40 protein-coding genes and 1 pseudogene (1 of these 41 only partly in view) are annotated in these 57,671 nt (G+C 72.4%); 24 read left to right on the top strand and 17 right to left on the bottom strand.

All coding sequences use genetic code 11. The features are described from left to right. Positions 1 to 200 precede the first annotated feature (200 nt). The 4 genes from ACNAVT_RS12865 (at position 201) to ACNAVT_RS12850 (ending at position 5,869) form a co-directional block, all read left to right on the top strand. A complete protein-coding gene (locus tag ACNAVT_RS12865; RefSeq protein ID WP_416295895.1) occupies positions 201 to 1,667 on the top strand; it encodes an alpha/beta hydrolase fold domain-containing protein in 1,467 nt (488 codons plus the stop codon). 90 nt (positions 1,668 to 1,757) lie between these two features. Beyond that, positions 1,758 to 2,963 (top strand): sensor histidine kinase, encoded by a 1,206-nt coding sequence (locus ACNAVT_RS12860; RefSeq protein ID WP_416295893.1) that lies wholly within the window; start codon positions 1,758 to 1,760, stop codon positions 2,961 to 2,963. Beyond that, entirely contained in the window at positions 2,960 to 3,655 is a 696-nt protein-coding gene (locus ACNAVT_RS12855) for a response regulator (RefSeq protein ID WP_416295891.1), read from the top strand. The genes ACNAVT_RS12860 and ACNAVT_RS12855 overlap by 4 nt, the downstream gene beginning before the upstream one ends. 69 nt (positions 3,656 to 3,724) lie before the next feature. Then, positions 3,725 to 5,869 carry an MMPL family transporter gene (locus ACNAVT_RS12850; RefSeq protein WP_416295889.1) on the top strand — a complete coding sequence of 715 codons (2,145 nt, stop codon included), beginning with the start codon at positions 3,725 to 3,727 and terminating at the stop codon, positions 5,867 to 5,869. A gap of 43 nt (positions 5,870 to 5,912) precedes the next feature. Here the strand turns inward: ACNAVT_RS12850 and ACNAVT_RS12845 are convergent, their stop codons facing one another. Both ACNAVT_RS12845 and ACNAVT_RS12840 read right to left on the bottom strand, forming a co-directional pair. Next, positions 5,913 to 6,878 carry a LysR family transcriptional regulator gene (locus ACNAVT_RS12845; protein ID WP_416295887.1) on the bottom strand — a complete coding sequence of 322 codons (966 nt, stop codon included), beginning with the start codon at positions 6,876 to 6,878 and terminating at the stop codon, positions 5,913 to 5,915. Between the two features lie 200 nt (positions 6,879 to 7,078). Next, a complete protein-coding gene (locus ACNAVT_RS12840) occupies positions 7,079 to 8,038 on the bottom strand; it encodes a helix-turn-helix transcriptional regulator (protein WP_416295886.1) in 960 nt (319 codons plus the stop codon). A gap of 61 nt (positions 8,039 to 8,099) precedes the next feature. Between ACNAVT_RS12840 and ACNAVT_RS12835 the strand changes: the two genes are divergently transcribed. The 5 genes from ACNAVT_RS12835 (at position 8,100) to ACNAVT_RS12815 (ending at position 13,015) form a co-directional block, all read left to right on the top strand. Continuing rightward, positions 8,100 to 8,684: a DinB family protein gene (locus ACNAVT_RS12835; RefSeq protein ID WP_416295884.1), complete on the top strand. Its 585-nt coding sequence runs from the start codon at positions 8,100 to 8,102 to the stop codon at positions 8,682 to 8,684. A 1-nt stretch (position 8,685) separates the two neighbouring features. After that, positions 8,686 to 9,123 carry a VOC family protein gene (locus tag ACNAVT_RS12830; protein ID WP_416295882.1) on the top strand — a complete coding sequence of 146 codons (438 nt, stop codon included), beginning with the start codon at positions 8,686 to 8,688 and terminating at the stop codon, positions 9,121 to 9,123. A 213-nt stretch (positions 9,124 to 9,336) separates the two neighbouring features. Further along, positions 9,337 to 9,990: a hypothetical protein gene (locus ACNAVT_RS12825; RefSeq protein ID WP_416295880.1), complete on the top strand. Its 654-nt coding sequence runs from the start codon at positions 9,337 to 9,339 to the stop codon at positions 9,988 to 9,990. Between the two features lie 3 nt (positions 9,991 to 9,993). After that, positions 9,994 to 10,521, top strand: a complete 528-nt coding sequence (locus ACNAVT_RS12820) for an RNA polymerase sigma factor (RefSeq protein WP_416295878.1) — start codon at positions 9,994 to 9,996, stop codon at positions 10,519 to 10,521. A gap of 208 nt (positions 10,522 to 10,729) precedes the next feature. Next, a complete protein-coding gene (locus ACNAVT_RS12815; protein WP_416295876.1) occupies positions 10,730 to 13,015 on the top strand; it encodes a YncE family protein in 2,286 nt (761 codons plus the stop codon). A gap of 132 nt (positions 13,016 to 13,147) precedes the next feature. Here the strand turns inward: ACNAVT_RS12815 and ACNAVT_RS12810 are convergent, their stop codons facing one another. From ACNAVT_RS12810 to ACNAVT_RS12800, 3 genes are read right to left on the bottom strand one after another with little or no spacing between them, the layout of a single operon-like run. Beyond that, positions 13,148 to 13,354 carry an MbtH family protein gene (locus ACNAVT_RS12810; protein WP_416295874.1) on the bottom strand — a complete coding sequence of 69 codons (207 nt, stop codon included), beginning with the start codon at positions 13,352 to 13,354 and terminating at the stop codon, positions 13,148 to 13,150. Then, the gene (locus ACNAVT_RS12805) at positions 13,351 to 25,029 is read right to left on the bottom strand and encodes an amino acid adenylation domain-containing protein (RefSeq protein WP_416295872.1); all 11,679 of its coding nucleotides are present in this window, start codon (positions 25,027 to 25,029) and stop codon (positions 13,351 to 13,353) included. The genes ACNAVT_RS12810 and ACNAVT_RS12805 overlap by 4 nt, the downstream gene beginning before the upstream one ends. 59 nt (positions 25,030 to 25,088) lie before the next feature. Continuing rightward, entirely contained in the window at positions 25,089 to 30,188 is a 5,100-nt protein-coding gene (locus ACNAVT_RS12800; protein WP_416295870.1) for an amino acid adenylation domain-containing protein, read from the bottom strand. A 512-nt stretch (positions 30,189 to 30,700) separates the two neighbouring features. Here ACNAVT_RS12800 and ACNAVT_RS12795 point away from each other — a divergent pair. The 6 genes from ACNAVT_RS12795 to ACNAVT_RS12770 all read left to right on the top strand — a co-directional run bounded on the left by ACNAVT_RS12795 (position 30,701) and on the right by ACNAVT_RS12770 (position 36,983). Then, positions 30,701 to 32,920: a histidine kinase gene (locus tag ACNAVT_RS12795; protein WP_416295868.1), complete on the top strand. Its 2,220-nt coding sequence runs from the start codon at positions 30,701 to 30,703 to the stop codon at positions 32,918 to 32,920. Continuing rightward, the gene (locus ACNAVT_RS12790; RefSeq protein ID WP_416295866.1) at positions 32,898 to 33,545 is read left to right on the top strand and encodes a response regulator; all 648 of its coding nucleotides are present in this window, start codon (positions 32,898 to 32,900) and stop codon (positions 33,543 to 33,545) included. Before ACNAVT_RS12795 ends, ACNAVT_RS12790 begins: the two co-directional genes overlap by 23 nt. 77 nt (positions 33,546 to 33,622) lie before the next feature. After that, complete coding sequence (locus tag ACNAVT_RS12785; protein ID WP_416295865.1) at positions 33,623 to 34,300, top strand: hypothetical protein; 678 nt, start codon at positions 33,623 to 33,625, stop codon at positions 34,298 to 34,300. Next, positions 34,297 to 34,767 carry a hypothetical protein gene (locus ACNAVT_RS12780; protein WP_416295863.1) on the top strand — a complete coding sequence of 157 codons (471 nt, stop codon included), beginning with the start codon at positions 34,297 to 34,299 and terminating at the stop codon, positions 34,765 to 34,767. Before ACNAVT_RS12785 ends, ACNAVT_RS12780 begins: the two co-directional genes overlap by 4 nt. A 10-nt stretch (positions 34,768 to 34,777) precedes the next feature. Then, positions 34,778 to 36,262: a multicopper oxidase family protein gene (locus tag ACNAVT_RS12775; RefSeq protein WP_416295861.1), complete on the top strand. Its 1,485-nt coding sequence runs from the start codon at positions 34,778 to 34,780 to the stop codon at positions 36,260 to 36,262. Positions 36,263 to 36,293: 31 nt separating this feature from the next. Continuing rightward, positions 36,294 to 36,983 carry a hypothetical protein gene (locus tag ACNAVT_RS12770; RefSeq protein WP_416295859.1) on the top strand — a complete coding sequence of 230 codons (690 nt, stop codon included), beginning with the start codon at positions 36,294 to 36,296 and terminating at the stop codon, positions 36,981 to 36,983. 94 nt (positions 36,984 to 37,077) lie between these two features. Here ACNAVT_RS12770 and ACNAVT_RS12765 read toward each other — a convergent pair whose 3' ends face one another. Beyond that, a complete protein-coding gene (locus tag ACNAVT_RS12765) occupies positions 37,078 to 39,552 on the bottom strand; it encodes a M14 family metallopeptidase (RefSeq protein WP_416295857.1) in 2,475 nt (824 codons plus the stop codon). 518 nt (positions 39,553 to 40,070) lie between these two features. Here ACNAVT_RS12765 and ACNAVT_RS12760 point away from each other — a divergent pair. Both ACNAVT_RS12760 and ACNAVT_RS12755 read left to right on the top strand, forming a co-directional pair. Beyond that, on the top strand, positions 40,071 to 41,288 hold the full coding sequence (locus ACNAVT_RS12760; protein WP_416295856.1) for a low temperature requirement protein A: 1,218 nt from the start codon (positions 40,071 to 40,073) through the stop codon (positions 41,286 to 41,288). Between the two features lie 138 nt (positions 41,289 to 41,426). Continuing rightward, positions 41,427 to 41,846 carry a hypothetical protein gene (locus tag ACNAVT_RS12755; protein WP_416295854.1) on the top strand — a complete coding sequence of 140 codons (420 nt, stop codon included), beginning with the start codon at positions 41,427 to 41,429 and terminating at the stop codon, positions 41,844 to 41,846. Positions 41,847 to 41,895: 49 nt separating this feature from the next. Here ACNAVT_RS12755 and tnpA read toward each other — a convergent pair whose 3' ends face one another. Then, the gene (gene tnpA, locus ACNAVT_RS12750) at positions 41,896 to 42,312 is read right to left on the bottom strand and encodes an IS200/IS605 family transposase (protein WP_416295853.1); all 417 of its coding nucleotides are present in this window, start codon (positions 42,310 to 42,312) and stop codon (positions 41,896 to 41,898) included. Positions 42,313 to 42,335: 23 nt separating this feature from the next. Here tnpA and ACNAVT_RS12745 point away from each other — a divergent pair, with 23 nt between their 5' ends. Further along, positions 42,336 to 43,571, top strand: coding sequence for an RNA-guided endonuclease InsQ/TnpB family protein (locus tag ACNAVT_RS12745; protein ID WP_416295852.1), 1,236 nt, complete (start codon positions 42,336 to 42,338; stop codon positions 43,569 to 43,571). A gap of 186 nt (positions 43,572 to 43,757) precedes the next feature. Here ACNAVT_RS12745 and ACNAVT_RS12740 read toward each other — a convergent pair whose 3' ends face one another. From ACNAVT_RS12740 to ACNAVT_RS12725, 4 genes are all read right to left on the bottom strand, one after another. After that, positions 43,758 to 44,213 carry a DUF4440 domain-containing protein gene (locus ACNAVT_RS12740; protein WP_416295850.1) on the bottom strand — a complete coding sequence of 152 codons (456 nt, stop codon included), beginning with the start codon at positions 44,211 to 44,213 and terminating at the stop codon, positions 43,758 to 43,760. Between the two features lie 195 nt (positions 44,214 to 44,408). Further along, positions 44,409 to 46,796, bottom strand: coding sequence for an ATP-binding cassette domain-containing protein (locus ACNAVT_RS12735; protein WP_416295848.1), 2,388 nt, complete (start codon positions 46,794 to 46,796; stop codon positions 44,409 to 44,411). A gap of 361 nt (positions 46,797 to 47,157) precedes the next feature. Continuing rightward, the gene (locus ACNAVT_RS12730) at positions 47,158 to 47,568 is read right to left on the bottom strand and encodes a VOC family protein (protein WP_416295846.1); all 411 of its coding nucleotides are present in this window, start codon (positions 47,566 to 47,568) and stop codon (positions 47,158 to 47,160) included. 5 nt (positions 47,569 to 47,573) lie between these two features. Beyond that, positions 47,574 to 48,020 carry a helix-turn-helix transcriptional regulator gene (locus tag ACNAVT_RS12725; protein WP_416295844.1) on the bottom strand — a complete coding sequence of 149 codons (447 nt, stop codon included), beginning with the start codon at positions 48,018 to 48,020 and terminating at the stop codon, positions 47,574 to 47,576. Between the two features lie 297 nt (positions 48,021 to 48,317). Between ACNAVT_RS12725 and ACNAVT_RS12720 the strand changes: the two genes are divergently transcribed. The 3 genes from ACNAVT_RS12720 (at position 48,318) to ACNAVT_RS12710 (ending at position 49,848) form a co-directional block, all read left to right on the top strand. Then, positions 48,318 to 48,725 carry an MmcQ/YjbR family DNA-binding protein gene (locus tag ACNAVT_RS12720; RefSeq protein WP_416295842.1) on the top strand — a complete coding sequence of 136 codons (408 nt, stop codon included), beginning with the start codon at positions 48,318 to 48,320 and terminating at the stop codon, positions 48,723 to 48,725. Between the two features lie 190 nt (positions 48,726 to 48,915). Beyond that, entirely contained in the window at positions 48,916 to 49,362 is a 447-nt protein-coding gene (locus ACNAVT_RS12715) for a hypothetical protein (protein ID WP_416295840.1), read from the top strand. A 129-nt stretch (positions 49,363 to 49,491) separates the two neighbouring features. Next, positions 49,492 to 49,848 (top strand): VOC family protein, encoded by a 357-nt coding sequence (locus ACNAVT_RS12710; protein WP_416295838.1) that lies wholly within the window; start codon positions 49,492 to 49,494, stop codon positions 49,846 to 49,848. Between the two features lie 131 nt (positions 49,849 to 49,979). On the opposite strand, the gene ACNAVT_RS12705 is transcribed toward ACNAVT_RS12710, so the two are convergent. The 5 genes from ACNAVT_RS12705 to ACNAVT_RS12685 all read right to left on the bottom strand — a co-directional run bounded on the left by ACNAVT_RS12705 (position 49,980) and on the right by ACNAVT_RS12685 (position 55,012). Next, a complete protein-coding gene (locus tag ACNAVT_RS12705; RefSeq protein WP_416295836.1) occupies positions 49,980 to 50,486 on the bottom strand; it encodes a carboxymuconolactone decarboxylase family protein in 507 nt (168 codons plus the stop codon). A gap of 79 nt (positions 50,487 to 50,565) precedes the next feature. Next, positions 50,566 to 51,909 carry a multicopper oxidase domain-containing protein gene (locus tag ACNAVT_RS12700; RefSeq protein ID WP_416295834.1) on the bottom strand — a complete coding sequence of 448 codons (1,344 nt, stop codon included), beginning with the start codon at positions 51,907 to 51,909 and terminating at the stop codon, positions 50,566 to 50,568. Between the two features lie 3 nt (positions 51,910 to 51,912). Further along, positions 51,913 to 53,184 (bottom strand): hypothetical protein, encoded by a 1,272-nt coding sequence (locus ACNAVT_RS12695; RefSeq protein ID WP_416295832.1) that lies wholly within the window; start codon positions 53,182 to 53,184, stop codon positions 51,913 to 51,915. Next, complete coding sequence (locus tag ACNAVT_RS12690) at positions 53,184 to 54,311, bottom strand: hypothetical protein (RefSeq protein WP_416295830.1); 1,128 nt, start codon at positions 54,309 to 54,311, stop codon at positions 53,184 to 53,186. Before ACNAVT_RS12690 ends, ACNAVT_RS12695 begins: the two co-directional genes overlap by 1 nt. Further along, on the bottom strand, positions 54,308 to 55,012 hold the full coding sequence (locus ACNAVT_RS12685; RefSeq protein WP_416295828.1) for a helix-turn-helix transcriptional regulator: 705 nt from the start codon (positions 55,010 to 55,012) through the stop codon (positions 54,308 to 54,310). Before ACNAVT_RS12685 ends, ACNAVT_RS12690 begins: the two co-directional genes overlap by 4 nt. A gap of 82 nt (positions 55,013 to 55,094) precedes the next feature. Between ACNAVT_RS12685 and ACNAVT_RS12680 the strand changes: the two genes are divergently transcribed. After that, entirely contained in the window at positions 55,095 to 55,895 is an 801-nt protein-coding gene (locus tag ACNAVT_RS12680) for a DUF2249 domain-containing protein (protein WP_416295826.1), read from the top strand. A 134-nt stretch (positions 55,896 to 56,029) separates the two neighbouring features. Further along, the gene (locus tag ACNAVT_RS12675) at positions 56,030 to 56,470 is read left to right on the top strand and encodes a hemerythrin domain-containing protein (RefSeq protein WP_416296033.1); all 441 of its coding nucleotides are present in this window, start codon (positions 56,030 to 56,032) and stop codon (positions 56,468 to 56,470) included. 316 nt (positions 56,471 to 56,786) lie between these two features. On the opposite strand, the pseudogene ACNAVT_RS12670 reads toward ACNAVT_RS12675, so the two are convergent. Continuing rightward, positions 56,787 to 57,098: pseudogene (locus tag ACNAVT_RS12670) on the bottom strand (radical SAM/SPASM domain-containing protein); the annotation flags it as partial. Positions 57,099 to 57,326: 228 nt separating this feature from the next. Between ACNAVT_RS12670 and ACNAVT_RS12665 the strand changes: the two are divergent. After that, positions 57,327 to 57,671, top strand: partial view of an RNA-guided endonuclease InsQ/TnpB family protein gene (locus tag ACNAVT_RS12665; RefSeq protein WP_416295824.1) — the 5' end (the start) only. The gene runs 519 nt beyond the window's last position; 345 of the gene's 864 nt are visible here — the first part of the coding sequence; the start codon lies at positions 57,327 to 57,329; its stop codon lies beyond the right edge, outside the window.

The raw sequence follows: 57,671 nt of genomic DNA, 5'->3' as shown, positions 1-57,671 counted from the left end.
GCTCCGGCGCGAGGATCACGCACGTGTCAGGCGCCATAAATCCACATCGGATGATCAACAGTACACACCGCGCCGCAATCTCGGCCCGGGAGGACGCCCGCCGGCTACTCCCAGTGGAGTAGGCGGAAGAAGTACCGCGGGCGGCGGTTGCCTACCCAGGGCGGACGAAGGCGCGCGCCTGGGCGGAGACGATCGGTGGCATGCCAGAAAAGTCGCTGTCCCCACACGTCGCAGATGGTGTCCTGGCCCCGGTGGCGGAGCACTGGCGGCTGCGCCGGGGCCCCCTGCTGATCACGTCATCGCTGGCCGTCACGGGCGGCACCCTGATCTATATCGCTCCGCTGGCCGCAGTGTGGCGTACCGCGTGGCCGTACGCTCTGCTGTTTGCCGCGCTGGGCATCGCACAGCTGGGAACCGTTGCCGGCGTGCTGGCCCGCCCCGCGTCGCGGCGGGTGCTGCTGGCTGCCGGTGCAGCGCTGGCCGTACTCGTCCTGTGGCTCCTGACCCGCGGCACACCGGCCCTGCCGGGTCCGTCGCCGTGGGCGCCGGCCGACTCGGTGATCGGGTTCACCGACTACATCTGCGCGGGCCTGCAGGTGATCGGCGTAGCGGGATTCGGCATCGTGTGGGTCCTCGGCGCGGTGGCCGCCTCCAGGGGGGCCGACGCGCGGGGCGCGCGCCGGCCGCGGCTGCGCCGGGTGGCCGGGGTGGTCGCTGTCGCGCCGGTGACGCTGGTCGTGCTCCTGGCCACGTTCGTGGGGTTCAGCGGGGCCAGCGACGGGCTCGCGGGAGCCGGGTTCCCCGGCGACACGGTGGCTCCGCGCCACCTGCCTGCCGGGCAGCGCAGCACGGTTGCGTACTGCCGGATGGACGGAGTGCCGCTGGCTATGGACATCTATACCCCACCGGCCGGGCGGGCGACGCCGGGCCGGGGTGCGCCGGTGGCGATGTATATCCACGGAGGTGGTCTGGTCATCGGCGATCGGAAACTTTCCGGGCTGGGGGCATCCCTGGCCGACCACGAGGCTGCGCTGTTCACCCCGCTGCGGGAGCGGCTGAATGCCCGTGGCTACCTTGTCGCCTCGATCGACTACCGGCTGACCCCTGCCGCCCCGTGGCCCGCCCCGTTCGAGGATGCCAAGTGCGCGGTGCGGTTCCTTCGAGCGCACGCGATCGACCTCGGAATCGACCCGGCGCGTATCGGTGTGTGGGGCGCCAGTGGTGGCGGTTGGCTCTCCTCGATGCTGGGTGTGGCCGGTCGGCAGGGCGGGTCCGGCCCGTACGCCGAACACTCCAGCGCGGTTCAGGCGGTGGTGGACATGTTCGGTGCGACCGACCTCAACGACTTCGCCGACGCGCCGCCGTTCATCCGGTTCCTGCTCTGGGCCGGTATCGGTACGTCCACGGCTACCCGCCACTCGGCCAGCCCGATCAACTACGTCACCGGTGATTCGCCGCCGTTCCTGATCCTGCACGGTGACCTGGACGAGGACATGGCACCGCGCCAATCCGTCCGGTTCGCCGAACGGCTGCGCGCCGCCGGCGTGCCGACAGAGTTCGTCGAGGTCGCCGGCACCGGGCACACCCTGGCCACCCCTCGTCAGCAACCGTCGCCGCAGGAGGTGGCCGACATGGTGGTGGATTTCTTCGCCGCAACACTGCGATGACGCCCGTTCAGGGCTGCCGTACGGCGGGACGGCCCGTGGCGGATCGGGCGTCCGGGCGCATACGGTGAGCGGGTGTTGAGGAGCGGGCCGGTGCTGCGACGGTGGATGGTGGACGCCGGAATCGCGCTCGCGGTGCTGGTTGCCGCCGAGATCGCGATAGCGACCGGCCGCGAGGACGGCTCGGTCGACCGGGACTGGTTCGCGTACCTGCTCGGAGTGGCGATCGCGGCACCGCTGCTGCTGCGCCGGCGATATCCGACCGTCATGTTGTACGCCGTCTCGGCGGTGCTGCTGCTGTTCTACGCCCTCGACTATCCAGGCTTCCCGCCGGCAGTGGTGCTCGCGGTGCCGCTGTACGACGCGACGCGCGCGGGGCGGCTGCGGTGGGCGGTGCCGGTGCCGGTGTTCTTCCTGACCGTCGGTACCGTCGTGCTGATCGCGCACCGGGAGATGCCGCCGCTGGAACTGCTCGCCGCGTTCCTACCACAGGCCACGACGCTGGCGGCGGCGATGCTGCTCGCCGCGTTGATGAGCAGCCGGGCCGCGTACGCCGCGGAGGTGCGGCACCGACTGGCCCAGGCGGAACGAGAACGTGAGCAGGAGGCGCAGCGCCGGGTGACCGAGGAACGGCTGCGGATCGCCCGCGACCTCCACGACACGGTGGGGCACGCGATCGCCACCATTACCGTCCAGTCCGCCGCCGGGCTGCGGCTGCTCGACGGTGAGCCGGAGCGGGCTCGAGAGGCGTTGGTGAGTATCCGGGGCACTGGCAAGGCGGCGCTCGCCGAGATGCGGGCCACCCTCGGTCAGCTGCGCTCTGATGGCGAGCCGAACCGGCACGGGCGTGGGCCGGCGGAGCAGGACACGGGACTGCACCGGCTGCCCGAGTTGCTGGCCGCAGTGCGGGCGGCGGGACTGCCGGTCGAGGTGGACGGAGAGTTGGCCACCGAGCAGCTGCCCGGGGCGCTCGACGAGGTGACGTATCGGATCGTGCAGGAGTCGCTGACGAACGTGCTGCGGCACGCCGGGTCCGCCGCTCGCGCCGAGGTGGTGCTGCGGGCGCTGCCGAACTCGCTGTGTGTGGAGGTACGCGACGACGGGGTGGGCGGCCTCGCCCGCGGGATACCGCCCGGCGGGCGAGGGCTGATTGGAATGAGGGAACGCATCGAGGCGCTGGGCGGTCGATTGACGGCCGGCCCCCGGCCGGACGGCGGTTTCCACGTCCGGGCGATACTGCCCCGGCCCGCGCCGGAGGGATCACCGGCCCGGGAGACGCTGGAAGGTAGGGCGCCGTGATCCGGGTGTTGCTCGTCGATGACCAGGCCCTGGTGCGGGCCGGATTCCGGGCCCTGCTGGAGGGCGTACCCGGCATTGAGGTGGTGGGCGAGGCCGGCAATGGCGGCACGGCGGTGGCCCTGGCCCGGGAGCTGCGCCCGGACGTGGTGCTGATGGACATCCGCATGCCCGATGTGGACGGTGTGACCGCGACCCGTCGGATCACCGCCGATGCACAGCTCTCGGCGGTGCGGGTGCTGGTGTTGACCACGTTCGCCGAGGAGGATGACGTGTTCGCCGCCCTCCGCTCCGGGGCCAGCGGCTTCCTGGTCAAGGACACCGACCCGGACGAGCTGGTGCAGGCCGTACGCGTGGTCGCCCGGGGCGATGCGCTGCTGTCTCCCAGCGTCACCCGGGCGGTGATCAGACGCTCGGTCGGGGCGGGCCAGCCCGCCGCCAGGCCGAGGCCCGAGCCACCGGAGCTGGCCCTGCTCACCGCCCGGGAACGAGAGGTGGTGCAACTCGTCGCGGCCGGCCTGAGCAACGACGACATCGCCGCCCGCCTGGTGGTCAGCCCGCTCACCGCGAAAACCCACGTGTCCCGGGGGATGGCCAAGATCGGCGCGCGGGACCGGGCCCAACTGGTGGTCTTCGCCTACCAGAACGGCCTGGTCACCCCGGACGGATACGACGCTCGGAGTACGCCCCGGTAGCAGGTCAGCCCGGAAGGTGTCTTCGCTGGGGGGACGTTTCCGCCTCGGGCACGCCGGACGATCGGCGTCATGACCGACTCATGGCTCTCCCGCCTCGCCGCCTTCTGCCATCGGCGCCGATTGACGGTGCTGTCCGGCTGGATCGTGCTCGCCGCGACCGTGGTGCTGCTCGCCGTCGGGTACGGCGCCGGCTCCGACAATGAGTTCAGCACCGACGCCACGCAGTCCGGCCAGGCGCAGCAGTTGATCGCCAAACACTTCCCCGGGTTCACCGGGGACAGCCTGACGCTGGCCGTGAAGTCAGACGCCACCCTGGACGATCCCACCGTGCGGGCCCGGGTGCAGCGCGTCGTCGACCTGCTCGCCGCCACCGGGCACGTCGCCCGGGTCAGCTCCCCCTACGACGCGCCGGACCAGATCGCCGCCGACCGGCGCACCGGGTACGCCGTGGGGATGCTCGACGTCCCCAGCGACGAGATGCCGGTCGCGACGACCCAGGAACTGCTCGACCAGGTACGCGGCGCCAGCGGGTCGGGGGTGACCTTCGCCTTGGCCGGGCCGGCCGTGAACAACGTCGAGACTCCCGGGGGTGGCCCGGCTGACGCGGTGGGGCTGGCCGCGGCGGCCGTCGTCCTACTCATCTCGTTCGGCTCGGTGCTGGCGATGGGGCTGCCCATCGTCACCGCGGTCCTCGGAATCGCGGTAGGCCTGTCCGGGATGTCCCTGCTGGGGCACGTGTTCCCGGCTCCCGGCTTCGCGCCGGTCCTGGCCAGCATGATCGGCCTCGGGGTGGGCATCGACTACGCCCTGTTCATCGTGACCAGGTACCGGGAGGCGCTGCACTCCGGACGTACCCCACGCCAGGCGGTGGTGACCGCGACCGCGACCGCCGGGCGGGCGGTGCTGTTCGCCGGCGCCACCGTCGTGGTGGGCCTGGCCGGGCTGCTGCTCACCGGACTCGGCTTCATGCGCGGCCTGGCGGTCGGCGCGGCCGTGACGGTCCTCGCGACCATGCTGGCCGCGGTCACCCTGCTACCCGCGCTGCTCGGCCTGGTCGGGCACCGGATCGACCGGCTGTCGGTGCATCGTCGGCGCGCCTCGGCCCGGCCCTGGTCGTCCCGCTGGGCCGACACCGTCATCCGCCGGCCGCTGGTCGCCGCCCTAGCCGGGGTGCTGGTACTGGCCGCGCTGGCCGCGCCGGCGCTGGGCCTGCGGCTGGGCATGCCCGACGCGAGCACCCAGCCTCGGGACACCAGCGCCTACGCCGCGCACCGGATCCTCGCCGACGGGTTCGGCGCCGGCTTCGACGCCACCCTGTCGGTCGTGGTCAGCCTGCCCGAAGGCGATCCGGATCGGGTCGCCACGGCCATCGCGGCCGAGCCCGGTGTGGCATCGGTGAGCCCACCGCGGCGCAGCGACGACGGAGCCGTCGCCCTGCTCGCCGTCCGCCCGACCACCGGTAGCCAGGACGAGGCCACCGTCGAACTGGTGCACCGGCTGCGGGCGATCACCGCGGACCAACCGGTACTGGTCGGTGGCGTGGTCGCCGCGGCCATCGACTTCGCCGAACTGACCGCCGACCGGCTCCCCCTGGTGGTCGTGGTGGTGGTCGGCCTGTCCCTGCTGTTGCTGGTGATGATCTTCCGGTCCCTGCTGCTCGCGATGAAGGCCGGCCTGCTCAACCTGATCTCGATCGGCGCGTCGTTCGGGGTACTCGTCGCGGTGGTGCAGTGGGGCTGGCTGGGCGAGGTACTGAACTTCCCCACCACGATGCCGGTCACCGCCTGGGTGCCGCTGATCATGTTCCCGGTACTGTTCGGACTCTCCATGGACTACGAGGTCTTCCTGGTGTCCCGAATCCGGGAGGCGTACGACACGATCGGCGACACGCGGCTGGCGGTACGCGAGGGGCTCACCCGCACCGCCCGGGTGATCACCGCCGCCGCGGCCATCATGATCGCCGTGTTCCTGTCCGTGATGCTCGGCGCCGATGTCGGTGTCAAGCAACTCGGCCTCGGCCTGGCCGTCGCGGTGTTCGTGGACGCCACCATCGTGCGGCTGATCCTGCTGCCGGCCACGATGGAACTCGTCGGCCGGTTCAACTGGTGGCTGCCGGGCTGGCTCGACCGGGCACTGCCCAGGGTCCGCCTCGACGGTGCCGAACCCGCGACCGGCGCTGAATCCGTACGCCTGACGGAGGCGGCGACGGTGTGAGAACGGAGGCCTGACGGGCGGCGCCCACCTGAACCGTCACGAGCTACGTGGTTGCCCAGCCGTAGCCGCTGCCGTTGCGCCGTAGCACGGTGTGTGCTGCCTGGAGAAGGGCGGTGAGAGCGGGATGGTCACGGTTGGGGAGCCAGGCCAGGGCCGCCGTGGACAGCGGTAGATCCGAGACATCGACGTAGGCGACGCCCCGGCGGTGGTAGTCGCGGCGGGCCTCGGCGGGCAGGAAGGCGATGGCCTGGCCGCGGGCGACGGCCGACAGCAGCGCATCCATGTCCCCGACCACGGGGCCGTAGCGTACGGCGCTGCCGTCGGGGCGGGGGTTGACCGTCCAGTAGTCCCACCACTCCCGCAGCTCGGGGATCGGGACGTCGGCCACCACGCGGTCGGACAACTGGGCCAGGGTGAGCGGTGCCTGACCCACCAGCGGGTCATCGGCGGGCAGACACGCTACGCGGGGCTCGGTCGCCAGGTGCAGGCTCCGCAGGCCGGGCGGCAGCGGGGGCCGGAGGAACGCGGCGTCGACCTCGCCGCGGGGCAGGACGTAGACCTGCTCGACGAAGTTGACGGAGCGGATCTCCATGGTGATCCCGGGATGCCGGGCAGACAGTTCGGCGAGGATGGCGGTCACATATGGCATGAAGGCCTCGCCACCGATGGCGCCGATCTTCAGGTGGCCCCGCACCTGCCGGGCGTAGGTGGCGGCGACCCCCTGCAGGCGTTCCATGGCAGTGACCAGCTCACGCGCTTCAGGCACCAGAGACCGACCGGCCTCGGTGAGATCCACCCGGCGGGAGGAGCGTCGCACCAGGTCAACGCCCAGCCGGTTCTCCAGCGCCCGGATCTGCTGGCTGAGCGCCGGCTGCGTCAGGAACAGGCGCTGGGCCGCACGGCCGAAGTGCAGCTCTTCGGCCAGCACCAGAAACAGCCGTAGCTGGTGAACGCTGGGCTCATGGGTGGCGGGCCGTGACGGTCGGCCACCGGCGCCGCTGGTGGTCATAAAGAGCAGTTTATCAATCAAGCCCGAGAGCAAATCGCCGATCGCTGTACGGCAAACGCTTGTCAGGCCACGATTGGCGGACAGGCAGGCCACTCGCACCATCCACGACGGCGCAGGCAACGGGGGCGTCGTGGAGCGGTCTGGTAGCACTGGAAAGCGGGCTGGCGCCGTCGGCGCCCGCCCACTTCCTCGTCAGGCCGTCAGCCGGTCCCGGCCATCGCCGCGAGGCGACGGGCGAGCAGGGCGGCGGCCTCCCGCAGCTCCGGAGGCTCCAGCACCTCCGCCTCGAAGCCCAGCCGGGCCACGTGCGCGGCGAGCCAGTCCAGATTTTCCCCGCCGACGAGGAGCACGCACCACCCATCGCGATCCTCCTCGACGCGCCCCACCTGGGACGGCACCAGCTCCCGCACCTGGTCGGGCCGGGCGTGCACCCGCACCCGGGCGAGATACCGGTACGGCGCCGCGGTTACGGACCGCTGCACGTAGGCGACCGGGTCCGGGTGCTCCCTCGCCCGGAAGCGCCAGGTCGTCGCCATCACCTCGCGCATCCGGTCCAACCGGAAGGTGCGCCAGTCCTCGCGGTCGACGTCCCAGGCCATCAGGTACCAGCGGCGGCCGGTGGTGACCATCCGCACCGGCTCGACCGTGCGCTCGCGCTCCCCGCCGTCTCGGCCGGCGTACCGGAACCGCACCCGCACGGCGTCGCGGCAGGCCCGCGCGAGCGTCACCAGCAGCTCCGCGTCGATCTCGACCCCGGGGCCGACCAGGGTCTCGGTGGCGCCGTGCACCGCCCGCACCTCGGCGCGCAGCCGGGGCGGCATCACCTGGTCGAGCTTCGCGAGCGCCCGCAGTGCCGCCTCGGCCGCCCCGGCGACCGTGCCGCCCGACGCCAGCCGCAGGGACACCGCCGTCGCGATCGCCTCCTCGTCGTCGAGGAGCAGCGGCGGCAGCCGGGTGCCCGCGCCGAGCTGGTAGCCGCCGCCGACGCCCGCCGTCGCGTGCACGGGGTAGCCGAGCGCGCGCAGCCGCTCCACATCGCGGCGCACCGAGCGGTCGGTGACTCCCAGCTCGGCGGCCAGCTCGGCCGCGGTCCAGGACGGCCGCCGCTGCAGCAGCGCCAGTAACCGCAGCACTCGCTCGGTCGTCGTTTCGACGGTCACGCGGTCATCGTTTCACAGATCGCGGAACGATCCTGTCCGCTATATGAGCGAGGCTGGAACCATGACCGACCAGACCTGGAACCCCCTGCTCCGAGAGCAGCTAGCCTGGCCCTGGACCAACCAGCTGCGCGATCGCCTCGACGGACTCACCGATGACGAGTACTTCTGGGAGCCTGCACCCGGCTGCTGGAGCGTGCGCCCGCGCGGCACCGGCACCGCACCGGTGCAGGCCGGGTCCGGTGCGATGACCATCGACTTCGCGATGCCGGAGCCCGTCCCGCCACCCTTCACGACGATCGGCTGGCGACTCGGGCACGTGATCGTCGGGGTGCTCGCGGTGCGCAACGCCGCGCACTTCGGTCGCGCGCCCACCGACTACCGGTCGTTCGCGTACGCCGCGACCGCGGCCACGGCCCTGGCCCAGCTCGACGCGGAGTACGCCACGTGGCTGGCCGGGGTCGAGTCCCTCGGCGAAGCCGGCCTCGCCCGGCCGTGCGGGGAGGCGGAGGGACCGTACGCCGAGCTTCCTCTGGCAGCGCTTGTGCTGCACATCAACCGCGAGCTGATCCACCATCTGGCCGAGGTGTGCCTGCTCCGCGACCTTTACCTGAATGTTCACCAGCAGACCCGACGGGAGGCGAGCTGAGATGGCCCGCGACGTCCAGATCACGTTCGACTGCGCCGACCCCGCCGGGTTGGCCGCGTTCTGGGCCGAGGCCCTCGGCTACCGACTGCAGGACCCACCTGCGGGCTTCGAGTCGTGGGAGCAGGCCCTGGACGCGCTGGGCGTGCCGCCCGAGGGCCGCAACGACGCCTCGGCGGTTGTCGACCCGGAGGGCTCCGGGCCGCGGCTGTTCTTTCAGCGGGTGCCGGAGCGCAAGCAGGCCAAGAACCGCGTGCACCTCGATGTGCGGGCCGCCCCCGGGCTCAAGGGCGACGCGCGGATGGCGGCCCTCGAGGCGGAGGCCGAGCGGCTCGTCTCCCACGGCGCCACCCGGCTCAGGCGCTACGAGCCCGCTCCCCCGCTCGGCGCCGGTCACATCGTGATGGCCGACCCGGAGGGCAACGAGTTCTGCCTCGACTGATCAGCGGCGCGGCGGGGCCGGCGACATCAGCGCGTCCCGGCCTCGTCGTGAGGTGGCGGGCTGCGCTCGGATTCTCAGGCGGTTGGCAACGGAGATCACGCCGAGGCGGATCGCTGCTCGCCACCGCTCACTCCCCTACGGCGCTGTCACACGATCGGTCGTGCCGGACATCTCTTTTCTGTGGGCAGGAGAAAGGAGATCACGATGAGGGCCGTGGACGACGACAGAATCGACCAACTGGTCGCGAGCGCGGCACCCGCTGCAACGATCGCTACTGATGAGGAGATCGGGAGCCTCTTACACCACATGGCCGGTGACGTCATCCAGGAGCAGCCGGCAAGGTCACGATCCGGCTTTGCCGGTGACTCTTCGCGGTGGCGACGGCTGCTGGTGGCGCCCCTGGCCGCCGGTGCCGTGATGCTGACGGCGGCCGCCGGCTTCGTCGTCTGGCACGACTCCGCCTCCCCGGATTTCGAGCAGGCGCTGACGCAGTACACGGCCGAACTCCCACTACCGCCCGGAACCGACCGCGCGGCGTACGTGGCACAGGTGCGCGAGCAGGGCCTGGAGCAGCCGGTCACGGTCTCTGACCTGACCGTGAACGGCATTGTCAGCTACTACGGGGTTTGCGCCTGGCTGACAGCCTGGGACCGCCGGCACGCCGCAGGTGACGAGGCGGGCGAGGCGGAAGCCGTCACCGCCTTGCGACGGGCGATCACCGCTCCGGCGCTGGGGGCAACCGACGGCGGTGGCGTGGTGGAGAACCTGCAGCAGGTCGTGGCTGCCGCCGCCGCCGGCGACCGTTCCCCCGTCGACACGGAACTCAACGCCAACTGCGCCGGGCTGCCCCTCGAGGGAATTCGGTGACCGATGTCCCCCGCAGCCGAAACCCGCTTCACCGAACTGATGAACGACCACGGTCGCGCCGTGCTCGGCTACCTCACGCGGCGCACCGATCCGGTGCCGGACGCTGCGGACCTCATGGCCGAGGTGTTCGTCGTCGTCTGGCGGCGCCTCGCCGATGTGCCTGACGAACCGCACCAGGCACGCGCCTGGCTGCTCGGCACCGCCCGCGGCATCCTGGCGAACCACCGTCGCAGCGCCCTGCGTCGCAGCCAACTCGCCGATCGCCTGCGCCAACACCTGCAGACGCAGCCGGACACGGTCCTCGACGACACCAGCTCGCTGGTGCGCTCGGCCCTGGACCGGCTGAGCGACGATGACCGGGAACTGCTCACCCTCATCGCCTGGGAAGACGTGAGCCCGTCCCAGGCCGCGATCATTCTGGGCCTCTCTGCCGCCGCAACCCGTAAGCGCCTCGAACGGGCACGAATACGCCTGCGGGCCATCCTCGATGCCGAAGAGCCGGCGCTACTGCGATCCGCCGCGCGAGAGTAGTTGCGAATCTGCGCGCCGGCGGCGGCAGGAGTGCTACTGCACCGTCCAACCTAGCGCCAGGCCGCCTCGGATCGTCACATGCCAATGTCCTCTTTGTCGGCATGTGGGGATGCGCGACCGATCGGCGGAGCAAAGTGGAATTTCGTCGGAGGGGGCGGCAATGCTCCCTCCCGGCGCGACGAGGGGTCGCGCCAGACGGGGAGTACCCATGATTCGCAGATCACCATCGGCTCACACCCGGGGCGCATTGCCGCGCCGGATCGCCGGCGCTACCGCCGCCGCCCTGGCCGCCGCCGCGGTCGGCATCGCGGCACCGGCCGCCGCCGCCGACACCAGCACTCTGCTGGAGGGCGTCACCAGCGCCCGCGACCTGGTCGCCGGCGACGGCCGGGTCTTCGTCGCGGCGGCGGACCGGGTCGTCGTCGCCGACGCCACCGGCGCGGTGACCGACACGCTGGACGGGATGGCCGGCGCGGTCGGCCTCGCCATCGACACCGACCGCGACCGCCTCTACGTCGCCCTGAGCGACAGCGGTGAGCTCGCCGAAATCGACACCGGCAGCCTGCAGGTCGTCCGCAGGATCGGCCTGGAGGGGCACCGGTGCCCGACGAACCTGGCGCTGTCCGGGAGCCGCATCTGGGTCGGCTACGGCTGCGGGACCGAGTCGACGGGCGGCGTGCTGACACTCGACGTCACGGCGGCTGAACCCACGATTGTCGGCATCACCAGCTACCAGTACCAGGCGCCGCGGGTCGCGGTCGCCGGCAACGTGCTGGCCACCGGCTCTCCCGGCCTCAGCCCCGCATTGGTCGACGTCTACTCCGTGGACGGCGCGCAGGCGACGCGGCGCGGCACGATCATGAACAGCACTGTGGCCAACCTGCACGAGTTGGTCGTCACCCCGGACGGCAGCGAGGTGATCGGGGCTTACGGCAGCGCGTCCACCCACATCGGCTACGACACCACCACCCTGGCCGAGGTACGCCGCTACGGCACCGGCCCCGGCAGGCCGAACGCGGTCACGATCAGCCCCGACGGCCGCTACTTGGCCGGGGGGCGCTCCACCAGCCCCGACCTGACCGTCCACACCCTCGCCGACGGCGCGCCGGTCAACCGGGCCGACAAACCGGAGGGTGAGCTGGTGGCGGGCAGCCTCGCGTTCCTCGGCACCGACGTCTTCGGCCTGGTCCACGACCGGCAGGGCGAGCGCTACCACCTCTGGCGGTCGATCGACGTGACCCTGCCCAAGTCGGCCCTCTCGCTGGCCGCGCCGGCCGCCGCCACCGCCCTCGACCCGATGACCGTCACCGGCCGGCTCACCCTGGCCGACGGCGCGGCTCCGGGCGTGCAGCCGCTCGGCGTCACCCGGATCCTGCCCGACGACACCCGTACCGAGCTCTCCGCCACCACCGCGGCGGACGGCACCTTCACTGTCACCGACACTCCACCGGTCAGTGGAGAGATCCGCTACGAGGTTTCCTGGGCCCGCACCCCGAACTACCAGGGCAGCCAGGCCTCGCTGACGGTCCCTGTAGCCGGGCGCACCCCGACCCTCGCCCTCACCGGGCCGGGGACCGGCGACGACGGCAGGCGACTCCAGCTCTCCGGCAAGCTGACCTTCGACGGCAAGGTGCCCACCGCACCCCAGCACATCGGGGTGACCAAGACCATCTGGAACAACCGCCTGAACGGTGTCACCGAGGACCTGCCCGCGGTCACCACCGACAGCCTCGGCGCCTTCACGATTGTCGACACGCCGACCCAGGGCGGCCGGTACGTCTACACGGTCAGCTGGGACGCCGGCTCTCAGGTGTACGCGCCGGCCTCGGCGACCCGGGAGATCACGGTCTCCTCCAAGGACTCCCAGATCGGCGGCCAGGTCGCGGACCCGGCGTACGCCGGCGAGAAGTTCCGGGTGACCGGTGCCATCTCCCAGGACGTCGGCGCCTGCCAGGGCCCGGCCACGGTCCACGTGAGCCGGATCGTCAACGGCGGTAAGGAGAAGAAGCTGCCGGACGTCACGACCGACGCCTCGTGCGCCTTCGGTTTCGACGACACCGTCGCCGTGACGGGGCAGGTCACCTACACCGTGTCCTGGGACGGCAACCCCACCCACCGCGGGTCGTCCGGCACCATCAAGGCCACCGTGCAGAAGCAACCGTCGTCCATCGAGGTCACCTCTCCGGACCGAACCCTGCTCAACGGTCAGCAGGCGGTGATCGACGGCAAGGTCACCGGCACCCGCACCGGGTCGATCGGCGCGAGTCAGACGCTGACCGTCAACCGGGTGGGGCCGGACGGCTCCTCTGTCACGCTTCCGAACGTGACCACCGCCGCGGACGGCACCTTCTCGCTCCGCGACTCCCTGCCCACCATGGACGCCAGCACCTACCCGCAGTTCACGTACGAGATCGCCTGGGCCGGCAACGCCACGTACCAGGGCAGCAGCGCCAGCCTCGCCTTCTACATCGTTCCGCCCGACTGCACCTGCTGACCCCGGTTGTGATCGTCGCCCGCCCGGGTCACCGGGCGGGCGGCGTCGCGTTCCGGGTCCGCCGGACCCGGCATTCCTACCCGCCGGGTCCTCGCGGTTCCCGCGTACCTGCGGGCCGCCTCCGGGCGGCGGTCAGCTCGCGGCGTCCAACTGCCGGCGCAGGCTCAGCGGACGCATGTCGGTCCACACCTCCCCCACGTACGCGAGGCACTCGTCCTTGTGGCCGGTCCGGCCGGCCTCCCGCCAGCCGGCCGGGACCGGCTGGTCGGCGGGCCAGATCGAGTACTGCTCCTCGTCGTTGACCACGACGGTGTAGCGGATGTCGTCGTCGGTGCTCATCGGGCTCCTTCGGGTTCGGCGGCCAGCCGGGCGTCGGCCAGCTCCTGAAGACGGTTCTTGTCGGTGACGATCAGCCGGTCCGGGATGGCGTCGGGCAGGACGTCCTCGAGCGTCCGGACCGGGCGGTACCTGTATGCGACGAGTCCGAGCAGGATCGTCAAGAGTCCGGCGAGGACGACCAGCAGCGCGATGCCGCGGCCGGGTCCGGCGCCGAGGAGGCCGGCCGCCCCGGCCAGCGGGCCGCCGGGGGCGGTGGCCGCCTGCATCCGTCCGGCCAGCGGCCCGGCGGAGAGGAACCCGGCGGGCACCATCAGCCAGCTCAGCATCAGCGTGGTGGCGATGACCCGGCCCTGCAGTTCCAGGCCGACCTTGGTCTGCACGAGCGCGAGCCAGTGGGTGTTGAGCACGGCGGTGGCCAGGCCCATGCCGAACAGGCCGAGCGCCGGGAACAGCGGGTGCGGGTGCAGCCCGATGACCACCATGGACGCGCCGATCAGGGCGAAGGACGCGAGGATGCCGGTGACCCGTCGTCGCGTACCGCCCCAGACGCTCATCCCGACGGCGCCGACGACCAGGCCGGCGCCGCTGGCGGCCAGGACCATGCCGAGCACGGTCGGGGCGGCCATGGACAGCGTCAGCGGGGTGGCCAGCACCTCGATCATGCCGAAGAGGAAGTTCAGCGCGGCGGTGAAGGCAATGATCGCCACCAGGCCGTGCCGCCGGCTGATGTAGCGCCAGCCGCCCAGGATCTCCTGGAGGAACGGCTCCTCCCGCTTCTTGAACCCGCTGTTCGGGAACCGGACGCTGAGGGTGACGGTGACGGCGAACAGGAACGTCGCCAGGTCGATCAGCACCACGCCGCGCAGCCCGATCGCGGCGGCGAGCGCCCCGCCGAGCAGCGGGCCGAGGATGGTCCCGGAGCCGCTGCCGAGCTGGGCAAGGCCGTTGGCCCGGCCGTAGTACCGCTTGGGCACGAGCTGGGTGATCGCCGCGAGGTACGCCGGTTGCTGGAACGCGGTGGCGATCGCGCTGAGGGTGACCACGGTGAACAGGTGCCAGAGCTGGAGCCGGTCGGTCCACAGCAGCGCCGCGAGGGTGACCGTGCCGGTGGCGGCGAGGGTGTCCGCGGCGGCGATCATCAGGCGTTTGTTCCACCGGTCGGCGAGCGCTCCGGCGACCGGGGCGAGGAACACCGCGGGCAGCAGCGCCAGCACCGCCGTGGTGGCGAACAGGGTGATCGAGCCGGTGCGCTGGTAGACCCACAGGCCCATCGCGAACGTGGTCAGGCCGGTGCCGACCAGGGAGACGAACTGGCCGAGGGCGACCAGCAGGAACAGCCGCAGGCTCGGTGCCGGTCCGGGCCGCGCCGCCGGTCGCGGTGGCGTCGGCGGTGGCCCACCCCGGTCGGGTACGCGCGCCGGCCCGTCCACCGCCGGGACGGCGGCTACCGGTGGCGCCGGCGCCGGCTCGGACCGCGGTGCCGGCTCCGTCTCGACCGGCGTGGCCGGGCCGGTACGGATGATCTCGACCAGCTCGGCGGCCTGATGGTTGTGGAAGTAGTGGCCCGCGTACGGGATGACCGCGAGGTCCACGGTGTCGGAGAAGTACCCCCACTCGTGGTAGCGCTCCTCGTACAGCTCGGTCACCCGGTCGCTCTCGCCGACGACACACAGGATCGGTGCGGCGATCTTCCGGTGCTCCGGGTCGGCGTACGCGCGGGCGTAGAAGTCCTCCCCCTCCCGGGCGTCGTGCAGGAAGACGCCCATGATGAAGTCCTTCTCCCGTTCGGTCAGCTCCTCGGTGAAGAAGCCGACCGCGCGCAGGAACTCCAGCGCCTGCCGCTTGGAGGTCCACCGCTCGGTGGGGAAGGTCCGCCGCAGCCAGGCGAGGAAGCGGCCGGGCAGCGGCGGGGCCGGGAAGTGGCCGCCGATGACGACCCGGACCAGGTCGACGCCGCGTTCCTCCAGTCGCCGGGCCAGGTCGACGGCGGTGGCGCCGCCCATGCAGTGCCCGTAGATGGTGACCGGTCCGGTGATCGTCGCGGTGATCTCCTCGACGCAGCCGGCGACCAGCTCCGGCAGGGACGGCGCCGGCTCGTCGGGCCGGTTCACGTCGTGGCCGGGCGGGTCGAGGGCGTACACGTCGAGGTCGGCCGGGGCGGCCTCGGCGAGCGACCGGAAGGTGATCGCTCCGGCGCCGGCGAACGGCACGCAGACCAGCGTGCCGGTGGTCGTACCGACCGGGCGGGGCGGGGTGAGCCGGTGCAGCAGGGTCCGCTCCCCGGTGTCGGTGTCGCCCATGTGCGCGGCGAGCGCCCGCACGGTCGGGTGCTTGAAGATGTCCAGCACGCCGACCGAGCCGCCGAGGCCGCTGACCGCGCGGACCGCCTTGAACGAGTCGCCGCCGAGGTCGAAGAAGTTGTCGTCGATGCCGATGGCGTCGACGCGCAGCACCTCCGCCCAGCGGGCGGCGATCGTCGCTTCCAGCTCGGTACGCGGCGGCGCGGCCTCGGCGCCATCGCCGACGGTGACCGGGCCGGGTGCGGGCAGCGCCCGCCGGTCCAGCTTGCCGTTGGGGGTCAGTGGGAACTCCGGCAGCACCACGAACGCCGACGGCACCATGTACTCCGGCAGGTGCGTACGCAGGTGTGCCCGCCAGTCCCCCGGGTCGTCGCCGGCCACCACGAGGTACGCGACGAGCTGCGGTTCACCGTCGTCGTCGCGGACCACGACGGCCGCCTGCCGGACCGCCGGGTGGGCCTGCAACAGGGACTCGATCTCGCCCAGCTCGATGCGGTAACCGCGCACCTTGACCTGGAAGTCGTTGCGGCCCAGGAACTCGATGCTCCCGTCCGGGCGGTGTCGGGCGAGGTCTCCGGTGCGGTACAGCCGCCCGCCGGGTGGCCCGAACGGATCGGGCACGAACCGGTCGGCGGTGACGTCCGGCTGGCCGAGGTAGTCCCGGGCCAGTCCGGCGCCGCCGAGGTACAGCTCGCCCGCCACACCGACCGGCACCGGCTGCCGCCGGGTGTCCAGCACGTACGCCCGCGTGTTGGCCAGCGGGTGGCCGATGGTGATCGGGGCGGTGTCGGCGGTGATCTCGGTGCCGGTGGAGTAGATGGTCGTCTCGGTCGGGCCGTAGAGGTTCCACAGTCGACCGACCCGCGCGGTCAGCTCCCGGGCCAGGGCCGGCGGCAGCGCCTCCCCGCCGGTCAGCGCGGTGAGTTGCGGCGAGCCGGTCCAGCCGGCGCCGAGCAGCAGCCGCCAGGTCGCCGGGGTGGCCTGGAGCACGGTGGCCCCTTCGGCGTCCAGCAGCGCGGCCAGCCGCCGGCCGTCGTACGCGTCGTCGCGGCCGGCGACCACCACCCGGGCGCCGGCGGTCAGCGGGCCGAACAGCTCCAGCACCGAGATGTCGAAGGCGATGGTGGTGATGGCGACCAGCCGGTCGTCGGCGGCGATCCCGACCCGGCGGGTGACGGCGTGCAGCAGGTTGACCATCGACCGGTGTGCCACGCGGACGCCCTTGGGCCGACCGGTGGAGCCGGAGGTGTAGAGGACGTACGCGGCGTTGTCGGGGCCGGCGGCGGGCCCGGAAACGTCGCCCCACCCGGCCCGGTCGCCGTCCACGACGACCCGCCGCGCGGCGACGTCGTCGTAGCGGCCGGCGAGGCTGCGCTGCGTCACCAGCACCCGGGCCCCGGCGTGGTCGAGGATGTAGCGCTGCCGCTCGGCCGGGTACATCGGATCCAGCGGCAGGTACGCTCCGCCGGCCTTCAGCACGGCCAGCAGGGCCACCAGCATCTCCGGTGAGCGGTCCAGCGCGACCGCCACCAGCACCTCCGGTCCGACGCCGAGGGAGCGCAGGTGACCGGCGAGCCGGTCGGCGCCGACGTCCAGGTCGCGGTAGGTCAGCGACCGGCCGGCGCCGGTGACCGCCACCCGGTCCGGCGTGCGGGCGGCCTGCGCGGCGACCAGGTCGGCGACCGTGCCGGCGGGCACCCTGTCGTCGACGGTGTCGTTCCAGGTGTCGAGCTGCCGATGCCGCTCGGCCGGGGTGAGCACGGCGACGTCGTCGAGCCGGATGGTCGGGTCGTCGGCCACCGCCGCCAGGACGGTGTGCAGGTGCCCGAGCATCCGGTCCACGGTGGCCGGCTCGAACAGCGCGCTGTCGTACTCGAACCGGCAGTCCAGCCCGGCGTCCGTCTCGTACGCGTACAGGGCCAGGTCGACCTGCGCGGTCTGCAGGTCCAGCGGCAGCCGGCGCACCCGCAGCCCGGTCATCGTCAGGTCCTCGTCGGGCAGGTTCATGAGGTTGACCAGCACCTGGAACAGCGGGTTGCGGCTCACGTCGCGGGGCACGTCCAGCGCGTCGACCAGCGCCTCGAACGGCACCTCCTGGTGCATCTGGGCGCCGAGCGCGGTGCGCCGTACCCGGGTCAGCAGGTCGGCGAAGGCCAGGTCGCCGTCCAGGCGGGTGCGCAGCACGACGGTGTTGACGAAGAACCCGACCAGCGGTTCCGTCTCGGTCCGGGTGCGTCCGGCGACGGGCGTGCCGACGCACAGGTCCCGCTGCCCGGTGTACCGGTAGAGCAGGGTCTGGAGCGCGGCGAGCACGGTCATGTAGAGGGTCGCCCCGTGCCGGCGGCTGAGCTCCCGCAGCCGGTCGGCGAGCTCGGCCGGGAGCAGCCGGGCGACCACCCCGCCGGCGAAGCTCTGCACCGGCGGGCGGGGCCGGTCGGTGGGCAGCTCCAGGGCGGCAGGCGCACCACGTAGTTCGTCCAGCCAGTACGCCAGCCCGTCCGGGTCGGCGTCGACCCGGGTGTGGTCGGCGTACTGCGCCCGCAGCGGTGGCAGCGACGGAGCGCGGCCGGCGCGCAGGTCGTCGTAGAGGGTGCCCAGCTCCCGCCGTAGCACGCCGAGGGACCAGCCGTCGGAGACGATGTGGTGCATGTTCAGGCTGAGCACGTGCCGGTCGTCGGCGAGCCGGAACAGGGTGGTCCGGAACAGCGGGCCGGCGGCGAGGTCGAACCGGCGCCGGCCCTCCTCCCGCAGCAGCGTCCGGACCTGGCCGTCCGGGTCGTCCCCGGTGACGTCCACGACCGACAGCGGCACCGGCGTCGGCGGCAGCACCCGCTGCACGGGCTCGCCGTCCGGGGCCGGGAAGACGGTCCGCAGCACCTCGTGCCGGCGGAGGATCTCGTCCAGCGCGCCGTGCAGCGCGTCCCGGTCGAGCGGGCCGTCCAGTTCGACGGCCATCGCGATCGTGTACGCGGCGTTGTCCGGGTGCGCCTGGTCGAGGAACCACAGCCGACGCTGCCCGGCCGACACCGGGTGCTCGCCGCCGTCCCGCACGGACGTGTCTTTAGCGGTGGCGGGGGCGGTCCCGGCGGCGGCAGCGGTCGGTTCCACCGCGGCGGCGGGCGTGGCCGCGCGGGTGAGGACGGCCAGCCCGGCGACCGTGGGACTGTCGAAGACCGCGGCCAGCGTCACGTCCGGCGCGTCGGCGCGGACGCGGGCCAACAGTTGCGTGGCCAGCAGCGAGTGCCCGCCGAGTTCGAAGAAATCGTCGTGCACGCCGACCGGGCGGACCCCGAACAGCTCCTCGAACAGTGCGGCGAGCTTCGCCTCGACGGCGTCGCGCGGCGCGACGTACCCGGTGGAGAGCGCGGGACGCTCGTGCGCCGCGCCGAGCGACGGCGCCGGCTCGGCGACGGGTGCGGGGTCGACGACGAGCGCGGGGTCGGCGACGACGGCCGCCGCGGGCCCGACGGCGGGGCGCGGCCGGTCGCGGCGGTCCACCCAGTAACGGCGGCGCTGGAACGGGTACGTGGGCAGCGGGACCCGCCGGTGCGGCCGGTCGGCGTGGAACGCCGCCCAGTCCACGGTGGCCCCACGTAGCCAGGCCCGTCCGATCCCCTCCAGCAGCACCTCACGGTCGTCCCGGTCCTCGGCGGGACGGCGCAGCAGCGGCACCACGTGCCCGGCCGGCGCGCCGGCCTGCCGCAGCAGGGTCGTCAGGGCACGTCCCGGCCCGGCCTCCAGCACCACGGCGCCGGCCTCGACGAGCTGTCGGGCGCAGTCGGCGAACCGGACCGTGCGCCGCAGGTGCCGCCCCCAGTACGCCGGGTCGGTCGCCTCCTCCGGGGTGATCCAGGTGCCGGTGAGGTTGGACAGGTAGCGGCGGCGCGGCGCGCGCAGCGGCACCGCGCGGAGAAGGTCCACGAAGGCCGGCACCACCGGCTCGGTCAGCGCCGAGTGGAAGGCGTGCGAGGTCGGTACCGGCGTGACGGCGACCCGACGCTCCCGCAGCCGCGCGGTCAGGTCGGCGACCGCCTCCGGCGCGCCGGCCAGCACACACACGTTCGGGGCGTTGACCGCGGCCAGGCACACGTCGCCCAGCAGCGGACGGACCTCGGCCTCGGTCAGCGACACGGCGACCATCGCGCCGGGCGGCAGCTCCCGCATGAGCCGGCCGCGTGCGGCGACCAGCGGCAGCGCGTCGTCCAGGTCGAACACTCCGGCCCGGCAGGCGGCCACGTACTCGCCGATGCTGTGCCCGGCCAGCGCGTCCGCCACCACGCCCCGGCGCTCGAGGACGTCGGCCAGCGCGTACCCGGTGACGAACAGGGCCGGCTGGGCGTACTCGGTGCGCCGCAGCTCCTCGTGCGCCCGCTCCCGGTCGTGCGGCGCGGGGTACAGCAGCTCCCGCAGGTCCCGGTCGAGGGTCGGGTGCAGCGTCTCGGCGCACCGGTCGACGACAGCCCGGAAGCCGGGGTCGTCGCGGTACAGGCCGGCGCCCATGCCCACGTACTGGGCGCCCTGGCCGGGGAAGACGAACGCGAGGCTGGGCGGGGTAGCGGCGACCGTGCCGGTGGGCAGCCGGCGCCGGTCACCGGCGGCGAGCGCGTCGGCGGCGTCGGCGGTGTCCCGGGCGACGAGGACCCGGCGGTGGGTCAGCGCCCGCCGGCCGAGGTGCAGCGTCGCGGCGATGTCGGCGAGGTCCTGCTCCGGGTGGTCGCGCAGGTGCCCGGCGAGCCGGTCGGTGCCGGCGGCCAGGGCCGGCTCGTCGGCGGCCGAGAGCACCAGCAGGTGCGGATCGTCGGGGGCCGACGCCGCCGGCGGGCGTTGTGGGGCCTGCTCCAGCACGACGTGGGCGTTGGTGCCGCCGATGCCGAACGAGCTGACCCCGGCCCGGCGCGGGCCGGCCGGCCACGGCCGCGCGTCGGTGGGCAGGTAGAACGGGCTGTCGCCGAACGGGATGCCCGGGTTGGGCTCGGTGACGTGCGGCATCGGGGGCAGCGTGGCGTGGTCCACCGCCAGCACCGCCTTGATGAGGCCGGCGATGCCGGCGGCGGCGTCGGTGTGGCCGATGCTGGCCTTCACCGAGCCGATCGCGCAGAAGCCGACGTCCGAGGTGTGCCGGCGGTACGCCTGAGTGAGCGCGGCGACCTCGACCGGGTCGCCGAGGACGGTGCCGGTGCCGTGCGCCTCCACATAGCCGACGGTCCGCGCGGAGACGCCGGCCGCGTCGAGCGCCGCTCCGATCACCTCGGCCTGGCCGTCGACGCCGGGGGCGGTGTAGCCGACCTTGCGGGCGCCGTCGTTGTTGATCGCCGAGCCGAGCAGCACCGCGTGGATGGTGTCGCCGTCGGCGATCGCGTCGTCGAGCCGCTTGAGGGCGACCACGCCGGCGCCGCTGGACCCGATCGTGCCGGCCGCGGCGGCGTCGAAGGGCCGGCAGTGCCCGTCCGGGGAGGCGATGTCCCCGGGCCGGTACAGGTAGCCGCGCCGCTGGGCGGCGGTGACGCTGGCGCCGCCGGCCAGGGCGATGTCGCACTCGCCGGCCAGCAGTGCCTGCCGGGCCAGGTGCACCGCGACCAGCGACGTCGAGCAGGCGGTGTTGACGCTGATGCTGGGGCCGCGCAGGTTCAGCTTGTACGACACCCGGGTGGCCAGGAAGTCCTTGTCGGTGCTGAGGGTGAGCTGGTACTCGCCGACCGACCGGACGATCTCCGGGGCGGTGAGCAGGTTCTCGGTCAGGTAGGTGCTGCGCCCGGAACCGGCGAACACACCGACCGGCCCGCCGTAGGGGCCGCCGTCGTAGCCGGCGCGTTCCAGGGCCTCCCAGGCGCACTCCAGGAACAGTCGCTGCTGCGGGTCGAGGATCTCCGCCTCGCGGGCGGTGTAGCCGAACACCGTGGCGTCGAACCGGTCGATGTCCGCCAGCGGCGCGGCGGCGCGGACGTACTGCGGGTCGGCCAGCAGTGCCGGGTCCTCCCCGTCGGCGAGGATCTCCTCGTCGGTCAGCGGGCGCACGACGTCCCGGCCCGCGTGGACCGTCGCCCAGAACGCCTCCGGGCTGTCCGCCTCCGGGAAGCGGCATGCCATGGCGACGATCGCGACGGCGGTGCTCCGGGTCGGCGTGGCGGCCGGGGCGGTGGCGACCGGCGCGGGTGCGCCGGGCGGCGCGTCGGCGGCGCGTTCCAGATACGCGGCCAGGGCGTGCACGGTGGGGTGCCGGAACAGGTCGGTGACGGTGACCCGGTCGCCGACGACGTCCCGCAGGGCTCGGTGCACCCGCAGCAGCAGCATCGAGTGGCCGCCGAGGTCGAAGAAGTTGTCGTGCGGACCGACCCGCTCGACGCCGAGCACGTCCCGCCACACGGCGGCGATGCGCTGCGCCAGCGGCCCCGCCGGCGGCGCCGCCTCGGCCGCCACGGTGGTGGCCGGCGGCGGCAGCGCTGCCGTGTCGACCTTGCCGTTGCCGGTCAGCGGCAGCCGGTCCAGGACCACGAGCGCGGAGGGCACCAGGTGTTCGGGCAGTTCGGCGAGCAGGGCGGCGCGCAGTGTGGCCGGCTCCACCGTGCCGCCCGGCTCGGGCACCACGTAGCCGACCAGCCGCCGGTCGCCGGGCCGGTCCTCGCGCAGCAGGACCGCCGCCGCGGCGACGCCGGTCCGGCCGGTCAGTGCGGCCTCCACCTCGCCGAGTTCGATCCGGTAGCCGTGCAGCTTCACCTGCCCGTCGCGGCGGCCGAGGAACTCCAGCGTCCCGTCGAGGCGGCGGCGGGCCAGGTCGCCGGTGCGGTACATCCGGGCGCCCGGCGCGGCGTACGGGTCGGGCAGGAACCGCTCGGCGGTCAGGTCGGGACGGCCCAGGTAACCCCGGGCCACCCCGCCCCCGCCGACGTACAGCTCACCGGTGGCGCCGACCGGCACCTGCCGCAGGTGCGCGTCCAGCACGTAAAGCCGGGTGTTGTCGATCGGCCGGCCGATCGGCACCGGGCCGGCGGCCGCGGTGTCGACGTCCACCTCGTACGTGGCGCAGCCGACCACCGTCTCGGTCGGGCCGTACTCGTTGACCAGCCGGGTGCCGGGGGCGTGCTCGCGCCACACGGCGATCTTCTCGGCGAGCAGGTTCTCCCCGCCGATGACGAACAGGTCGGTCCGGCCGGCGGCCCCGGCCGGGGTGAGCTGCCCGGCCACGATCTCCAGGTGCGCCGGGGTGATCTTCACCAGGCCGTACGGGCGGTCGGCGTGGCGCAGCGCCTCGCCGAGCCCGGCCACCCCGTCGGCGGTGGGCAGCAGCTCGGCCGTGCCGCCGGCCAGCAGGGGCACGAGCAGGCTGGTGACGGTGAGGTCGAACGCGACCGAGGAGTGCACCGGCGCCCGGTCACCCACCCCGATCCGGTAGGCGCGGCCGGCCCAGCGGGCGTAGTTCACCACGCCCCGATGGGTCACCATGACGCCCTTCGGGCGGCCGGTCGACCCCGAGGTGTGGATGACGTAGGCCAGGTCCTCCGGCCCGACCGGCACCGGGGCCGGCGGGACGACCGGGGCCTCCCACACGCCGTCGACCTCGACGACGGTGGCCGCCGGCACCCGGTCGCGCAGCGCGGCGGTGGTGATCACGACCGCCGCCCGGGCGTCGGCGGCGATCAGCCGCAGCCGGGCCGGCGGGTGGTCCGGGTCCAGCGGCACGTACGCCGCGCCCGCCTTCAGCACGGCGAGCAGCGCGACGGCCAACTCGGCGCCGCGCGGCAGGCACAGCGCCACGAGGTCGCCCCGGCGCACACCGGCGGCGCGCAGGGTGGCCGCGAGCGTGTCGGCACGCCCGTCGAGGTCCCGGTAGGTCAGCGACCGCACCGGGTCGACCACGGCCACCGCGTCGGGGGTGGCGCGGACGCGGGCGGCGAACACCTCCGGGACCGTGGCGGCCGCGTCGGCGACGGTGGTGTCGTTCCAGGTGTCGAGCTGCCGCAGCTCGTCCCCGGTGAGCAGCGGGAGCGCGGCCAGCGGGGTGTCCGGGGCGGCGACGGCACCGGCGAGCAGCGTCTCGTAGTGGCCGGCCAGCCGGGCCATCGTGTCGTCGTCGAACAGGTCGGTGCGGTACTCGACCAGCACCTCCAGCGCGTCCGCGTCGTCGCGGACCGCGAGGGTGAGGTCGAACTTGGCGGTGCCGGCGGCCGGCCGCAGCGTGGTCACCGCCAGGTCGGGCAGCCGCAGCACGTCGGCGGCCGAGTCGGCGTGCAGGAACATCACCTGGAACAGCGGATTGTGGTCCGGGCGGCGCTGCGGGCGCAGCGCCTCGACCATCCGCTCGAACGGCAGGTCCTGGTGGGTGTGCGCGTCCAGGGTGGCGGCGCGGACGCCCGCGACGGCGGCGGCGAACGTCGCGTCGCCGCGCAGCTCGGCGCGGATCGGCACGGTGTTGACGAGGAAGCCGATCAGCCCCTCCAGCTCGGTGCGCCCCCGGTTGGCCACCGCCGCGCCGACCACCACGTCCCGCTGCCCGGTCCAACGGGACAGCAGCGTGTGGAACGCGGCCAGCAGGACCACGTACGGGGTGGTCTCCAACCGCCGGGCCAGCGCGCGGACCGCCTCCGGGGCGACCGCCACGCGCCGGGTCAGCGTGCGTCCGGCGGACGACGGCACCACCGGGCGGGGCCGGTCGGTGGGCAGGTCCAGCACGGCCGGGGCGTCGCGCAGCGCCTGCCGCCAGTAGCCCAGCTGGGTGGCGCACTCCGGGCCGGCCAGCCAGTCGCGTTGCCAGAGCGCGTAGTCGGCGTACTGCACGGGCAGCTCGGGCAGGTCCACCGGCCGGCCGTCGCGGTGGGCCGCGTACGCCTCGGCCAGCTCGCGGTGCAGCACGGTCAGCGACCACTCGTCGGCGACGACGTGGTGCAGGGTGAGCAGCAGGACGTGCTCGGCCGGGGCGTACGCGAGCAGGTGCGCACGCAGCGGACCGGCGGCCAGGTCGATCGGCGTGGCCGCCTCGGCGGCGAGCCGGGCCTCGACGTCGGCGGCCCGGTCCCCCGGGTCGACGGCGGTCCGGTCGACCACCGGCAGGTCCACCGGCGCCGGGGCGGCAACCACCTGGGCCGGCTCGCCGCCGTCGTCGGTGAACGTGGTGCGCAGGGTCTCGTGCCGGCGCACCAGTTCGGTCAACGCGTCACGCAGCGCGGCGGTGTCCAGCGGCCCGACCAGCCGGTACGCCAGCGGCAGCAGGTACGCGGCGCGGTCCGGCACGGTCTGGTCGAGGTACCACAGGCGCAGTTGCGCGCTGGACAGCGGCGCCCGGTCGGAGGGGTCCCGACGACTGATCCGGCGGGGACGTCGGGCCGCGCCGCGCTGTTGGCGCAACGCGTCGAGCAGGGCGGCCTTGTGGGCGGACAACACGCGCGGTTGTCCCTGGTCAGCAACCATCTGGCTTTACCTTCTGGGTGTTCGGACCGGCCTCAGCCGGCCCGGGGTCCGAGTTCGGCGAGCAGTGCCGCGGCCTCGTCGTCGGAGTACGTGGCGACGAGCTGGTAGAGCTGCGCCGAGTCCTCCAGGTCCGGGCCGTACGCGGCGGTGAGCGCGGCGGCGAGCCCGCCGACGGTCGAGTGGTCGAACAGCAGCGCGAGCGGCACCTCCACGTCGAGGGCCTCGCGCAGCCGGGCGGTCACGCGGGTGGCGACCAGCGAGTGGCCGCCGAGAGCGAAGAAGTCGTCGTCGAGGCCGACCTTCGGCATGCCGAGGACGTCGCTCCACACCTCGACGATGACCGTGGTCAGGGCGCTGTCCGGCGCGACGTAGGAGGTGCCGGACGGCAGCGCCGCCGGGTCGGGCGCGGGCAGCGCGCGACGGTCCACCTTGCCGGACGGGGTGAGCGGCAGCGCGTCCACGACGACGAACGCGGCCGGCACCAGATAGTCGGGCAGCCGCTCGGCGAGGTACGCCCGCCAGTCCGCCGGGTCGCCCCCGGTGCGCGGCACCACGTAGGCGACGAGCCGGACGCCGACCGCGCCGGTGTCGGCGCGGGCCACGACGACCGCCTCGCGGAGCGCCGGATGCCCGGCCAGCACCGCCTCCACCTCGCCCGGCTCGACCCGGTGTCCCCGGATCTTCACCTGGTCGTCGGCCCGGCCCAGGAACTCGATCGTGCCGTCGGCCCGGTACCGGGCCAGGTCGCCGGTGCGGTACAGCCGCCGCCCCGGCGAGGTGGGATCGGGCCGGAACCGGTCGGCGGTGAGGTCCGGCCGCCCGTGGTAGCCCCGGGCCAGGCACACCCCGCCGAGGTGCAGCTCACCGGGCACACCCACCGGCGCCGGCTCTCCGCGCCGGTCCAGGATCCGGGTGTACGCCCCGGCGACCGGCCGGCCGATCGAGGGCAGCCGGGGCCAGCCGGCGGGGTCGCCGTCGAGCAGGTGCGCGGTGGCGACGTGGGTCTCGGTGGGCCCGTAGTGGTTGTGCAGCCGGGCCTGCGGCAGCGCGGCCATCAGCCACGCCACCGGAGGGGTGATCTGGAGCTGCTCGCCGGCCGTGACGACGTCGCGCAACGCGTGCGGGACCAGGCCGGTGTCCCGGGCCGCCTCGGCGAGGTGGTGCAGCGCCACGAACGGCACGAAGAGCCGTTCCACGGCAGCGTCGTCGAGCACGCGCAGCAGGGCCGGCAGGTCCCGGCGTACCTCGTCGGGCACCAGCACGAGGGTGCCGCCGGTCGCCCAGGTGGTGAGGATCTCCTGGCAGGACACGTCGAAGCCGAGCGCGGCGAACTGGAGGGTCCGGGCCGCTCCGCCCAGCCCTCCCGCGACACGCTGCCACTGCACGAGGTTGGCGATCGCCCGGTGCGGCATCGCCACGCCCTTCGGCCGACCGGTGGAGCCGGAGGTGAACAACACGTACGCCAGGTGGTCCGGTCGGACCGGCACCACCGGCGGCGCGTCGGCCTCGGCGGTGGGACTGTCCAGCCGTACGGCGGTGCCGGTCGCGGCGGGCAGGCGGTCCAGCAGTCGGGACGGGCCGACCAGGACCGGTGCGGCCACCTCGTCCAGGACCTGGGTCAGCCGGGCCGCCGGGTACGACGGGTCCAGCGGCACGTACGCCCCGCCGGCCTTGAGTACGCCCAGCACCGCCACGGCCAGTTCGATCGACCGGTCCAGGCAGAGCGCGACCGGCACGTCCGGGCCGACGCCCGCGGCGCGCAGGCGGTGGGCCAGTCCGTTGGCCCGCCGGTCGAGCTCGGCGTAGGTGAGCCGCTCTCCGCCGAACTCCACGGCGATCGCGTCCGGGGAACCGACGACCTGCCGTTCGACCAGCGTGTGCAGGCACTCGCCGCCGGCGGGCGGGGCCGGTTCGGCCCGGACCAGCGCCCGGTCGGCGGTGCTCAGCAGCGGCAGCCGGCCGATCGGGCGCGCCGGCTGCGCCACGACCGCCGCGAGCAGCTCCAGGTAGCCGGCGAGCAACCGGTCGGCGGTGCCGGCGTCGAACAGGTCGGTGGCGTACTCGACGGTGAGCACCGGGTCGCCGCCGGCCGGGAAGTCCACGAACAGCAGCAGGTCGAACTTCGCGCAGCCGTTGTCGACCTCCTCCACCAGCCGCAGGCGCAACCCGCGCGCGTCGACCGCCGCCTCGGGCAGGTTCTGCATGACGAACAGCACGTCGAACAGCGCCTCGTGGGCGCCCGACCGGTTCCGGCGCAACTCCTCCACGACCCGTTCCAGCGGCACGTCGGCGTGCGCCGCCGCGTCCAGCACGCCCCGGCGGACCCGGGCGAGCAGGTCGGTAAAGGCCGGCTCGCCGGACAGGTCGGTACGCAGTGCCACGGTGTTGGTGAGGAAGCCGACCAGTGGCTCGGTGCGCGGGTCGTCCCGTCCGGCGACCGGCACGCCGACCACCACGTCCTCCCGCCCGGTGTGCCGGTGCAGCAGCACCTGGAACGCCGCCACCAGGACCATGAACAGACTCGTCCCGGTCTCCCGGCCGAGGCCGCGCAGCGCGTCGAGCAGCGGCGGCGGCAACGGGCGGCGACGCTTCGCGCCCCGGTGGCTGGACCGCTCCGGCCGGGGCCGGTCGGTCGGCAGGTCCAAAGGCGGAGGGGGCGGGTCGAGCCGCTCCCGCCAGTACGCAAGCTGGTCGTCGAGCCGCCGCGCCACCCGGTCGTGCTGCTCGCGGACCAGGTCGCGGTGCCGCAGCGGCAGATCCGGCAGGGCGGCAGGGCGGGCGTCGCGCAGCGCGGTCCAGTACTCGGCGAGGTCGGCCAGCAGCACCCCGACCGACCAGCCGTCGACGGCGATGTGGTGCACGCACAGCAACAGCTGGTGCTCATCGGCCGGGCCGCGCAGCAGCAGGGCCCGCAGCAGCGGACCGGTGGCCAGGTCGAACGGCATCTGGGCGGCCTCGCGGACCAGCCGGGCGGCGTGCGACTCGTCGACCGGGTCGACCACGGTCAGCGGCACGTCGGCGGACCCGTCGACGTACTGCACCGGCTCGCCGTCCACCTCGGCGAACCGGGCGCGCAGCGGCTCGTGCCGGGCCACCACCTGCCGCAGCGCCTCGGCGAGCAGGTCCGGGTCGACCGGTCCCGTCACGGCGATCGACAGCGGGACGGCGTAGAGCGGGCGGTCCGGGACCATCCGGTCCAGCAGCCACAGCCGCCGCTGCCCGGGCGACACCGGCAACGCCGCGTCGTTCCCGTCGGCGTCGGGCCGCGCGGCGCCCGACCGGCCGACCTCGGAGGGCTCGACGGTCGGGCCGGGCGGCGGGGCGGCGGCGTCGACGCGGGAGGCCAGCCCGGCCGGGGTCAGCGGGCCGAGGAAGACCTCCAGCGGTACGTCGACACCGAACGTGGCGGCGATCCGGCCGGCCACTCGGACCGCCGACAGGGAGTGCCCACCCTGGTCGTCGAAGCGGTCGTCGGGGCCGATGTCGGGCCGGCCCAGCACCTCCCGCCAGATGTCCAGGACTGCGCTCTCGGTCGGCGTCCGCCCCTCGGCCGGTTCGGTGGCGGGGGCGACCGGGACGGCGGCGACCAGGGCGGCCCGGTCGATCTTGCCGTTCGCGGTGGTCGGCAGGGCCGGCAGCAGAACCACGGCGGCGGGGACCAGGGCAGGCGGCAGCCGCTCCCGCAGGTACGCCCGCAGCTCGCCGGGCTGTGGCCGCCGGCCGGCGCGGGCCACCGCGTACCCGGTCAGGGTGGTGGTCCCGATGGCATCGGTGCCGGCGACGACGGCCGCCGAACGCACGTCGGGGTGCTCGGCGAGCACCGCCTCCACCTCGCCCGGCTCGACCCGGTGGCCCCGGATCTGCACCTGGTCGTCGGCCCGGCCCAGGAACTCGAGCGTGCCGGCGGCGCCCCACCGCGCCAGGTCGCCAGTGCGATAGAGGCGGGCACCGGGCGGGCCGTCCGGGTCGGGCCGGAAGCGATCGGCGGTCAGGTCCGGCCGCCCGTGGTAGCCGCGCGCCACGCCGGCGCCGCCGACGCACAGCTCGCCGACGTCGCCCGGCGCGACCGGCCGCCCGGTGGCGTCGCACAGCCGCACGGTGGCGCCGTCGATGGGGTGCCCGATATCCGGCTCGCCGGCACCGGGGGCCACCTGAGCGGCCGTGGCGACCACGGTGGTCTCGGCCGGGCCGTAGTTGTCGACCAGCGTGAACGGCAGGCCGGCCGGCGGACGGCGGTGCAGCCGGTCACCGCCGGTCAGCAGCAGCCGCAGCGCCGTCTCCGCCGGCCACGGCAGCTCCACCAGCGCCTCGACGTACGCCGTCGGCGCGAACGACACGGTCACCCGCTCCGCCACCAGGGCGTCGCGCAACCGCTGCGGTGAGCGGCGCGCCTCCGGGGCCGGGACGACCACCGTCGCGCCGGCGGCGAGCGCCGGCCACAGTTCCAGCACGGAGGCGTCGAAGCCGACACCGGCGACCAGGCTCGCCCGGTCGTCCGGGCCGAGGCCGGAGACGCGGTGCTGCCAGGCGACCAGGTTGGCCAGGCTGCCATGGGTGGCCGCCACGCCCTTGGGCCGCCCGGTGGATCCGGAGGTGTAGATGAGGTATGCCAGGTCGTCGGGCCCGATCGCCGCATCGGCGAACGCCGGCCCGGTGTCCGCCGCCTGGTGCGACGCGGCGCCTGTCTCGTCGGACTGCGCGCTGCCGCTCGCCGCGGGTCCGGAGAGGTTCGCCAGGTCGACCACGGTGGCGGTCGTGCCGTCGGGTGCGGGGCCCCGGGTCACCAGCACCGGGGCGCCGGAGTCGGCGAGCAGGTGCCGCTGCCGGGCCGGCGGGTATCCGGGGTCGATCGGCAGGTATGCGGCACCGGCCCGGACGACCGCCAGCGCGGCCACCACCAGGTCGACGCCCCAATCCAGTCGCAGCGCCACGATCGTGCCCCGGGTGACGCCGAGGCGGCGCAGCCGTCCGGCGAGGGCCGCCGCGGCCAGGTCCAGCCCGCCATAGGTGAGAGACCGCCCGGGCTCGGTGACGGCGACGGCGTCGGGCCGGGTCCGGGCCTGTGCCGCCACCAGCGCGGTGACCGGCCTGTCGCGCCACCCCTCCGTGCTCGCCGCAGCCCGAACTGTCACGTTCTTCCCTCCCCTGGCCCCTCCACGCGGCCTCGTTCCGCGCGCCGTTGTGTGGCGGCGGTCGGATGACGGCGTGGAAGACGAAACGCACTGCCGCGCCGCCCGGCGGCAGGGCACGCCGGGACGCGACGGTGGTCGATGGATGACCGGAGCCTAACCAACCTGAACGACCATTCAGGACCCCTCGGTCGGGTAGCTGACTCGTGGCCGGGACCGAATCGGCTGAACGGGTGAACGGCCGGGGCACCCATCGGGCGGGAACCTCCGACGACCCGCAGGCGCCCCGTACCGGATGGTGGTGGTGATGCTCGCCTACCGCGCCGTGCTCCACGCGTGACCAAGCCCGCCGCTCGCCGCTCGGCAGTCGCCATCCGGACAGCCGAACGAGACCGTTGGCGGAGATTCGACAGGCCGTCGGTGTCGTCATGATGGCAGTGTGTGCGTCGACTCGGACGATTTCGCCGGCTCCCCGCGGGCCGGGCGCAAGCGGCGCCCGTCAGGTGCCGGTGGCCGTGGCGCTTGGACTCGTGCTCCTCGGCCTGATCGCGCTCGCCGCGCGGCTCGACGCGTCGTCCGACCACACCGTGGTGCGGCCGGGCTGGTCGTCCTGGCGGGCCGACGGCGTGATCGTGGACGTGCCGGGGCGAGCCGAGCGGTCCGGGCTCCGGGCCGGTGACGTGATCACGGGCATCGCCGGACATCAGCTGACCGAGGGGTTGGGCGGCATCACGCCACCGCAGCCCGGGGACGACGTCGGGTACGACATCATCCGGGACGCCCACCCCAGCCGCTCGACAGTCCGGGTCGAGCGGCCGAACCCGTACCCCTTCCTGGTCACGGGATGGGGAAACCTCGTCTTCGTGTTCGCCCTGGCCGCCCTCGCGCTCGCGCTCCACCTGCGGCGGCCGGAGGAACCTGCGACCGCGCCGTTGCTGCTCACGGCGGCCGGCCTGCTCGGAAGCACCCTCACCGTGGTGGCCGGCCTTCCGGCGCTCGCCCTCGCGGCGGGCGGGCCACTGCTGTGGCTTTTCCATCTCAGCGTGATCGGCGCGTACTCGGTTGCCTGGGGGGCGCTGCTCGCGTTCTCGCTGCTGTTTACCCGGCACCACCCCTGGCTCCGTCGCCGCAGGCCCGCGCTGGCCGTGGCGTACGCCGCCCCGCTGGCGATCATGGCGGTGTGGACGGCCGCCACGGCGGGGTTAGCGCCCGACGCCCTGCGCTGGCTCGGTCTGGTGCACGCCGGGCAGACGATGGTCGTGGCGGTGACCCTCGTGGCCGTCGCGATCTCCGGCATCGTGGCGTATCGGCACAACCCTGATCCGCTGACCCGGAATCGGCTGCGGTGGCTCGCCGGGGGCGGCATCCTCGCCGGACTGCTCAGCATCGCCGGCTGGCACCTGCCGGAGCTGGTCTCGGGCCGGCAGTTGCTGCCCGCCGGCGCGATCGGGCTCTCCGGGCTGCCGTTCGTGGCGGGCATCGCGGTGGCGCTGCGCCGGCACCGACTGTTCGACATCGAGCGGCTGGCGAACCGGTCGCTCGTGTACGCCGCGGTTGTCGCGGTGCTGGCCGCCGGCTACGCCACCGCGGTGGCGCTGCTGGTCAGCGGGCTGCGTCTGTCCGGGGCGACGGCCGCCGCGATCGCCGCCGCGGCCGCCGCACTCGCGCTCGCACCCCTGCGTACGGCGGCGCAGGGCATGGTGAACCGACTGATGTACGGCGACCGGGACGATCCGGCCGTCGTGCTGGCGCGTCTCGGGGACCGCTTGCAGGCCGTCATGCTGCCGGGCGACGTGCTACCGGCGGTCGTGGAGACGGTGGCCCAGTCACTGCGGCTGCCGTACGCCGCGGTCGACCTCGCCGACGGAGCCGGCGGGTTCCGCCCGGTGGCCGAGCACGGCGTACCGGTCGGGGCAGGGCACGCCGAGCCACTCAGGCACCACGGCGTGGTGGTCGGCCGGCTGCGGGTGTCGGCGCGTGGCCGCGACGACCCGCTCGAGCCGGCCGACCTCGGCCTCATCCGGTCGCTCGCCCGCCAGGTGGGGCCGGCGGTCCAGGCCGTACTCCTGCACGAGGATCTGCTGCGTTCGCGCGCGGAGGTCATCGCCCTGCGGGAGGACGAACGGCGCCGGCTGCGCCGCGACCTCCACGACGGGCTGGGGCCGGCACTGGCGGCGATCGGCCTGAAGGCGGGGTTGGCCGCCCGCGAGGTTCCGCCGGAGTCGGCGGCGCGGGGGATGCTCAGCGAGATCAGCTCCGAGGTGAAGTCGAGCCTGGCGGACGTGCAGCGTCTCGTCGAGGCCCTGCGCCCACCGGCGCTCGACGAGCTCGGCCTGGTCGGCGCCGTACGGTCCCGGGCGGCGACATTGAGCGGCGAGTTGGAGATCGACGTGTCGGGGCCGGCCGTGGGCGCTCAACTGCCGGCCGCCGTCGAGACCGCCGCCTACCGGATCGCCGTGGAGGCCATCACGAACGCTGTGCGGCACAGCGGCGGGACACGCTGCGTCGTGTCCATCGCCACCGCGGACGGCGCTGTCGAGGTGACGGTGCGCGACGACGGTCAGGGCCTGGGCCCGGCGCGTAGGGCCGGGGTCGGACTGCGCTCCATGCAGGAGCGCGCCGCCGAGGTGGGCGGCGTGCTGGCGGTACGGTCACCAACGGCAGCTGGGACGGTGGTCCACGCGTGGCTACCCCTGGGGTTCGGAGGGCCAGTTGATCAAGCTGATCCTCGCTGACGACCATCCCTTGTTCGTCGGCGGGCTCCGCACCGCCATCGACGCCGAGGCGGACATGAGCGTCACCAGCGTCGCGACGACCGGCTGCGACGCGGTGCGGGCCATCCTTGAACACCGGCCGGACGTCGCCGTGCTCGACATCAACATGCCGGACGGCGACGGCCTCTGGGTCTGCGCCCGGGTCCGGGCGGCGGGGCTGGCCACCCGGGTGCTCATCCTCACGATGTACGACGACGACGAGAACGTGCTCGCCGCGCTCCGCGCCGGGGCGCACGGCTACACCCTCAAAGGGTCCGAACCGGACGAGATCGTGGCAGCGATCCGCGCCGTGGCCCGCGGCGAAGCGCTGTTCGGCGCTGGTGTCGCCGCTCGAATTCTCTACCACTTCGCCCGGGCCGCCACGTCGTCGCCCTTCCCACAACTCACCGAGCGAGAGCATGAGGTGCTGGCGTTACTGGCAGCGGGCCAAGACAACGCGGCGATCGCGCGCCGGCTCGGCCTGAGCGGCAAAACCGTACGCAACCACGTGTCCAACATCATCACCAAGCTGCAGGTGGTCGACCGGTCCGCGGCGATCATCCGGGCGCGCGACGCCGGTCTGGGCGGCACCACCGGCCAGCGCTGACGGACGGCGGAGAATTCCCGGTCGGGACGGGACATCGTCCCGTGACAGCGGGACGTCCCCCCGGCGACGCTGCCACCATGCTGACCAGGACGCACGCTCCGCCGCCGTCGATCGCCGACGTGGCCCCGTGGGCGTCCGCCACTGCGCTCTCCGGTGCGGTGGCCAACCTGCTGCTCGTCCTGTTCTTCGTGCTGGCGCGGCCGTTCGACGACGTGGCCAACGCCTTCTCGTGGCTGGGCCCGGCCAACGACATCGCCGTCGTCGTGCAGTTCGCCACGGCCATCCCGGTCGCGCTGGCCGTGCGGCGCCTGCTGCCGCCGACGCGACCGGTCCGGGTCGCCACGGCGGCTGCCGTCGTGGCGATGGCCGCCGTCGTCGCGTTGCAACTGATGCTCATCACCGCAGTCCTGGACTTCGATCGGCAAGTGCTGCTCGTGTCGGCGGCGTTCCTGGTGGTGTACGGGTGGGTGCTCGCCGTCAGCTCCACCGCTCATCGGATGGGCTCCCTACCCCGACCGGTGACGCGCCTCGGGCTGCTGGTCGGCGCGTCGTACCCCCTCGGCGTCGTCATAGCCGCCCCCGGGCTGCTGTTCCCGTGGGGCTCGGTCGCCCAGTTCGTGTTCGCGGCGCCAGGCATCGTCATCGGATCCATCGGCTGGTTGGCGCTTCCGGTGTGGCCGTGGCTGCTCGCCCGCCTCGTGTTCGACAAGTCGGCATCGCACGCCGGGAAACCCCAGGAGGAGAGGACGTCATGAGAAACGTCTACAAGATCTTCGCGTATCTGATCGCCGCCGAGGTGGTCGTCCAGGCGATGGCCATGGTCTACGCGGTCGCCGGGCTCGGCAAGTGGATCGACGGCGGTGGCGTGTTCGACAAGGCCCTCATGGAGAGCGACGAGTCGCCCTTCCCCGAGGTCGTCGGCTTCGTCGTGCACGGCATCAACGGGACGATGATCATCCCGGCGATCGCGCTGCTCCTGCTGATCTTCTCGTTCTTCACGAAGGTGCGCGGGGCGGCGAAGTGGGCCGGCCTCGTGCTCCTGCTCGTCGTGGTTCAGGTCACCCTCGGCATCTTCGGGCACGAGGTCCCAGCGGTGGGCGCGCTGCACGGTCTCAACGCGCTGCTGCTGTTCAGCGCGGCCGTCTACACAGGGCGCCGGGTCAGCACCGCCGCGCCGAGTGCCGCAGACCGCCCCGAGACCAACGTCGCCACGCCGGTGTGATGACGGGCCGATGAGCGGACCACGTCGGGCCGGCCGCCTCCGCCTGGCCATCGCGGGTGCGGCCGCGGCGCTCGTCCTCGGGCCGATCGCCTGGTTCTGGCAGTCGAGCCTGCTGCCGGACACGTACTCGGTGATGGACATGGGGTACGCGGATGCCGGCGGTCACGCCGCCGGCAACGCGCATGCGCACCACACGGCCGGCGGGCGAAGTGTCGCCTCGCTCGTCGCGGATCCGGCCCGGCCCGCCGATGTCGCCCTCACGCTCACCGCCCGCCACGGACGCTTCCGGCTGCCGTCCGGCCGCATGGTGGACGGATACACGCTCAACGGCCAGTCACCCGGCCCGACAATCCGGGCGACGGCCGGGCAGCTGGTGCAGGTGAGGCTTGTCAACGAGTCCGTACCGGGCGGGATCACCCTGCACTGGCACGGTGTCGACGTACCGAACGCCGCCGACGGGGTCGCGGGCGTCACCCAGGACGCGGTCGCCGTCGGGCGCGAGTTCACCTACCGGTTCGTCGCGGATCAACCCGGCACCTTCTGGTACCACTCCCACCAGATGTCCCACGAACAGGTCCGCGACGGTCTGCTCGGCGCCCTGGTCGTCACCCCGGCGGCACCCGTTCCCGACGCGATCGACGTCGTCGCGCTGGTGCACCTCTATCACGGCGTACGCACGATCAACGGCTTCGAGGGCGATGTCCGGGTCACGGTGCCACCGGGCGGACGGGCGCGGGTGAGGGTCATCAACACCGACAACGGCCCGATGTCCACCTGGGGCCACGGAGCGCCGTACCGCCACGTCGCGGTGGACGGCACGGACCTCGCCGGGCCCGCCTCCGTGCACGACACGGCCGTGCTCGTCACCGCCGGCGGACGCGCCGACCTGGAGCTGACGATGCCCGACGACGGCGCGCCCGTACGGATCCACCTGGGCGGAGCGACCGGCGTCGTGCTCGGCTCACGTACGTTCACGGTTGACCCGGCGCCCCGGCCGCGCGAGACGCTCGACCTGCTCACCTACGGCACCGCCGCCCCGCTCGGATTCGACCCGGACGCGCCGGACCGGCGGTTCGAGTACGCCATCGGGCGGCGACCCGGCTTCCTCGACGGGCGTCCGGGCCTGTTCTGGACCGTCAACGGCCACCAGTTCCCGGACGTGCCGATGTTCGTCGTCCGGGAAGGCGACGTGGTCCGGATGCACATCTCGAATGACAGCGGCGAGGTCCATCCGATGCACCTGCACGGCCACCACGCCGTCGTTCTCAGCCGCGACGGCGTACCGGCAACGGGAAGTCCGTGGTGGATCGATTCGCTCAACGTCGCCAACGGCGAGTCCTACGACATCGCCTTCGTCGCCGACAACCCCGGCATCTGGATGGACCACTGCCACAATCTTCCCCACGCCGCCGAGGGCCTCGTCGCCCATCTGGCGTACGAGGGCGTCACGACGCCGTACGCGGTCGGCGGCCGGGCCGGCAACAAGCCCGAGTGACATTAGCGGGGGTATTCACGGAAGGAAGTCGATGAACCGCAACGCAGCGCCGAGCGGGCAGGTCCCCGTGTCGCACCAACGGGCCGGCGCCCCGGGACGCGCCCTGCCCAGGTCGACCGGCGTCGCCGGCCTGGCCACAGTCGTACTCCTCTTCGGCGGCCAACTGCTCATCCAGGTCGGCGGCGGCGAGCCGGCATTCGACGCCTCCGCCGCGGCCATCGCGGACTACTTCGGCGCCCGGGACCAGACGCTCTTCGCCATCGGCACCTACCTGAACGTCGTCGCCGTCGTTCTCTTCCTCTGGTTCGTCGGCGGCGTCTACACGCTACTCAGGGATGACTGGCGAGCGACGATCGCGTTGATCTCCGGGGTGCTCGGCGTCGCGCCCGTGCTCACCGCCGGCTGGGAGCTGGCCGTCTACCGCGTACCGGAGGGAGTGGATTCCCAGATCGCCCGTCTCGCGTTCGACCTCGGGAACCTGTCGTTCGCGTCCGGGTGGGTGGCGCTCGGCAGCTTTGCCGTCGCGTCGGGCTGGGCCGGGCTGGCAACGCGGGCCCTCCCGCGCTGGCTGAGCTGGTGGATCGTCGCCGCCGGCGTGTGCCTGGTGGCGGCGAGGGCGGTCTGGGCGACGCCGATCTGGCTCGTCGGTTACGCCTTCTTCTGGCTCTGGGTGGTCGCGCTCTCCGTGCGCCTCCTGCGGTGGCGACGGCCGCAGCCATGAGTGCCGGCCCTGCCGGCCGGCTGCGCGACCACTGCCTCGTCAGTGCGGGCGGACCCCCACTGACGAGGCAATGGCCACCTGATGGGCGCGACTACTACTTGCCGACGGTGATCGTCGCCGTGCGGTAGTTGTTGCGCGTGTCGTTGTTCTTCGGGTCGTAGTTCTGCTCGATGTTGCCGGCGGAGTCGACCGAGAACCAGTTGAACGTCGTCGTCTCGGTCACGTGGAACACCTGCCCCGGCTCACGGAACTCGGTCGCCGTGTAGCGCGGCGACTCGAGGGTGGGCCGGCTGCCGTCCGTCGTGTAGTAGATGGTGGCCGGCTCGCTCGTCTCGAAGTGCACGTCGACGGGCTCGGAGTAGTTCCCGCGGCCGGGAACGAGCTGGGACGTCGGCTTCTTGTTGTCCGTGCCCCAGTCCGCCGCGACCCGGAACATCTCCATGATCCCGTTGGCGTACTCCATCGTCTCGGCGTGGCCGCTGACGAGCTCCGGGTTACCCACCCACGTCGGCTGGAACGAGCCACCCTGCCAGTTGCCGGTGGCCGGGTTGTAGATCGAGCCACCGACCTCCCAGCCGAAGGCGTAGATCCCGTAGTTGAAGTACAGATCCTCGCGCACGTTGCCCGCCGAGGAGTAGAGGACATCCGACGAGCCGCCGACGTTCTCCGGCGTGACGACGGTCTCCCGGTGCGCCTTGACCTGCGACAGGATCCGGGAAGCCGACTGCCAGTAGAACGCCTCGTCACCCAGCGGCGGGCGCGGCGTGGTGATCCGACCGTTCGCGATGTAGGCGCCGGGCTGCCAGAACAGCTGGCCGCCGTTGGAGTGCACCGACATCATGAACTTGATGTTCCGGTACTTCTCGACCAGCCAGATGATGTTCTTCGACTCAGGCTCGGACAGCTTCTCCGGCCCCTGGTAGGTGTCGCTGACACAGCTGGTCGACCCGCCCGAGTAGCCGTCGTGGCCCGACCCGACCCGGTAGTTCCGGTTCAGGTCGACGCCCCAGGAGTTACGCCGAGCCGGATCGGCGTCGGCGTCCGGGCAGTGGTTCGTCATGTTCCGACGCTGCGAGGCGAAGTTGTAGAAGCTGTAGTTCGCCCCATCGGGGTTGTTGGACAGGATAAAGAAGATGTCGGTGTTGTTGACGATCTTCTTCGTCTCCCAGTCGGACTTGTAGTTGTGCACCAGACGCTCGGCCGACTCCAGCGAGGTCGTCGCGGGCACCCACTCGCGGGCGTGGTCCTGTGCCTGGATCAGGACACCCGGGTTCCTGCCGTCGCGGTGCTTGCCGATCCGCAGCACGGGGATCGTGGCCGGGCCGCGCGGGACGTCGCCCTCCGGTGCGCCGGCGCGCTTCTCGCCGAGGAAGTCGGTCAGGGCCACCGGCGACGAAGCCTGGACGATGCCGGTGCCCGCGTTGGTGCGATACGGGTGAGCCCGGTCGATCAGGCCACCGGACTGCGCCTTCAGCGCGGTGGCCACCTGCGCCGCGGTGCTCGCGAGCGCTCCGGATGCGTTCTTCGCGAGCAGCACGCGAACGGCCTTGCCGTTGACCTCGACGTCCAGCGGCAGGTTGGCCCCCGGCCGGTTCACGAACTCGACGGTGATGTCGTTGCCACCCTCGTGGCCCCACGCCGCCGAGCTGACGACGACCGCAGACTGCCCGGTACCGCCGATCGTGGCCTGCGCCTTACGCTGGTAGCCGTTCGTCTTGTTCGGCAGGTAGACGATCTCGGCGATGTCCGGGTACTGGCGGGCGATCTCCTCGGCGCGGCTGTAGAGCTGCTGCGGAGTCCGGTAGCCGTCGACGAAGTCCGACTTGTAGCCCGGGTTCGCCGTCAGCGGCGGCGCGCCGTCCTCGAGCCAGTTGGAGACGTAGCCGGTGGTGACGCCGCCGGTCGAGCTCGTGACCCGGATCTGGTTCGGACGCGCGTCGAGCTTGAACAGGTTCCGGTGGAACATGTACTGCCCGGAGTCGACGAACCGGCTCATGGTCCGAGCCGAGCCGAACGACGTGCCCGGACCCGAGTCGTTCTCGAGCTGCATCGTGACGATCGGGTTCGTCTGCTGCCCCGCGGTGGTCCGTGCCTCGACGTAGAGGAAACCCTGGCCCTTCGTGGTGAACCAGTCGGCGCGGACGACCCGTACCGTCTGCTCGTGGCTGAGCGTCTGGGCGGCCTGCGCGCGGAAGGTCTGGATGCCGCCGTCGGCCTCGTCGCTCCAGGTGAAGCCCTCGCCGTCGCCGAGGATTTCGACGCCCATCGCCTTGAGTTCGGCGATCTGCTCGGCGGTCACCACCGCCTCGCCTTCGATGCCGTCCGGCACGCGCTTGAGGCCGTGCTCAAGGTCGAAGCCGGCGGCGGTGACCTTGTCCAGCATGTCGGCGCCGGTCAGCTGGATGCGTACGAGGCGTACCTGCTCGGCATCCTCGAGGTGGGATCGCCCTGAGCCGACTGTGGCCGCCGAGTCGGCGGGTTCCGCGCCCGCCGGCGCGGTCGTTATGAGGACGCTCCCCACCAGGGCGGGCAGCGCGAGAAGCGCGATGCGCATTTGTGTGCGTCGCATTCTCCCCTCCTTCTGCTTGTGATTTGTGGTTGATGTGGTGGGCCCGGCCCTTGGACGGGGCCGGGCTGGTCTGTTCAGGACGGTTGCCTCGCCCACGGTGAGCCTGGTTACGACGACGGTCGCCGCCGTAAAAGGATCGGGAGGGCCGTGAGCGAGCCGGGTGCGGCTGGGCGTTCGCGCAGCAGAGCGTCGGGAAGGCCGGGAGCGCGACCGCCGTGATCAGGAAGCGGGCCCTCCCTCCACCGATCGTCGCGCCGACAGTGTTCGGCCTCTCCCCCGTCGGGATCGCGTCGATCTCGAACGCTCGCCCGAAGCCCGTTGTGCCATTGCACATGTTATATATCGCTACATCGATGTACAATGAACCGCACCGGATCTTGTGGAAACCTTGAGGCCCGCACGTCGTCGCACGACGCGGGGTCATGACACCTCAGGCGCCCGCGTGAGCGGTCGGTCCCACCGAACCGGCCCGCCACGCGATGTTTCCGTCGTCGCGTTCGGGGTTTACCTGTGCGGTGATGAGGGAAGGCGCGGGAGCCCCGCCAGGTCAGCGGGGTAGCTTCCTGCTGCGTCAGGGTGAGGCCGAGCAGGCGACGTTCGTGGAGTTGTTCTTCGACCTCGCCATGGTGTTCATCCTCAGCCGGCTCGTCGATCAGGCGTTCAACGTCCTGGCCGAGGCCGAGCCGGCGCAGGGATGGCTGGTGCTCGGGCAGACATTGCTGCTGTTTCTGCCCCTGATGCGGGTCTGGACCCTGACCACCTACATCACCGCCCGTTTCGATCCGCGTCGGCCGTTGGTGCAGGCCACCGTCGTCGGCAGCGTGTTCGGCGTGCTCCTCTTCGGCACCAGCGTGGCATCCGCTTTCGACGGGCGAGCGCTGGCGTTCGCGGCGATCTACATCATCCTGCAGGCCGGCCGTACCCTGGCGATCACCTTTCTCGCTCACGTGCAGGCGGTGCGATCCGCGTACCTGCGGGCGTTCTGCTGGTACGCGGTCACCGCAGTGCCCTGGTTGCTCGGCGCACTCGGCCACGGCCCGACCCGTGGCGCGCTGTGGGCGGCAGCGGTGTTCGTCGAGTTCGTGGCAAGCTGGCGGGGCTGGCCCGTGCCCCGGCTCGGCAGGCGACCGGTGACACTCTGGGCGCGCTTCACTCGGTACCTCGCCGAGCGCTACCAACAGCTGCTTTTGATCTCCCTCGGAGAGCCTCTTCTGTCCGTCGGAGTCGCCTTCACCCAGGTCCCTGCCAGCCCGTACCGAATAACCGCGCTGGTCGTGGCTTTCCTGACCACCGTCCTGCTGTGGCGCATCTACTTCCACCTAGCCGGGCAGATGGTCGGCCCGGCAGTCGCGGAATCCTCCGAACCCGCTCGAGTCGGTCGGCTCGCCGGGGCCGCCCACATGATCATGATCCTCGGCATCATCACCACGAGCGTCGGACACGACCTCGTCGAGAAGCACCCCGCCCGGCACACGCCCCTGACCTGGTCGGTTGTCATCGCCGGAGGACCCGCGATCTTCCTCGTCGGCCGATCCGTTCTCGAACACGTCGTCTACGCCCGCGTCTCGGCGCCCCGCCCGGCCGGCATCGCCGCGTTGATCCTGCTCGTGGCACCCCTGACCCGCATCCCCCCGCTTGCGTCCTCCTCCGCCGCCGCCATGATCCTGTTCCTCATCGCGGTCGCCGACACTTGGCGGTCGCACCGGCACCCCGCCGAAACCCCCACCCCACCCTGAGGGAGGAGGAGTCTTCCCCCAACGACGGCTGTCGGCCCGCCGGCGGCCGGCGCCAGCCGGCTCGCCTGCGGCACGACCGACGCCGACATGTCGTGCCGAGAACAGCGCCGCCCGGCAAACCAGTAGCGTGGAAACAGCTTGGTCATCAGGATCGAGCCTGTGCTGTCTGATCTCTGGCCCCAGTTCGGCCTCACCATCGTCACGCCACGACTCGAGCTTCGCCTGCCGCACGAGGAGGAGCTGACCGAACTCGCTCACCTCGCGGGCAGAGGCGTGCACCGCCCGAGCGAGCGTCCGTTCCTGACGCCCTGGACCGACGGCAGTCCCCAGGATCGGGCGAGGGTCGTGTTGCAGGACCACTGGGGCAATCTCGGAGGCTGGAGCGTGGCAGCGTGGCGGCTGGGGCTTGGGGTCTTCCGCCACGGCGACCCGCTTGGCGTGGTCACTCTTCGCGCACGCGACTTCCCCGTTGTGCGGGAGGTCACGACCTCCGCATGGCTGGGACTGGAGCACCAGGGCAAGGGCTACCAAGATGCGGGCCAGTGCTCCGCCCTTTAGAGCGGGGGTGAAGGCCCGCGGGGGAGGGCCGCCAAGGCCCGAGGGTGCTCTAGCCCGGCTGGTTCTGCTGCTCGATGTACTGGTGCAGCATCGACAGGGGCGCGCCGCCGACGGAGCCGGCGAAGTACGACGCCGACCACAGCCTGTTGGCCTGGTAGTAGTGGGGTACGAGGTCGGGAAACTCTTGCCGCATTCGCCGCGATGACACGCCCTTGAGGCTGTTCACCAGCTTCGACACGGCGACCTTGGGTGGGAAGTTGACCAGCAGATGCACGTGCTCGCCCTCGCCGTTGAACTCGACCAGTTCGGTCTCGAAGTCGCCGCACACCGCCCGCATGATCTCCTCCAGGCGGGCCAAGTGGCGGTCGGTGAATACCTTGTGCCGGAGCTTCGTCACGAAGACCAAGTGCACGTGCAGCGCAAACAAACAGTGCCTGCCAGTTCGAACGTCCAGGGCTTCGGCCATAGACCAATGGCAGACTGTCCGATGTGCAGCTTCGGTACAACTACCGCGTCTACCCGACGCCCGGCCAGCAAGTAGCGCTGGCGCGGGTGTTCGGGTGCGCGCGGGTGGTGTTCAACGACGGGCTGCGCGCACGGCAGGAGGCCCGAGAGGCCGGACTGCCGTACGTCTCCGACGGCGAGCTGTCCAAGCGACTGATCACCGAGGCTAAACGCACCCCCGAGCGGGCGTGGCTGGGCGAGGTGTCCGCGGTGGTTCTCCAGCAGGCCCTCGCGGACCTGAACGCGGCCTACCGCAACTTCTTCAACTCGCTGTCCGGCAAGCGCAAGGGACGCAAGATCGCGCCGCCGCGGTTCCGCTCCCGCAAGGACAACCGGCAGACGATCCGGTTCACCGCCAACGCCCGGTTCAAGGTGCTCGACAACGGGCGGCTGCGCCTGCCGAAGATCGGCGACCTGGCGGTGCGGTGGTCACGAGCGCTGCCGGCGGACCCGAGCTCGGTCACGGTCGTCAAGGACGCGGCCGGACGGTACTTCGCCTCGTTCGTGGTAACCACCACCGACGAGCCCCTGCCGCCGGTCGACGCGCAGGTGGGCATCGACCTGGGGCTGACCCACTTCGCCGTCCTGTCCGACGGCACGAAGGTGACGGCGCCGAAGTTCCTGCGTCGGGCTGCCCACAAGCTCAAGCGGTTGCAGCGGGACCTGGCCCGCAAGCAGCGCGGCAGCAACAATCGCCGCAAGGCTGTCGTCAAGGTCGCCAAGGCGCACGCCAAGGTGGCCGACACCCGGCGGGACTGGCAGCACAAGCTCTCGACACGGATCATCCGTGACAACCAAGCGGTGTACGTCGAGGACTTGTGCGTTGTCGGTCTTGGCCGCACGAGGCTGGCCAAGTCGGTGCACGATGCCGGGTGGGCCAGCTTCACCGCAATGCTTGAGTACAAGGCCGCCCGGTACGGGCGGGCCTTCGCGAAGATCGACCGGTTCGCGCCGACATCGCAGACGTGTTCGGCGTGTGGCCGGGTCGACGGACCCAAGCCGCTCAACGTCCGGTCATGGACCTGCCCCTGCGGGGTGACCCACGACCGGGATGTCAACGCGGCCATCAACGTGCTCGCGGCGGGACGCGCCGAGAGACCAAACGCCTGTGGAGCGCAGGTAAGACCAGCATCCGTGCCGGCACAGCGCCGTGAAGCAGGAATCCGCCCGGGCGCTGCGCGCTGTTCCGCGCGCAGCGCTGAGGGAATCTCCGCCCTTTAGGGCGGAGAGAACGTCAAGAGCACGACGGCATCTCCGTTGACGCGCGCGGTGACGAGGCAGTCGTTTCCGACCGGCTACGGCTCACCCGGGACAAGTGGACTCAACAGAATCGGCCCGTGATCAGGGTTGAAGGGATGTCCGCTTGCGGGCTGATGTTCGGCCTCCGATGACCTGGTCGCGCTGGAATCACTCGATCACCAGGTTGTCTCTTTCGTCGTCCCACGCCACAGCGCTGATTCGCCACCCGGCGGACGTTCGGACGAACTGCAGAGTCTTCATTCCCCGAGCGGTGAAGGGTGTCCCGTCCCGCACACCTTCCTTGGCATAGCTGCAGAAGTGCTGAGCGATGTCGCCGAACACCTCGGTATGCCCCGCCAGTTCCCACTCCCGAAAGTCGACCAGGGTGCCGCCGGAAAGCAGCGCCTGCCGGGGTGCGATGAAGCTCTCGACTCCGTAGACGGCAGGTTCGCCGCCGCCGGCGCTGATGATCACCGCCTCGGGCAGGAACACCCGCCGGAGCGCGTCGAGTCTGGCGCCACTGTCCGCGCCGGAGGTGAAGGCGGCGAAGAACGTCCGTACGATGCCCGCGATCGCGGCCCGGTCGGCGTCCACGACGCGGCCCGGCGGCTCGTTATTGATCACGGCCCCAGCGTAGAGGTTCACACTCCGCCACCTCGATCGATCAAACGTCGGTCGCCACCTCATCGAGGAGCTGGCGTCCACCCCCACTTCGGCGAACGTCCTGACCTGCTGCCCTCAGGCAGCAGGTCAGGACCGTCCACTGCGCGTCCGGTCAGGTCGTGCCAACTCGTCGCACGGTATCCGTGAGGGCGCCGGTCAGGTGCCGACGTAGGCCGCGAGGTGCTCGCCGGTGAGGGTGGAGCGGGCGGCGACGAGGTCGGCGGGTGTGCCCTCGAAGACGATCCGGCCGCCGTCGTGGCCGGCGCCGGGGCCGAGGTCGATGATCCAGTCGGCGTGTGCCATGACCGCATGGTGGTGCTCGACGACGATGACTGACTTGCCGGCGTCGACGAGCCGGTCGAGCAGGCCGAGCAACTGCTCGACGTCGGCGAGGTGCAGGCCGGCGGTCGGCTCGTCGAGGACGTAGATGCCGCCCTTCTCGGTCATGTGGGTGGCCAGCTTGAGTCGCTGCCGCTCGCCGCCGGACAAGGTGGTGAGCGGCTGGCCGAGGCTGAGGTAGCCGAGGCCGACATCGGCGAGGCGGTCGAGGATGGCGTGCGCGGCCGGTGTGCGCGCCTCGCCGGTGCCGAAGAACTCCTCGGCCTCGGTCACCGACATCGCGAGCACCTGGCTGATGTCCTTACCGCCGAACTTGTACTCGAGCACCGCTGCCTGGAACCGCTTGCCCTCGCACACCTCACACATCGTGGCGACACCGGCCATCATGGCCAGGTCGGTGTAGATGACGCCGGCGCCGTTGCAGTTGGGGCACGCGCCCTCGGAGTTGGCGCTGAACAGCGCCGGCTTCACACCATTGGCCTTCGCGAACGCCTTGCGGATCGGCTCGAGCAGGCTGGTGTACGTCGCCGGGTTGCTCCGTCGCGAGCCGCGGATCGCGGCCTGGTCGACCGACACCACATCCGCGCCGGCGGGGATCGACCCGTGCACGAGTGAACTCTTGCCGGAGCCGGCGACTCCGGTGACGACGACAAGCACCCCGAGCGGGATGTCGACATCGACGTCGCGCAGGTTGTGCGCCGTCGCGCCGCGGATCTCCAGCGTGCCGGTGGGCGTCCGCACCTTCTCCTTGAGGGTTGTCCGGTCGCCGAAATGGCGGCCGGTGATGGTGCCGCTGGCCCGCAGCCCCTCGACGGTGCCCTCGTAGCAGATGGTGCCGCCCGCCGTACCGGCGCCGGGGCCGAGGTCGACGACGTGGTCGGCGATGGCGATCGTCCCCGGCTTGTGCTCCACGACGAGCACGGTGTTGCCCTTGTCCCGCAGCCGCAGCAGCAGGTCGTTCATGCGCTGGATGTCGTGCGGGTGCAGGCCCGTGGTGGGCTCGTCGAAGACGTAGGTGACGTCGGTGAGCGAGGAGCCGAGTTGGCGGACCATCTTGACGCGTTGCGCCTCGCCGCCTGACAGCGTGGCCGCCGGCCGGTCGAGCGAGAGGTAGCCCAGCCCGATCTCCACGAACGACTCGAGCGTGTGTTGCAGCGTGGCCAGCAGCGGCGCCACCGACGGCTCGTCGAGGCCGCGGACCCATTCGGCCAGGTCACTGATCTGCATCGCGCAGGCGTCGGCGATGCTGGTCCCCTTGATCTTCGACGACCTGGCCGCCTCGCTGAGCCGGGTGCCGCCGCACTCGGGGCAGGTGGTGAAGGTGACCGCCCGGTCCACGAACGCCCGGATGTGCGGCTGCATCGCCTCCTTGTCCTTGGAGAGCATCGACTTCTGGACCCGAGGGATCAGCCCCTCGTAGGTCATGTTGATGCCCTCGATCTTCATCCTGGTCGGCTCGCGGTGGAGGAAGTCGTGCAGTTCCTTCTTGGTGTACTTGCGGATCGGCTTGTCGGGGTCGACGAAGCCCGACCCGCTGTAGAGCCGGTAGTTCCAGCCGCCGGGCGTGTAGCCGGGGATCGTGAGGGCGCCCTCGTTGAGCGACTTGCTGTCGTCGTACAGCTGAGACAGGTCGATGTCGGTGACCGAGCCCCGGCCCTCGCAGCGCGGACACATGCCGCCGGTGATGCTGAAGCTGCGGCGCTCCTTCACGGTCTTGCCGGCGCGCTCCAGGGTGACCGCGCCTGCTCCACTGATCGAGGCGACGTTGAAGGAGAAGGCCTGGGGCGAGCCGATGTGCGGCTTCCCGAGCCGGCTGAACAGGATGCGCAGCATCGCGTTGGCGTCGGTGGCGGTACCGACGGTCGAGCGGGGGTCGCCACCCATCCGTTGCTGATCGACGATGATCGCGGTCGTCAACCCGTCGAGCACGTCGACGTCGGGCCGCGCCAGCGTCGGCATGAAGCCCTGCACGAAGGCGCTGTAGGTCTCGTTGATCAGCCGCTGCGACTCCGCGGCGATCGTGTCGAACACCAGCGAGCTCTTGCCCGAGCCGGAGACGCCGGTGAACACCGTCAGCCGGCGCTTCGGGATCTCGACGCTGACGTCCTTGAGATTGTTCTCGCGCGCGCCGTGCACGCGGATCAGGTCATGGCTGTCGGCGTGCAGCGCAGGCGACTGCGGGTCCGTCCTCGTGGCCTTGCTCATCGTGTCTCCATCTGTTGGGCGGGCCGCGTTCGCGGGCTCCGTCGGCGCCGCCTGGTTCGATATGACCAGCTTCGAATTCCGGCTGGCGCTGGCCGGGGTCGCGCGACGCGCAAGAAACAAGGTACCCACGCCGCTTCGGCCCGTGGACCCGTCGAGGCCACGGCAGCGCGCCGCACCCGGCCGAGGCGTCAGACCAATCAGCGGCCGCAGCGCATCAGGTCGCGGTCGGGCATCTCGTTCGCTTCGCGCGCCAAGCCTGGGTTGCGGCGCGGGCAGGTACGGAACCAGCGGTACGGCGTGGCCGTCAGCAGCGACTCGCGGTCCCGTTCGAGGGACGGCGGTGCCAGATGCGCCGGACGGCTCAGCGCAGCTCCTGAATGCGGATCATGTTGCCGGCAGGGTCGCGGACGGCGCAGTCGCGAATCCCGTACGGCTGCTCGGTCGGCTCCTGGACGACGTCGGCGTCGCTGGCCTGCAGCCGCTCGAAGGTGCCGTCGAGGTCTTTGGTGGCCAGGAGGAGCATGGCGTAGGTTCCCTTGGCCATCATCTCGTCGATGGCGCGGCGCTCGGCGTCGGTGATGCCGGGGTTGGCGGCCGGCGGGGCCAGGACGATGGACGTGCCCGGCTGATCCGGAGGGCCGACCGTGAGCCAGCGCATTTTACCCTGTCCGACGTCGTTGCGGACCTCGAAGCCGAGGGTGTCGCGATAGAAGGTCAGGGAGGCGTCCGGGTCGACGTGCGGGAGGAAGCTTGCGTGAATGGTGATGTCCATGGAGGTCAGGCTAGTTGCGCCTTCGTGACCTGCGCTTCTCGATTCCTGATCGGTCTGGTCACCTGTTTCGCCACGCACGCGGGCATCCCCGCCTCGCGAGGTGTCTGGCTCCGATAGGTGCTGGGCGGCACACCGACCAACTCGGTGAAGCGAGTGCTGAAGGTGCCCAGGGACGCGCAGCCGACCGCGAAACAGACCTCGGTGACGCTGAGGTCGCCACGACGCAGCAGCGCCATCGCCCGCTCGATCCGCCGCGTCATCAGGTAGCTGTACGGCGACTCTCCGTAGGCGGCCCGGAACTCGCGGCTGAGGTGCCCGGCCGACATGTTCACGCCACGGGCGAGCGCCTCGACGTTCAGCGGCTGGGCGTACTCCCGGTCGATCCGGTCGCGGACGCGGCGCAGCCGCGCGAGGTCGCTCAGGCGCTGCGCCGCATCGGGTCTGCTGGTCACCTGCGAAATCGTGCCACGTCGCGCCGGGAGTTGCCCAACGATCGCTGGCGTCCCACCCCACTCCGCGTCGCCTCAGGTCGTCGAGCGGTTCCTCGCCGCCTTCACCACGGGCGACATGCAGAGCCTGATGGGCGCGCTCGCGCCCGATGTCGTCCTGGTCTCCGACGGCGGAGGTCTGGTGCCGGCCGCGCGGAAGCCGATCGAGGGCGCAGACATGGGTCTACGGCTCGGAGTCGATCTTCGACGAGGCCCGCTACGCTGAACGGATGCAGGGGGCGGTGCGCTGGGGCGACCTCGATGGCTGACGCCGACAATGTCCGTCAACTGGCGCTGGCGCTGCCTCACGTGGTCGAGATCGACAGTGAAGGCTTCGACTTCCGGGTCGGCGGCAAGGGATTCGTCTGGTCCTACCCGGAGCGCAGACCCGGTACGGCGCGCCTCATCCGGACCGACATCGCGGTGCTGTATGTCGGCGACGAGGCGGAGAAGCAGGCGTTACTCCTCGGTGAGCCCGAGGTCTTCTTCACCACGCCCGCATATGACGGGCTGCCCCTGGTCATGCTGCGGCTGGCGCAGGTAGGCGTCGATCGCCTGGAAGAGCTCGTCACCGACGCGTGGCGCATGCGTGCCCCGGACTCGCTCGTCGATGACCTCGACGACGGCATCGACTCGCTGCGCCAAGATCCGAGCAGAGCCGACCAGTAGGTCGACCTTCCCCCGTCGCGCCAGGCGGGCCTTCAGCTCGATCGCTTGTCTGCGCCAGCCGCAGTCAGGCCACTCGTCCCGCTCGCTGGGCAGGTGAACGCCGATGCCGGTCGTAGCCTCGCGGCAGGACGTCGAGCCCGCCTGCCGAAGCGGGCTCTCGAAGTCGACGGCGAGCGGGTACGTTGCGGGGATGAGTCGACAGGATCAGCCCTCGGCCGCCTCGTTCGGCGGCCGCGTAGTGGGGTCGGCGCAATTGCTGTTGCTGGCGGTGTGCCTGGTCGGCAGCCTCGGTGTGCTGCTCGTGGCCGCGCTACACACCGGCGATCTCCCAGCCGTGCTGCACCCCGGTCTGGACCGGTTGGGCGACCCGAAGGACTCGCTTCCGCCGGCCGGTCCGGACTCATTGTGGAACCCGCTGGTCTGGGTGTTCGGGATCAGTCGGCTGGTGGCGATGTTCGTCTACCCGGTCGCGTTCGTGGCCGTGGTTCTCGGGGTCGCATCCCTTGTCCGCACCCGGTCGACGGGCGACCGGAAAGGGTTCAACCGGCTCGCCATCGGCACGGGGATGTGGCTCGCGCTGGCGGCGCTCGCCCTGACTCCGTACGGCGCGCAACTACACAGCTGGTTGCTCGACTGAGCGTGGCGGCCCTCCGCGATCTGATCACCGCTCGCCTCAGGCGTGCGTCCGGCCGCGCCGGAAGAGCTGCTGCGAGCGCATCCCGTTCGTTTAACAGGGTCGATGTGAACCACGACCTCAGGAGAAACCATGACCGGCTCTTCCACCCAAGGCATCAAGACCGTGCTGCATCCCGTGTCCGACCTGGCCGCGGCCAAGGCGGTGTACGCCGCCCTGCTCGGCGTTCCGCCGCAGAGCGACTCGTCCTACTACGTCGGCTTCGAGGCCGAGGGCCAGCAAATCGGGCTGGTGCCGGCCGGTGGGCCGCAGGGCATGACCTCACCGGTGGCCTACTGGCATGTGCCGGACATCGAGGCGAAGCTGGCCGAGGTGACCGCCGCGGGTGCCACCGTGAAGGAGCCCGCGCACGATGTCGGTGGCGGCCGCCTGGTGGCCACCGTCACCGACCCCGACGGCAACGTCCTCGGGCTGCTTCAGGACCGATGACTGCGTCGTCCCTACCCGGCGACAGCGGCCGATAGCGTATAACCACTGCTCGCGGTGCTTTGGCAGCGCTCGTGCTGCCGACGCTCAGGGTGAGGCACGGTTGCCTGGCCTCACCCTGAGCATGACGGGCGCTACCTGCTGTAGTTCTTCCCAAGGGCCTCGCCGGGGATCGGCTTGGCGATCAGCGCGACGGGGATGAAGAAGCAGATCTGGCCGACCGCCAGGGTGAGCGTCCAGAGCGCCTGGTCGTCGTAGTGGGCGGCTGCCTTGGCGTACAGCTCGTCGGGGACGCGCTCCCCGAACGGGTTCGGGGTGAGGACGGCCTCCACGAGCTCCAGCGCGACCCGTTCGGCGTCGGTGAAGTAGGGGGCGTCCTGCCATGACGCCACGGCGGTGATGCGCTCGTCTGTTTCCCCGACGTCGCGCAGTTCGCCGGTTTGCCGGACGGTGTGGTACGTGCTGCCGACGATCTGCCCGGCGCGGAGCTGCACCAGGTGGATGGTGGTCTGCGGAATCGCACCGTTCTGGGTGGCCTTCGAGAGGGCTCCGGCGAATGCTGCCAGCTCGGGGAAGAACTGGATGGGGTCGGGCAGACGTGACTGGAGGTTGTCCTGCTCGGTCGTCGTTGGCGTTGACATGGCGAGGTCTTCCCTTCTCGATCGGTCTCCTGGTGGTCCGACGACAGAGCCGCTGGGAATGTCAGGCGACCCGCCAACCTCACCGCACCTCGAACATGCCGTGCGCGCCGCGCTCCGCGTCCACCATGGAATGGCTGACGAACGGGTAGTGCCCAGGGGCCGGGAACGTCATCTCGACGAAGCCACCAGCGGCCGGCCTGAGCGCCAGCACCTGTGCCCCACCGGAGTCGGTCGGCCGGCTCTCCCAGTGGCCTTCCCGGTAGACGGTGTCGAACTGCGCGCCCACCACGTGGAAGGACGTGTCCCGGTTCGGTCCGGCGTCGAGCAGCCAGACCCGGACGCGCTCGCCGACCCGGGCGGGCAGCGGACGGTGGTCGTACTGGGCGACGTAGCCGTTGAACACCACGGCGTCGGGCTGCTCGGCCTGCATCTTCGCCAGGTCACCCGGTTCCCCGTCCGGGCCCAGGTAGAGCTCGGACTGCACCAGGACGTACTCCCGCTGCACCGGCGGCAGGTCGGGCGGGTCGATGATCACGGTCCCGTACATGCCGTTGCCGATGTGGTGCAGCATCGGCATGGTCGAGCAGTGGTACATCCAGATGCCGGCCCGGGTGGCGGTGAAGCGGTAGGTGCGCTTCTGTCCGGGGTCGATCGGGCGCATCACCTCGTCGGGGGCGACGGCCCCGGCGTGGAAGTCGATGCCGTGGTCCATGGTGCCGTCGTTGACCAGGGTGATCTCGAACGTGTCGCCGATCCGGCCCCGCAGCACCGGCCCGGGCACGGTGCCGTCGAACGTCCAGAGCCGCTGGCGTACCCCCGGCGCGACCTCCCGGACCACCTCGCGGACGTGCAGCTCCCGCCGGTGCAGCCGGCCCGGCAGGACGGGCGGGGCGGCGGCGTCCCGGGCAGTGAAGGCCGGGCCGGGGTCGGCCATGACGTCGACCGGCCGGGCGGGCGAGGCGGAGCCTGCGGTGGTCGGCGAGGCAACCGCGCCGGTCGGCACGACCTCGAGCGTCATGCCCGCCTGCCGGTGGCCCGGCAGTGAGCACCAGCCCTCGGTGACCCCACCGATGACACCCGCGTCGAGGCGGGCCGACTCGCCGTTGCCGATGCGCTTGGTGTGGGCACCGTTGTCCAGCACGAGGTCGTGGCGGCGCTGGTCCCGGTTGGTCAGGTTCACGACGAGGCGGTCACCGGGCGCCACCTCGATCCGGGCGGGGTGGAACCGCATCCCCTCGGCGACCACGTCCACCGTCGTGGTGTGTCCGGTCGGCTGGATGGCACCGGCGGCTGCCGGTCGATGGTCGGTGGGGCCGGCGGTGACACGCTGCGCGGCCACGCCGACCAGCACGGCGACCAGGACGAGAGCGATGCCGGTGGCGGCGCCGGCGAGGGGTCGGCCGGGCGCGGGCGACACGGACACGGGTCACCTCCGGGTGGTGAGCAGGACGCGGGCGGCTGGCACGAGGAACTGCACCAGCGCGGCGAGGATCAGCAGGGACGTGGTGATGCGGACGTACGGCGGGCTGGGCAGTGCGAAGACCACGAGCGCGGCGTTGGTCATCGCGACGCGCTGCGGACCGTGCCGGTCCAGCAGAGCGGCGCGGGCTCGGGCGGGGCCGGGCCCGCCGCCCAGGACCACCGGAAGCAGGTGGCTCAACGACCCGACGAGGACCTGCCCGACGAAGCCCACCAGCAGCGGGACGAGCACCACGCCGAAGCTGTCCGCTGCCGACGTGGGTTCGGCGGCCGGCAGCAGCGTGGCCGCGTCGACCGCCAGCGCGACGAGGAGCCATCCGGTCGCCGCCGCCAGCGACCAGCTCGCGAAGGCGTACGGGGGACGGGTGCGGGCCACCGCCACCGCCGGCCGCACCGCCATCAGCACGCCGAGCACGAACAACGCCAGTCCCACGGCGGTGACGGCTCGCCACCAGGTGAGCAGGCCGAGGCCGAGGAGCACCAGTCCGATGACGGCCAGCGGCAGGGCCCGTACGGCGTCGCGCACGGCGGTGTCGGCCATGCGGGTGCGCAGCATGGTCGGCCAGAGGGTGAGCAGCGTGCCGAGGACCGTGAGGGTGATCCAGCCCAGCAGGTTGACGTGGGCGTGGAACAGCAGCAGTCGGGCCTGGTGGCTGCCATCGCTCACCAGCATCCCGGCACCCACCGGGACACCGGTGAGCAGCGCCAGGGCGGCGGCCAGGTAGTAGTGGACGGTCACGCGGAAGCGGGTGGGCAGCGCCCGGCGCAGGTGGCCGGCGAGCCAGGCCAGGTGCCAGACCAGCGCGGCGAAGACCAGGGCGGCACCCGCCACCCCGAGCCACGGCCGGTCGCCCACCCCGCCGGCCAGGACGGCCAGCACGCCGACGTTCAACGCGGCCAGCCGCAGGGCCTCGCCCCGGCGGTGACTGGGTGGCGGCGTACGCAGCAGCGCCGTGCTGAAGTGCGCCGACCAGATGACGATCGCGTTGGTCACGGCGCCGAGCAGGAGCAGGTGGATCCCCAGCCAGCGCCAGGTGGGCAGGAACGGGTGGACGAATCCCAGGCCCACGAGCCCCATCAGGTACGCCAGCGGCAGAAGTCCGGCCCGGCGGTGCCAGGCCGACCGGCCGGCGGCCCTGACCTGGGCCTCTCCGACGGCGGTGGTGGACAGTGGAGTGCGCCCGTTGACCGCGTCCACGGTCGGTGGGAGGACGTCCATCAGCGCACCGCCAGGGCCGGCGCGGCGGGGGCGACGGATCGGGCTCGGGCGCGGCCCGCGCTCCGCATCGTGATCACGACGCAGGCGAGGAAGGCGAGAACGGCCAGCACGTTGAGCGCCCCGGCCCCCCGCCACACCGGTCGGACGCCCAGTGCGTCACCGACGACGACCCGGGCCAGCAGGCTGCCGTGCAGGAGGGCCAGCGGCGCGTACAGCCAGGCCTGGTAGGGCAACGGTCGCCGCAGCACCGCCGGCAGGATGACCGGCGCATGCACGAAGATCATCGACATGGTGAAACCGAGGAAGACGGCGTGCAGGGTGGCGTCGTAGCGGGGGCCGCTGGTGGCCGGGCCGGCACCGGTCCACAGCAGGCCGGCCAGTGCCAGCCAGGCGTACCCGGCCAGCAGCCCGACCGCGACGTAGCGGGGCAGGCCGACGCCGCGTACGGTGCGGCGGGCAACGTCGTAGACCACCAGCCATGCGACGGTGGCGAGCAGGCCGACGCCGAACAGATGCGCCCCGGCGCCGGGCCAGAGGGTGCTCGCGGTGACCCCGGCGGTGAGCGCGCCGATCGCCGTGAGGAACCAGGGGACGCCGTGCCGGGGTAGGGCGAGGTGGGCCAGTTCCAGGCGTTCCCCGGCGATGGTCGCCACCACGAACGTGGCCAGCCATGGGACGAACTCCGGCACGGTGCTGCCGGCGAGCCACAGGAGGGTGGCGGCGTACCAGGCGAACGCGCCGAGGCCCTGGGCCAGCAGCGAGGGGCCGGGCTGCCGCTGCCAGAGCCGGCGGTAGATCAGCAGGAGCAGCACCGCGGCGAGCATGAGCAGCAGTCGCCCGGCCAGGGCCGGGCCGGCAAGGACGAGAGTGACGGCGGCCGCCCCGGAGCAGGCCGGCGCGAGCAGTGCCCACCGGGAGCCGAGCGCTACCGCCCGTTCCAGGGCCACCAGGGTGCCGACGAAACCGAGCACCATCAGCGGGCCGTGCACCTGTTCCAGCGGCGCCGGCGGGGCGGGCAGCGGCAGGTCGAGCAGCAGCAGTGCGGCGTACAGGCCGGCCAGCAGAGCGAACCCGCCGGTGGCGAGGACGGGGACCCGCCAGCGCAGCCGGCCCGGCCGGGCGGTCATCGGGGGACCGCGTCGCCGGCTGCCCGGCGCCGGCCCCGGGTGTCGACCTCCGGCATGGTCAGGCGGACCACGCAGGCATCCGGCGCGCCGAACGGCTCGACCACGGCACCGGCGGGCGGGGCCCCGGCGTGTTCGAGAGCCCCTCGGACGACTCCGACGTGCAGGTTGCAGATCGCGTCGGGGTTGCGGTTGACCAGTTCGAGGAAGGGGCAGGTGTGCAGGTGGATCTCGGTGCGGCCGGCGTCGGTGTGGTGCAGACGGGGGCTGAAGCCGAGGCCGCGCAGCACGCCGACGAGGACGTCCGTCGGGTCCTCACCCGGTGGGGTGACCGCGGCGAGGTGCCGGCCCCAGTCCTCCCCGGCCCGGGTGGCCTCGGCCCGTACGTCACCGCCGGTGCGCCGGGACAGGTGATCGAGCAGGGCGGCGGCCAGGGCCCGGTACGGCGCGGGCGCCGGCGCCTCCGCGATGGCGATCCGGTAGCGCCAGGCCGGCCTGCCCGGTTGGCCGCCGCTGGCCCGGGCCTTCACGAGTAGTCCGGCGCCGACCAGCCGATCCAGGTGGGCGCGGGCGGTCGACGGGTGCAGACCGGTGCGCTCCCCCACCTCGGCGATGGTCACGCCGCCGTCGGCGGCCTTGACGATGTCCAGGATCGAGACCCGGCTCTCGGTGCCCAGCGCCCGGTGCCGCTGCGTGTCAATCATTTCCCCGATCGGCCCTGTTCTCGTGGTTTCCACGGTATATAACGTTACAACGTCGTTTGTAGTGAAAACTTAGGGAGTCCGCATGTCGCACTCACGCACCACCTCTGACCTGACCGCCGCCCGGGCCGTGGTCCGCCACCACGCCCAGCTCGCCGCCGTGCTCGACCGGCACGTCCGCAGGCTCCTGCAGGCCGCGGGGGACGGCGACGACGCCCGGGCGCACGGCGTCCGCGCGGACCTGCTCGGCTGGCTGCGCGAGGAACTGCTGCCCCACGCGGACGCGGAGGAGAGCGCGCTGTACCCGGTGGCTGCCGATCGGGCCGAAGCCTCGCTGCTGATCCGGGGCATGCAGGCGGAGCACACGGCGATCGCCGACCTGGTGGCCGAGCTCGACGCCACCACGGAGCCGGTACGGCTGGCCGCCGCGGCGCGGGCCCTCGCCGGCGTCCTCGCCGTCCACCTCGCCAAGGAGAACGAACTGATCCTCCCGCTGCTGGTGGACGCCGCGGACGTGTCGCTGGCGGCGCTGCTCGACGGCATGCACGATCTGCTGGGCTCCTCAGAGTCGGCGGGCGGCTGCGGCGGCGGGACCTGCGGGTGCGGTGGCGACTCCGCCACGCCGGAGGCCCTGGCGCCGGTGCTGACCATCGACCCCCGGCTGGACGTCCGGCAGCTGCCGCACGACCGCCGACACGCCACGGTGCTGGCAGCACTGGACGCCATGCCGGCCGGCGGAGCACTGGTGCTGGTCGCCCCGCACGCACCCCGACCGCTGCTCGCCGAGATCGAGGCCCGCTACCGGGGCGGCATGCTCACCGAGTGGCTGCAGGACGGCCCGGACACGTGGCAGGTCCGGCTGTCCCGGCAGCCGGTCTCGGCCTGAGGAAGTCTGCCGGTGCCGGGACGGAGTCCGTCAGGGCCCGCCGTCCCGGCCTCACCGGGTCCTTCGGCCCTGTTCCCAGGGGTTCCCGCCGGGCAGCCTTGGGCACACTCGAAAGCTGAGGGGAGATGGGGTCCGTGTGCAACTACTGCGGTTGCCGTGACTTCCCGCTGATCGGCCGGCTCTCCGCCGAGCACGAGGCGATCGCCAACGCCGCCGGCCGACTGCGCACCGCCATCGATTCCGGCGATCCAGCCGCCCTGGCCGCGCTCGACGAGCTGGTCGGGCTGCTGCTGCCGCACACCGCCACCGAGGAGGACGGGCTCTTCGCCGAGCTGCGCGCCGAGGGCAGCCTCGCCGAGGCGGTCACCCGGCTCTGCGCCGAGCACCAGGACATCCACGGGGTCCTCGGCAGCCTCGACCGCGTCGTACCGGACTGGCCGGCGGTGCTCGCCGCCCTGGAGCGGCTGCACCGGCACATCGACAACGAGGAACACGGGCTCTTCCCCGCCGCGGTGATCGCGCTACCCATTCCCGCCTGGGACCGGATCACCCCGGCCGAGACGAACGCCCGGTGAGCGCGCGCCCGCACCCGCCAGCCGGACACGGCACGACCCGGCGCCGGCTCGCCGGCTGCCGGTTCACCGGACCCATGCCGGGCGCCCACGTCCGGCGGGACTGCGACGAACGGTGTCGCCCCGCCTGATCCGGCGTAGCCGGTGGCCCGAGCCACGTGATCGGCGATGAGCTCCGAAGGCCCGACCGGAACGGGACGGACGGCCGTGGCAGCTCAGGTATCGAGGGCCAGGCCTTCCGCGCCGGGGAACGCCCCCGGCTGGTACCCGCACGCCGGGTCCTCGCCCCAGAGGTCACCGGACATCGCGTACGCCGGGCGCGCAGGTCCCGATACGTCGGCCCCAACCCGAGCGCCGCCACGTGGTCGTCCCCGCGCCGCGCGAGGGCGTCACGTTGCAGGCAGATTCGTCGGAAGTGATGCGCTTCAGTGGTCTTCACCGGCACCGTCTCGCCGAGGTCGTAGAGCACGTTCAACACGTCCTCGGCCTCCGCCGCGTCCAGGCCGGCCAGCGCCCGACCCCGCCCCATGGGTACGAGGAAGAAGACGCTCCAGAGCAGCGCTCCCCGCTCGCGTAGGTGGGCGGCGATCGCGGGCAGATCGCGCACGTCCCGGGTGGCCGTGGTGTTGATCAAAGTCAGTAGCGCGCAGACCCCCGGCTTGGGCCGCGGGGTTAGCGCATCTGCTGTGGATGCGGTAGACAGGGTGGGCGGGCGGACATCTCGGGTGTTGCATGAGGAGTTTCGGCCATTACCCTAGCGACTGCCAACGTTGTGGACGAATTCGTACTTGTGGCGACCGCCGGCGGTTCTCGATTGGGCGGCGGCGAGCGGTATGTTGAGCAGCAGAAAGGCCGTTGAATGCTGACCGGCCGCCGGTACCTGCTCGGGTTCACCGATGAGCAGGCAGACTACGCGAGGCAGGTGGGTGCGGCGTGTCGGGCGGTGTGGAACACCGCGTTGGAACAGCGCCGTGAGTACCGCCGCCGTGGCGCGTTCATCGGCTACAACGAGCAGGCCCGGCAGATGGCCGAGGCGAAGAAGGACCCGGACTGCGCGTGGCTGGCCGACGCGCCGTCGCATACCCTGCAGCAGACTCTGCGAGACCTCGACCGGGCGTGCAAGACGCACGGTACGTGGAAGGTGCGGTGGCGGTCCAAGTCGCGTACCGCCCCGTCGTTCCGCTTCCCCGATCCCGACCAGATC

Source organism: Micromonospora sp. SL4-19 (assembly GCF_047921475.1).
In the GTDB taxonomy this organism is placed as follows: Bacteria; Actinomycetota; Actinomycetes; order Mycobacteriales; family Micromonosporaceae; genus Micromonospora.
Note: the sequence above shows the minus strand (reverse complement) of the source record. Positions and strands in the feature narration are given on the sequence as shown.

What these genes read in the sequence shown, in the direction of transcription:
- ACNAVT_RS12720 (WP_416295842.1), top strand. Translation starts at nt 48,318, where the DNA reads ATGGCTGACGCCGACAATGTCCGTCAACTGGCGCTGGCGCTGCCTCAC.
- ACNAVT_RS12715 (WP_416295840.1), top strand. Translation starts at nt 48,916, where the DNA reads ATGAGTCGACAGGATCAGCCCTCGGCCGCCTCGTTCGGCGGCCGCGTA.
- ACNAVT_RS12810 (WP_416295874.1), bottom strand. Translation starts at nt 13,354, where the DNA reads ATGAGCACCGACGACGACATCCGCTACACCGTCGTGGTCAACGACGAG.
- ACNAVT_RS12730 (WP_416295846.1), bottom strand. Translation starts at nt 47,568, where the DNA reads ATGGACATCACCATTCACGCAAGCTTCCTCCCGCACGTCGACCCGGAC.
- ACNAVT_RS12820 (WP_416295878.1), top strand. Translation starts at nt 9,994, where the DNA reads ATGTCCCCCGCAGCCGAAACCCGCTTCACCGAACTGATGAACGACCAC.
- ACNAVT_RS12835 (WP_416295884.1), top strand. Translation starts at nt 8,100, where the DNA reads ATGACCGACCAGACCTGGAACCCCCTGCTCCGAGAGCAGCTAGCCTGG.
- ACNAVT_RS12785 (WP_416295865.1), top strand. Translation starts at nt 33,623, where the DNA reads ATGCTGACCAGGACGCACGCTCCGCCGCCGTCGATCGCCGACGTGGCC.
- ACNAVT_RS12850 (WP_416295889.1), top strand. Translation starts at nt 3,725, where the DNA reads ATGACCGACTCATGGCTCTCCCGCCTCGCCGCCTTCTGCCATCGGCGC.
- ACNAVT_RS12695 (WP_416295832.1), bottom strand. Translation starts at nt 53,184, where the DNA reads ATGGACGTCCTCCCACCGACCGTGGACGCGGTCAACGGGCGCACTCCA.
- tnpA (WP_416295853.1), bottom strand. Translation starts at nt 42,312, where the DNA reads ATGGCCGAAGCCCTGGACGTTCGAACTGGCAGGCACTGTTTGTTTGCG.
- ACNAVT_RS12815 (WP_416295876.1), top strand. Translation starts at nt 10,730, where the DNA reads ATGATTCGCAGATCACCATCGGCTCACACCCGGGGCGCATTGCCGCGC.
- ACNAVT_RS12845 (WP_416295887.1), bottom strand. Translation starts at nt 6,878, where the DNA reads ATGACCACCAGCGGCGCCGGTGGCCGACCGTCACGGCCCGCCACCCAT.
- ACNAVT_RS12770 (WP_416295859.1), top strand. Translation starts at nt 36,294, where the DNA reads ATGAACCGCAACGCAGCGCCGAGCGGGCAGGTCCCCGTGTCGCACCAA.
- ACNAVT_RS12710 (WP_416295838.1), top strand. Translation starts at nt 49,492, where the DNA reads ATGACCGGCTCTTCCACCCAAGGCATCAAGACCGTGCTGCATCCCGTG.
- ACNAVT_RS12830 (WP_416295882.1), top strand. Translation starts at nt 8,686, where the DNA reads ATGGCCCGCGACGTCCAGATCACGTTCGACTGCGCCGACCCCGCCGGG.
- ACNAVT_RS12705 (WP_416295836.1), bottom strand. Translation starts at nt 50,486, where the DNA reads ATGTCAACGCCAACGACGACCGAGCAGGACAACCTCCAGTCACGTCTG.
- ACNAVT_RS12775 (WP_416295861.1), top strand. Translation starts at nt 34,778, where the DNA reads ATGAGCGGACCACGTCGGGCCGGCCGCCTCCGCCTGGCCATCGCGGGT.
- ACNAVT_RS12760 (WP_416295856.1), top strand. Translation starts at nt 40,071, where the DNA reads ATGAGGGAAGGCGCGGGAGCCCCGCCAGGTCAGCGGGGTAGCTTCCTG.
- ACNAVT_RS12690 (WP_416295830.1), bottom strand. Translation starts at nt 54,311, where the DNA reads ATGACCGCCCGGCCGGGCCGGCTGCGCTGGCGGGTCCCCGTCCTCGCC.
- ACNAVT_RS12685 (WP_416295828.1), bottom strand. Translation starts at nt 55,012, where the DNA reads ATGATTGACACGCAGCGGCACCGGGCGCTGGGCACCGAGAGCCGGGTC.
- ACNAVT_RS12735 (WP_416295848.1), bottom strand. Translation starts at nt 46,796, where the DNA reads ATGAGCAAGGCCACGAGGACGGACCCGCAGTCGCCTGCGCTGCACGCC.
- ACNAVT_RS12765 (WP_416295857.1), bottom strand. Translation starts at nt 39,552, where the DNA reads ATGCGACGCACACAAATGCGCATCGCGCTTCTCGCGCTGCCCGCCCTG.
- ACNAVT_RS12780 (WP_416295863.1), top strand. Translation starts at nt 34,297, where the DNA reads ATGAGAAACGTCTACAAGATCTTCGCGTATCTGATCGCCGCCGAGGTG.
- ACNAVT_RS12865 (WP_416295895.1), top strand. Translation starts at nt 201, where the DNA reads ATGCCAGAAAAGTCGCTGTCCCCACACGTCGCAGATGGTGTCCTGGCC.
- ACNAVT_RS12680 (WP_416295826.1), top strand. Translation starts at nt 55,095, where the DNA reads ATGTCGCACTCACGCACCACCTCTGACCTGACCGCCGCCCGGGCCGTG.